The organism is Mycobacterium sp. MOTT36Y, assembly GCF_000262165.1.
Lineage (GTDB): Bacteria > Actinomycetota > Actinomycetes > Mycobacteriales > Mycobacteriaceae > Mycobacterium > Mycobacterium intracellulare.
On record NC_017904.1, the window covers coordinates 2,920,915 to 2,977,783 of the forward strand.

The window sequence follows — 56,869 nt, forward strand, 5'->3', positions numbered from 1 at the left end:
TCCTTGATGGCGGTCACCCGGGGCTGGTCGACTTCGTAAACGGTGGTGCCCGGCTGCCACGGCAGACGGTATGCGCGGGCGTCCATGCCTGCGGCGAGGATCACGACCTGCGAAATGCCGTCCGATTGAGCCCGCAGCAGGCGCTCATCCCAGAAGCGCGTCCGGATGGCGATCTGCGGTGACGTCGCGCCCGTCTTCGCCACGGCTTGGGCAAGCAATTCGCGCCCCTCGTCGCCGGCGAGCCGTTCTGCGAACGGATCGGTGAACAGTCGGTCCCGGCGCGCGGATTCCTCGGCGCGCATCGCGGCAACCAACAGGCCCGTGTGGGCGACGGCTAATCTGGTGTCTTCCATGTCGCAATCATGAGCACACACGAACGAATGGTCTTGGATATTTGTGCCGCCCGAGCGGGACGTGGCTGGGCAACAGGATGCGCTGCCGCCGGTAGCAGGTCGGCGTCGTCCCGCTGAAAGCCCGGAATTCCCGCACGAAATGGGACTGGTCGAAATACCCTAGGTCGGCGGCGATGCGGGCGCCGGGCGTGCCGTCACCAAGGCGCTTCAGCGCGGCTTGGAAGCGCCGGGCACGGGCAAATTCCTTTGGGGGCAAGCCAACTTCGTCGCGGAACAGGGCGATGAGCCGCTTGGTGGACAGTCCGGTCATGCGGCGGACGTCAGCCAGTCGAATCGAGGGATCGGCCTCGACCGCAGCCATCGCGGCGGCGACGCCGGGATGGCGATGCACCGACGAGCGCGCCTGCGCGAGCATGAACTGCTCCAGCAGACGAAACCTGGCCGGGACGGACGGTGCCTCGATCAGGCGCTCGTGCAAGTCGCGTCCTTGCCGTCCCCAGATCTCACCGACGCCCACGGGTCCATCCGCCAGGTCGCCCAACGGTATGCCCAGAAACGGAAATGCGCCCCCGGGCCGGAAATGGATGGCCACGACGGGCTCGTCGGCAGCGATGTCCGAGACGTAGGGCGTGTTCTGTGATCCCGTGATGAAGGCAGGCAGAACGCTCATCTTGGTGGTGCCGTCGGCGGCATAGAGGTCCAGTTGCTGGCGGTGGCCGACGTCGAAGACGATCGTCACCGCGCCGCGCGGCAGCGCCCGGCTTCGGTAGGTGGCCCCGCGATGGAGCCAATGCCCGAAGAATTCGATATGGTCCGCCAGCTTAGAGCGCGGGCGGTACAGCCGGGGCCCCGAGCCCATCAGCGGACCCGGTTCACATCGCGTTGGACACCGGCCACAGATGACATTCTCGCACTTCGCTCGACGCCCACATCTTTTGGATTCGGTGTGCGCCCGTCAGCGGAACAGGCTTATGCCGTAGTCGGTTTCAAACATCGGTCGACGGGCCGCCCGATTTTTCCGCCAGCGCCTGCTGCCGCGCCCGCGAGCCGGCCAATAGAGCTCGAGCCCGAAGGCGCGACCCGCAGAACGGTCGGGTGCTTCATCGAAAGAGTTATCGAAGGAGTTGTCGAGAGAGTTGGAGACGGCCGGGTTACCCCTCGAAAGCTCGGCCGTCCCAACGTCTTGGTGCCCGCTCAACAGGGCACTGCGGCGGACTCGAACAACCGACCCCATTCGTGCCGCGCCGCGGACTGGGCGTCGGCGAAACTGGGTGTCTGTTGACCGTCGCCGGCCAGGTGCACCAGCGCCCATGCCATCGCGAACACCGGAACCTTGTGCCGCAATGCCGCACTGTGCAATTCGTCCAGGGCGGCCTCCGAGGGGCACCGGCGCAGGCCGATGAGGATGCCCCGCGCGGTGTCGAGGATGCGACCGGAGTGCGGGCCGCACGAAGTCTGGGCGGGAACCCAGTTCGATGTCATGCTGTGGATACCTCCTGCGGCGCCGTCAATGAATCCGCCACTCACGTACCGGACGAGGAATTCGTGTGTGCTACGCATCGTCGCGGCCGCATATCTCAAAAGCGCCCTGTGTCATGATTTGTCCATGGCCTACGTTCTGCCAGACCGCGGGAGACATTGATATCCGCCCGTGACCCTTTCGGAATCGGCTGCTAACCACGGAATCCGCGACGCGTGGTATCGAAACGGGTTGCGAATCCAGCGATTAGGTCGCTCCCCCGTCGGCGCCCTAGAGAGCCCTAGAGAATCGCCCCGAGCTCCTTGGCCTTGGCGATGTCGTCCCAATCGACGTCGAGCTCCAGCAGGATCTCCTCCGTGTGCTGGCCGTGTTCGGGTGCACGCGCGGGCGCCGGCGGGGTTTCGTCGAATTGCACCGGGGCGGCGACGATCCGGTACTTCTCGCCGTGGTCGTCCACGTTGGTCACCACGTATCCGTTGGGCTCGACCTGCGGGTCGTTGAGGGTCTCCCGCGGCGTCGCCAGGGCGCCCCACACGCCGGGTTCGTCCGCAAGCACACGTTGCCAGTGCGCGAGGTCGTGGCGGGCGAACGCATCCGCGAAGAGTTCGGTCGCCGCGGCCGCGTTGGCGATCAGGTTGCTCGACGGGACGAAGCGCTCGTCGTCGGCCAGCTCGGCCAGGCCCATGCGCCGGCAGAAGCCCACCCAAAACTTGTCCGGCTGCAGGAATACCAGTTGGATCCACCTGCCGTCCTTGGTCTTGTAGCGGTTGACGAGCGGGTTGATGGCCAGCCCCGGCGGGGCGCCCGGAATCCCGTCGATGTCGAAGAAGTCGGCGGCCGAAATGGACGGCGCTATCGACCACATCGCCTGGGCCAGCAGCGAGGAGTCGACGATCGTCGGCTCGCCGGTGCGTTCGCGGTGGAACAGGGCGGCGCAGACACCGCCGGCCAGTGTCGCCCCACCCTGCAGGTCACCGAAACCCGGCCCCTGAACCGCCGGGGTCTCGGTGCCGAACGGTGTGAGCGTGTACGCGACCCCGCCCCGCGCGAGGTACGTCGCGGCGTCGAACCCGCCCCTGTCCCGGTCCGGTCCCCGCACGCCCAGCCCGGTGCCGCGCGCGATGATGATCTTCGGGTTGAACGAGCGGATGTCGTCGACGGTCAGGCGGGCCCGCTCGAGCGCGCCCGGAAGCCAATTGGTCAAGAAGACGTCCGCGCTGGCCAGCAGCCGGCCGAACAGCTCACGGCCGGTCGCCGATTTGATGTCGATCCCGATGCTGCGCTTCCCGCGGTTGCCCAATTCGAGGATGAAGTCGGCGTCGGGGCGGGCGGCTTGCCGGGTGAAACCTCCGACGACCAGCGCGCGGCCCGGGTCGCCCGAGGTGACACCCTCCACCTTGATGACGTCGGCGCCCCAGTCCGACAGGGCCGCACCGGCCGACGGCACGTACGTCCACGACGCCAATTCCACCACCCGCACGCCGCGCAGTACCCCGTCGGACATCGCCAATCCCCTCGCTCGCCGCCATTCCTTGCTATTTTAGATATTCTAGCTAGTCTTGGGCGTAGTGATAGCCCATCCGCAGGTCAGCGCAGTTTTTCCGGGAAGAGATGCGATGGAGCCGGCCGAAGGTCTCGTTTCGCCAACCGCCGCGGTGATCGCGCGCCCCGCCACCGCCCAGACGGGTGACCGGCCCCCTCATCCTCGCCCGGGCCCGCTGCCGTTACACCGAATACCATTGGGCCCCAATGTGAATCGCGACGTAGCCGGACGGACGAAGGGCGGCCGATGGGCAGAGTAGCGGGCAAGGTGGCCGTCATCAGCGGCGCCGCACGCGGCCAGGGCCGCTCGCACGCGCGGATGCTGGCCGCCGAGGGCGCGGACATCATCGCGGTGGATTTGTGTGCCGACATCGAAACCAACGAATACCCCCTGGCCCGTCCGGAGGACCTCGACGAGACGGCGCGGCTGGTCGAAAAGGAAGGGCAACGCGCGTACACGGCGGTCGCGGACGTTCGCGACCGCGTGGCCTTGTCCGCCGCCATCGATGCCGGCGTCGCCGAGTTCGGGCATCTGGACGTCGTGGTCGCCAACGCGGGCATCTGCCCCCTGACCGCGGGTCTGCCGCCGCAAGCCTTCGCCGACGCGGTGGACGTGGATCTCATCGGCGTGCTGAACCTGGTGCACGCGAGCCTCAAACACCTGCGCTCCGGCGCGTCGATCATCGTCATCGGCTCCAACGCGGCGTTCATGTCATCGATGAATACCAGCGGGATCGACGGTGGCCCCGGCGGGGCCGGGTACGCCTTCGCGAAACTGGCTGCCGCACACTACGTCAACGACTTCGCGTTGGCGCTCGCCCGGTTTTCCATCCGGATGAACGCTGTGCATCCGACGAACGTCAACACCGACATGCTGCACAGCCCACCGATGTATCGCGCCTTCCGGCCCGATCTGGCGGAGCCGACTCGCGAGGATGCCGAGCCGGTGTTCCCGCTCGTGCAGGCGATGCCGGTCCCCTACGTCGAGCCCGAAGACATCAGCGAGGCGGTGCTGTTCCTCGCCTCGGACGCGGCGCGCTACATCACCGGACAGCAGTTGCGCGTCGACGCCGGGGGCTTCCTCAAGGTCAAACCCTGGTCGGGAGCGTGATGACCACCGAACACGATGCACCGCAATCGGTCTCGCAGGGCGTCGAGCGTCGCCTGTACGAATTGATGGTGCTGATGAAGGCGGCCGACGATCGATTGTCCAAGGGCATCGGCACCGGCGAGTTCATGTGCGTGTACTGGCCCTCGCGGGGCCAGGAGGCGATCGCCGCAGCGATGGGCGTGGCGCTGCGGCCCGACGACCAGCTGGTGACGACCTACCGCGGCCTGCACGACCTGATCGGCAAGGGCGTCCAGCTCGAGGAGATCTACGGCGAGATGATGGGCCGCACGGTGGGCGCCGGCCGGGGCAAGGGCGGCACCATGCACATCGCCAATCCCGCCAAGGGCGTGATGCTTTCGACGGGCATCGTCGGCGCCGGGCCACCCGTGGCCGTCGGGCTGGCGATGGCCGCCAAACGCAAGGGCATCGACCGCGTCACGGTGGTCAGCTTCGGCGACGGCGCCACGAACACCGGCTCGTTTCACGAGGCCGCCAACATGGCCGCGCTGTGGGACCTGCCGCTCGTTTTCGTCTGCCAGAACAACCTCTACGCCGAGATGACACCGACATCGGACACCATGAAGCTCGAACACGTCGCCGACCGGGCCGCCGGCTACGGCATGCCGGGCGTGCGCGTCGACGGCAACGACCCGCTCGCGGTGAAAGCGGCGCTCGACGACGCGCTGCGGCGGGCGCGTGACGGAGGCGGCCCCACCTTCATCGAGTGCGTCACGTTCCGCTTCCGCGGCCATTACTTCGGCGACCGGACGCCCTACATCCCCGCCGAACAACTCGAGGCGGCGCTGGCCGCCGACCCGGTGCCCCGGTTCCGCAGCCACCTGGAAGCGACCGGCGTCTGCGATCACGACGATCTCGTCCGCATCGACAGCGACGCGGCGGCCGCGGTGGAGGCGGCCCTGCGGACCGTGCTGGGCGCGAATTACCCGTCGATCGACGAACTCGACCGCGATGTGTACGCCACCCCGATCGCGTTCCCGGTGTAAGCGCATGGACGACAAGGAGATGACCATGCGCGAGGCGCTCAACCTCGCGCTGGACCAGGCGCTCGCGGCCGACGAACGGGTGTTCCTGCTCGGGGAGGACATCGCCGATCCCGGCGCCTCCGGGCCGACGGCGGGCTTGTCGACGAAGTACGGCCACGACCGCGTCCTCGACACGCCGATCTCGGAGGCCGCGATCGTGGGCGCGGCCATCGGCGCGGCGATCGACGGGCTGCTGCCCGTCGCCGAGATCATGATCATGGATTTCATCGGGATCGCCGCCGATCAGCTGATCAACAACGCCGCCAAGCTGAGGTTCATGACCGCCGGGCGCACGTCGGCGCCCATCACCGTCCGCACCCAGGTATATGCCGGATTGGCCACGGGCGCAACGCATTCGCAGAGCCTCGAGGCGTGGTTCATGCACATCCCCGGGATGAAGGTGATCGTGCCCTCCACCCCACGCGACGGCAAGGGGCTGCTGACCGCGGCGATCTTCGACCCCGATCCGTGCCTGTTCGTCGAAACGATTCGGTTGCAGAGCAAGAAGGGCCCCGTCCCCACCGAGCCCGGGTTCTCCATCCCGCTCGGGCAGGCCGACATCAAGCGGCCGGGCACCGACGTCAGCGTGATCGCCTACGGTCGCTGCGTGCACGACGCGCTGAGCGCCGCGCACACGCTGGGCGAGCGGGGTGTCAGCGCCGAGGTGATCGACCTGCGCACCCTGGTGCCGCTCGACGTCGACACCATCGTGGGGTCCGTGCGCCGCACGCGCCGAGCCGTGATCGTCCATGACGCCGTGCAATTCGCGGGCCCCGGGGCGGAGATCGCCGCGATCCTGCACGCACAGCTCTTCGGCGAGCTCGCCGCGCCGGTCGAGCGGGTCGCCGCGCGATTCGTCCCCAACCCGGCCGCGGCGGCGCTCGAGGCCCAGGTGTATCCGTCGCCGGCGCGGATCGTCGAAGCGGCCCTGCGCACCTGCGAGAGGGCGAAGGCGCATGGCTGACTTCATCATTCGCATCCCCCGGGTCTCGGTGGCGGTCTCGGAGGCCGAACTGACCGGGCTGCTCGTCGGCGCCGGCGAACACGTCGAGGCGGGCACGCCGATCTACGTCATCGCCACCGAGAAGGTCGAGCAGGAGATCGAAGCGGGGGCGACGGGGACCGTGCGGTGGACGGGCCAGGTCGGGACCACCTACGACATCGGCGCCGAAATCGGCGTCATCTCGTCATAACGAAGAAAGGTATCCCATGGATCTCAACGAGACCCGCGAGAGAATCATCTACGAAAAGGACGGCCCCATCGCCCGCGTCACCCTGAACTGGCCGGAGAAGGCCAACGCGCAGGACCAGAAGCTGGCCGAGGAGGTCGACGCGGCGCTGGCCGACGCCGACCGCGACTACGACATCAAGGTGCTCATCCTCAAGGCCAATGGCAAGGGCTTCTGCTCGGGCCACGCGATCGGCAACAACGCCGTCGACTACCCGTCGTTCGTCGAGAACGCGATGGTCACCGGCCATCCGTGGAAAGCCCAGAGCGACTTGTTCGTCAAGCCGACATTGAACCTGTGGGAATTCTCCAAACCCACCATCGCCCAGGTGCACGGCTACTGCGTGGGCGGCGGCACGCACATGGGCCTGACCACCGACATCGTCATCGCCTCCGAGGACGCCTACTTCTCCTACCCGCCGCTGCAGGGGTTCGGCATGCCGTCGGGCGAATGTTCCATCGAGCCATGGGTTTTCATGAACTGGCGGCGCGCCGCCTACTACCTGTTCACCGCCGAGGTGATCGACGCCAGGAAGGCGCTGGAAGTCGGCCTCGTCAACGAGGTGGTCAAGCGTGAGGACCTCGACGACCGGGTCGACGCGATCGCCCGCCACATCGCCCAGGCGCCGCTGACGACGCTGATGCTCACCAAGGCCAACCTCAAACGGGCCTGGGAGCTGATGGGCATGCGGGTGCACTGGCAGAGCTCCAACGACCTCGTCGCGCTCGCCTCGATCAGCAAGGACGTGCAGCAGCTGATTCAGACCGTCTTCAAGGACAAGGTGTTGCCCTCCGAGCACGCCCGCCGCCAGGCCGCCGCGGCCGCCCAGACCGACGGCGCCGCAACCACTTAAGGGTTGCCGGTGAACATCGCCGACCACGCCCGCAGTGCCGCCCAGTCGCCGGCACTCATCGTCGCGGACGGTGACGCGATCTCGTACGCCCAGCTGCATGCCCGCAGCCGGCGGGTCGCCGCGCTGCTGCACGACGCCGGCCTGCGTCGCGGCGACGGCATCGCGCTGGTTCTGCCGAACAGAGCCGAATTCCTCGAAATCGCCTGGGGCGCTCAGCTTTCCGGCCTCTACTACACCCCCGTCAACACCCATTTCATCCCCGACGAGGTCGCCTACGTCATCGACGACTCCGACGCGAAAGCGGTCTTTGTCGACGCCTCGATGCCCGAACTGGCCGCACACCTCCGTTCCGCCAATGCCGCGCCGATCACCCACATCGCCGTCGGGGGGTCGATGGCCGGCTGGCAGTCGTATGAGGACGCGCTGGCCTCGGCCGGCGAAGCGCCGCCGGTGTCGGACGGCTCGGAGATGCTGTATTCGTCGGGCACCACGGGGCGCCCCAAGGCGGTGCGGCGGCCGCTGCCCGAGGACGGCAACGGGTCCTGGGCGCAGGCGGTGCTGGAGCTGGCGCTGATCCACAAATACGGGATGAGCCCCTCGAGTGTGTACCTGTCCCCCGCGCCGCTGTATCACGCGGCCGGAGTGAACTACACCATGGCGGCCAACCGCGTCGGCGCCGCATCGATCCTGCTGCGCAGGTTCGACGCCGAGACCGTGCTGCGGCTGATCGAGGAGCACCGGGTGACCCAGGCCCAGTTCGTGCCGACGATGTTCGTGCGCATGCTCAAGCTGCCCGCGAAAGTCCGGGACAGGTACGACGTTTCGAGCCTGCGGTGCGTCATCCACGCCGCCGCGCCCTGTCCCGTCGACGTCAAACGCCGCATGATGGAGTGGTTCGGACCGATCATCCACGAATACTACGGAGGGACCGAAGGATTCGCCGGAACGACGATCGGGCCACGGGAATGGCTCGCCCACCCCGGCTCGGTGGGCATCCCGATGGCCCCGGTGCACGTGCTCGACGAGGACGGGCGGGAGCTCCCCGTCGGCGAATCGGGCGAGCTGTATTTCGAAGGTGGACCGGACTTCGCGTACTTCAAGGACCCCGCCAAGACCGCGTCGGTGTGCAACGACCGCGGCTGGCGCTCGCTCGGCGACATGGGATACGTCGACCGAGACGGCTACCTGTACCTCACCGACCGGTCGACGTTCACGATCGTCTCCGGCGGGGTCAACATCTACCCGCAAGAGGCGGAGAACCTGCTCGTCATGCATCCGAAGCTGGTCGACGCGGCCGTGTTCGGGGTCCCCAACGAGGAATTCGGCGAAGAGGTCAAGGCCGTCGTGCAGCCCGCCGACGGCGTGGTCGCGGGACCGGAGCTCGAAGCCGAACTCATCGACTACTGCCGGGCCCGCCTGGCCGGCTACAAGTGCCCGCGCAGCGTGGAATTCGACGCGGAGCTGCCGCGGGACCCGAACGGAAAGCTCTACAAGAGGCGCATCCGCGAACGGTACTGGCAGGGACGGGTATCGCGGATCGTGTGAACGAGGATGGCTATGAACGCTAGGAACGTACCGTGGGCGGTTCGGACCGCCGATCGGATCCCCAAACAGCGCTACTACGACCCCGAGTTCTACGCGCTGGAAGCCGAGATGTTGTGGCCCCGCATGTGGCAAATGGCGTGCCGGCTCGAGGAGATCCCCAAGCCCGGCGACTTCGTCGAATACGAAATCCTCGACCAGTCCGTCATCGTGGCGCGGGTGGACAACCACACCGTGCGCGCGTATCACAACGCCTGCCGGCATCGCGGCGTGAAGCTGGTGGAGGGCAACGGGAATCGGCGCACCTTCGTGTGCCCGTTCCACGGCTGGTGCTGGGGCCTCGACGGCCACAACACGTTCGTGCTGCGTCCCGAAGCGTTCGCCGAGGAAAACCTGAGCGCCGACGACCTTCGGCTGGTGGCGGTGCGATGCGAGCTCTGGGGCGGTTGCGCGTGGATCAACCTCGACGACGACGCGCCGGCGCTGCGGGACTGGATGGAGCCGTTCGCGTCGGTCTACGACGCCTGGCAGGTCGACTCGCTGCGCGTCGAGTGGTGGCAATCGTGCCGGCTGCCCGTGAACTGGAAGCTGGCCGCGGCGGCGTTCATGGAGGGCTATCACGTCCCGCAGACCCATCCTCAGTTGCTGCCGTCCGCGCAGCCGGGTGAAGTCGCCGCGACGGTGCACCCGGTCGTCGCGAGCAGCCTGTATTTCATGCGCACCCTCGGCGACGGCATGGGCGGGATGACGCACGAAAACGACATCCGGATCGCCGAGGGCCTGCAGAACATCGAGCTGCCGCCCGACCCGGCGGCGGCAATGGCCGCGTGGCGCAGCGCCCTCAACGACGCCGTCGTCGCCTGGCATCGCGCGCGCGGCAGCGGCATGCCCGACCTCAATGAGCTGGTCCGCCGCGGCATCACCGACGCGATCGGGTTCGCCTTCCCGCACTACTTCATCCTGCCGACCTACAGCAGCGCGTCGTCGTACCGGATCCGGCCGCTGGGACCCGAGGACACCTTGTTCGAGATCTGGTCCCTCACCCGGTTTCCCAACGACGCATCGGCGGGTAAACCGACGCCCCCGGTACCGATGGCGCCCGACGACCCGCGCTGGCCGCCGATTCCCGCCCAGGACTTCTCCAACCTGCCGAGGCAACAAAAGGGGCTGCATTCCAAGGGCTTTGACTTCATGCGGCTGTCCAACCAGATCGAAGGATTGATCTCCAACTTCGAGCGTGTCATCGACGGCTTCCTGGCCGGGCTGCCGTACGACGCGCTGGTGCCCGCGATCCAGAAGACCAACACGACCATCGACGTGCCGATCGCCGATCTCGGCTTCACGACGAGCCCCGTGGAGGCGCGATGAGCCCGCAGTGGGACCGCTCCGTGGACCTGCTCATCGCGGGCAGCGGCGGGGGCGGCATGGTCGCCGGCCTGGCCGCCCTGGACTGCGGGCTCGAACCCCTCATCATCGAAAAGCAGTCACTGGTCGGCGGTTCGACGGGGCTGTCCGGCGGCATCGTCTGGCTGCCGAACAACCCGTTGATGCGGGCCGACGGCATCGCCGACTCGCACGAGGACGGGCTGGCCTACCTGGCCGACGTGGTCGGCGACATCGGCGCGGCGTCCTCGCCCGAGCGGCGCGAAACGTTCCTGCGGGCCGGCCACGAGATGATCAACTTCCTCATCCGCAAGGGTGTGCGACTGATCCGATGTGCGGGCTGGAGCGACTACTACCCGAACCACAAGGGCGGCAACGCGTCCGGCCGCGCGGTCGAGGGCATCCCTTTCGACGCCGCACAGTTGGGTGATTGGCGCGACAAGGTGCAGCCGCCGCTGGCCAAGAATTACGGATACGTGGTGCTGACCAACGAATTGCGGTCGGTTCAATACTTCAACCGCTCACCGCGCGCCTTCGCCGTGGCGGCCCGGGTGTTCCTGCGCACCGCGGCCGCGCGTGCCCGCCGGCGCCAGATCCTCACCAACGGCGCATCGCTGATCGGTCAAATGCTCAAGGCGCTGACGGATCTCAGCGACGGGCACCCCCCGTTGTGGACCAACGCCGCGATGGCCGACCTCGTCGTCGAGGACGGCCGGGTGGTGGGCGCGCGCATCGTGCGCGACGGCACGCCGTTGCACGTCGAGGCGCGCAAGGGAGTCCTGCTGGCCGCGGGCGGATTCGGCCACAACAAGGAGATGCGCCGCCGCTACAGCGGCGACCAGCCCAACGAAGGGCAGTGGTCGATCGCCAACGCCGGGGACACCGGTGAGGCGCTCGAGGCGGCGATGCGTTTGGGCGCCAAGACCGATCTGCTCGACGAGGCCTGGTGGCTGCCTTCGGTTTTCATCGCCAACGGCGGCGCGGTCGCCGCCTCGCTGGGCTCGGGCCGCCAGCGACCCGGCGCCATCTACGTCGACCCGAGCGGCCGCAGGTTCTGCAACGAGTCGAACTCCTACGTCGAGGTCGGCAAAGCGATGTACGCCAACAAGGCTGTGCCCTGCTGGATGATCTTCGACGAGGGATACGTCCGCAGATACGTCACCAGCGCCAACCCGCTCAAGCGCAACCAGCCGTTGCCGCCGGAACTGATCGAGTCCGGCGCCGTGAAGCGCGCGGCGACCATCGCGGAGCTGGCCGGCGAAATCGGCCTTCCCGCCGACGAATTGGCCCGCACGATCCAGCGGTTCAACCGGTACGCGACCAAGGGGCTGGACCCGGACTTCGGCCGCGGCCAATCGGCCTACAACGACTGCCTCGGCGATCCGGGGTATCGGCCGAACGCCGCGATCGGGCCGCTCGACACCGCGCCGTACTACGCGACCCGCGTACTCCCGTCCGACGTCGGGACGTGCGGGGGCGTGATCACCAACGAGCACGCGCAGGTCCTCGACCAACGGGATCGGGTGATCGAGGGCTTGTATGCCACCGGCAACACCACGGCCACGGTGATGGGGCGGACCTATCCGGGTGCCGGGGCGAGCATCGCCAGCTCGATGGTGTTCGGGTACGTCGCCGCCCGCCACGCCGCCGGCAAGTAACGGCGAAAGGACGCAAAAGCACCCCATTCTTCGGCGTGTCGAGTGCTTTTACGTCTGCTCGCGGGGAGACCGCTCGTCGCGGTCGACGAATTCGCGGGGCTTCATGCCCGACCGCATGAGCTCGGCCCGCCGCGCCTGCACATCGGAGGCGGCGCCGACCATGTTCGTCAGGATGTGGCTGACCTGCAGGTGCACCCGCATGCCCATCAATTCCCAGGCACGCTTGACGTTGTTCTTGACCGCCATCAGTGTGGTCAGCGGGATTTGGGCGATCCTGCGCGCCATCTCCTCGACGGTGTCCTCGAGCTGATCGCGTGGCACCACCCGATTGAGCAGTCCCCAGTCCAGGGCCTGCTGCGCGGACAGGGTCGGCGCCAGCAGCAGCCAGTCCATGGTGCGGTGCCAGTTCATCAGCAGCCACGGCTCGATCATGGTGTGCCCGCCTGGCTCGCCGAGGCTTTGGGCTAGGGGCATCTGGAAATACGCGTCGTCGGAGGCCACGCAGAAGTCGGTCAGCAACCCGAGATAGATGCCCCCGCCCATGCAATAGCCATGGATCTGCGAGATGGTCGGCTTGGGAAATTCCCAGAGGTACAACGTCGGCCACAGGAACAGGTCGGCGGTGCCCTTGTACAGGTCCTCGAACGTCTCGCCGAAATCCGGATACGGGTTTTCGTCGGGGCCCCAACGGGCCACGTGCCCACCGCAGAATCCCTTGCCGTTGGCTTTGAGGATGACGACCTTGATGTCCTTGTCACGGTCGGCCTCGTGCAGGCAGTCGTCGACCTCGGTGACCAGGATCGCGTCTTTGGTGTTGGCCTTGTCCGCCCGGTTCAGGATGATCCGCGCAATCGGCGGTTCGCGTTCATAGATGACCGCTTCGAGCTCGCGACGCTCCATGGTCGGACCCTACCCTCCTGCGCCCCGCGCGCCGCCGATTTGACGGTTGCGCGATCGCGACGCGAGGAGTGAGCTGTACTGGGGCGCAGTGACGACGGATGGTGCTGGTATGGCGACTCCTCTCGACCGGGTGCAGCAGCTGGATCTGGTGGCCCGGCTCAAATCCGCCTATCCCGAACTTCCGGACGCTCCCACACCGGATCTCATCGACCACGAGCGATTCGCCGCCTACGTCAAGACCCCGCACGACGTCGGTGGCGAGCCGGACGCCCCGATCGAGTTCGAGAACAAGCAGTACGAGATCTGGGAGCACAACACGTACGTCCTGTGCGAGGTGCTCGGCCGGCGTGGGATCTGGCTGTCCGAGGAACGGCGCCGGATGGGCAACGTCGATCTCGGCCGCACCATCTATCTCGGCCTGCCCTATTACGGGCGCTGGCTGCTGGCGGTGGCACGCGTACTCACCGAAAAGCACCACATCGGCCTGAGTGAATTGGCCGAACGCATGGCCGAAGTCAAGGCACGCTACGCCGACGGCCTGCGCGGAAGGCCCTTGGCGGCGACGCCGAAGTTCGAGGGCGATCCCGCGCCCGTCCACCGCAACCGGCACCATGTCCATGCCGTGGGCAAGGGCGACCCGCAGGTGTATGCCGGGCAGGCCGGGGCGCCGAAGTTCAGCGTCGGCGACAGGGTCGTGGTGCGCGATCTCCCCGTGCTGCTCTACACCCGCACCCAGGAGTATGTGCGCGGCGCGACGGGCGAGATCGCGGTCGTGTCCTACGAAAGCCCCGCCGCCGAGGACGAGACGTGGGACGGCCCGGACCAACGGCCCGAGTGGTTCTACATCGTCCGGTTCAACCTCTCCCAGTTGTGGCACGGCTACACCGGGCCCGGCAACGACACCCTGCAGACCGAGATCCCGGAACGGTGGCTCGAATCGGCCTAGCCACGGCTGCGGCTTCGGAAGAAAGGACCACGAATGAGCGCCGACGAACACGATCACGAGCGCACCGCAGCGCCCATGGTGGACGAGATCACCGACTTCGAAGTCCTCGAGATCGCGCTGCGCGAATTGTGCATCGAGAAGGGCCTTTTCACCGCGGAGGAGCATCGACGCTTCACCGAGTTCGCCGAACAGATCGGCCCCACCCCCGCGGCGCACCTGGTGGCGCGGGCCTGGCTCGACGCCGACTACAAGGAGCTGGTCCGTTCGGACCCGCTCGCCGCAAGCAAGGAGGTGGGGGTCGACTGGCTGGAACCGACCGGCTTCGGGACGCCCAGCGACTTCACGGCTTTGCACGTCCTCGAGGACACCCCGACGCTGCACCACGTGATCGTCTGCACGCTGTGTTCGTGCTATCCGCGGCCGATTCTGGGCAACTCCCCCGAGTGGTATCGGACGCCCAACTATCGCCGCCGCATCGTCCGCTGGCCACGCCAGGTGCTCGCGGAGTTCGGCCTGATCCTGCCGGAGGACGTCGAGATCCGGGTGGAGGACTCCAACCAGAAGCACCGTTTCATGGTGCTGCCCGTCCGCCCCGACGGAACGCAGGGGTGGACCGAGGAGCAACTCGCCGAGATCGTCACGCGCGACTGCCTGATCGGTGTCGCGCTGCCCAAGCCGGGCGTGACGACCAACGCCGTCACCCGGACCCGCGCCGCCGTCCATCCCGCAGCGCCCTGAGCTTCCGATGAGCACCGCGCACACCCCACGTCCGATCGAGGACTCCACCGTCGCACCGCTGACGAAAATCGTTGCGCGCAACCAGGTCTGGAGTCGCATGGCGGCGAAGTACGGGGTCGACAACCCGGTGCCACCCTGGCAGACGAGTCTCGACGGCATTTGTGATGCGATCGACCAAAGCCGTTGCGGCGCAGAGGCCCTCGGGTTCATCGAGCGGCGGGAGGATGAGGACACGCTGTCGGCGACCGTCTACGCCGAACTGCCCTACCCGGAGAACCGGCTGGTTGCCCTGGCCCACTCGCTCGTCGCGCGCGGCGTCATCGACGAATCCGAACTCGAGGCGAGGCTGGCCGCCGTGCGCGCCAGGCTGGAATCCTGAGCGACGTCATCGCAAATAGTGAGTTGCAGCACAACAGCGCGTGTTTTTCGCTGCTGATGAGAGGCTTCGGTCGGCGATGCGCTACGCTGGCGGCAACGTTGGCTTCACAACACTGCATGCCAACACCGTCGTGGAACGCTTCCTCATCCCACTGGTGCCAGCGATGAAGATCGCGCTTGACACCTCGATGACCGTGCATCGCGCACTAGCTGGTCTCGCGGCGATCGATTTTGCCACCCGGCAATCTCGCCACCTTCGTGCCGATGCCCGCGTGACCTCCTTGTCTCCGGCGCGGCACCACCGATGCCTGAAAGGCACCGAAAAGTGACTACCGACAAGACTTTCGCCGATCTCGGCGTGGGCAAACACATCGTCAGTGCGCTCGCAGCGCGCGGCATAACACACCCATTCCCGATTCAGGTGGAAGCCCTGCCCGACACACTCGCCGGCCGAGATGTCCTCGGCCGCGGGAAAACCGGCAGCGGAAAGACCCTCGCATTCTCGATTCCCCTCGTCAGCCGCCTCTCCCGCGGAAACCGGCGCCCCGCACGGCCCTCGGGGTTGGTGCTCGCACCCACCCGCGAGCTCGCGACGCAGATCACCGCGACGCTCGAGCCGTTGGCGGCTGCGTGTGGCCTGAGGGTCACCACGATCTTCGGCGGCGTCTCGCAGACCCGTCAGGTGTCCGCGCTCAAATCCGGCGTCGACATCGTCGTCGCCTGCCCCGGCCGCCTCGAGGACCTGATGAAGCAGCGTCTGATCAGCCTCGACGCGATCGAGATCACCGTGATCGACGAGGCGGATCACATGGCCGATCTCGGTTTTCTGCCCGGCGTCACGCGGATCCTGGCCGCGACGCCGAATGGTGGCCAGCGCCTGTTGTTTTCGGCGACGCTGGACAACGGCGTCGACAAGCTCGTCACCCGGTTCCTCCGCGACGCGGTCTCGCACTCCGTCGACGAGGCCAACTCCCCGGTATCCGAGATGACACATCACGTGTTCCACGTCGACAGTGCGCAGGCCAAAAAGGAACTGGTGCACCGGCTCGCCTCCGGCGCCGGACGCCGGATCCTGTTCATGCGCACCAAGCACCAAGCGCGAAAGCTCGCCAAGCAGCTCACCGAATCTGGCATTCCCTCAGTCGACTTGCACGGCAACCTGTCTCAGCCGGCTCGGGAGCGCAACCTGGCGAGGTTCGCCGCGGGCAGCGCCCGGGTGCTGGTGGCGACCGATATCGCCGCGCGTGGTGTACACGTCGACGAGGTCGAGCTTGTCGTGCACATCGATCCGCCCAGCGAGCACAAGTCCTACCTGCACCGGTCCGGGCGCACCGCGCGGGCCGGGAGCGCCGGTGACGTCGTCACGGTGGTGCTGCCCGAGCAGCGCCAAGACACCCGGGAGTTGCTGCGCAAGGCCGGCATCACAGTCGCTCCCCAGCAGGTGACCGCGATGTCGGAGGCGGTGCAGGCGCTCGTGGGTGAGGTTGCGCCCTATCAGGCCCCGGTGCCCGCCAATGTTCCCGCGCGCCAGCATCGGCAGAACACCGGCGGTAACCGGCGTCGGCGGACCAACACCCGGTCACCCAAGACCAGTTCCCCCGCCGAAGCGGCGACATCGCACCACGGCGCCACCGCGACGCGTCGGCTGGATCGTCGCCGTTCGAGCCGCCCACAAGGAAGCACCAGATAGTCGAGGTCCGGAACGGGTCAGCGGCGCGCCAGCAGCCAGGCCTGGCCCGCTCCCTCGCCGGCGGCGATCGGGGTCAGTTCGGCGAACGCGGCGGTGAGCTCGCCGGGCGCCGCGCGAAACGGCCCCGCGGACGCCCCCACCTCGCTGAGCGCGGCGATCGCCAGCAGCCCGCCGGGCGCCAGGCGTTCGATGATCGCACGGTCGAGACGGCGGTCGCGGAACTTGCAGCAGAGGATGACATCGGCGGGCGCGCCCGCCGGCAGACCGTTGTCGAGATCGACGACGTCGAAGCGACAGCGGTCGGCCACCGCGGCACGCCGGGCCAACTCCCGCGCGTGGGCGACCGCCACCGCGGAGATGTCCAGCCCCAGCACGTGCAGGCCCCGCAACGCCAGCCAGGCCGACCCGGTTCCCTGCCCGCAGGCCAGGTCGAGCGCCGTGCCGGCGGTGGGAAACTCCCGCGCGTGGCCCGCGAAAACACCGGGCGGCCCAACCGAATCCAGCGACGGCGGCGCCTTCGCGGCGTACCGTTCGTCCCAGCGTTGCCGGTCCGATTCGCCCATACGCGACACTCTAGGACCCGGCGTCTTCTGGACAGTTGTCTGCTAGCGGCATCGCGCGGTGGAGACGACCGCGATGAACGGAAGTTGTTGGTGGCGCGGCGCCTTCCTAGACTGGACGGGTGTCCAACGAGGCGTCGTTCCAGGCCGTTGCCGCTAAAGCCGCCGCCGGGGCGGCCCGCAGGTCGGATCGCCGGCCGGGCCAGACGATTCGCAAAGTCCTCGATGCCGGGCTCGAGGAGCTGCGGGAAACGTCGTACGCGAACCTGACGATGCGCGCCGTGGCGACTCGTGCCGGGGTGTCCCCGGCCAGCGCCTACACCTACTTCCCGTCGAAAAGCGCGCTGGTCGCGGCGGTGTACCTGCGCTTCCTGCGCGACCTGCCGCTGCACACCGACGTCAACGAGACGACCAAGACCCGGGTCAGCGCGACCCTGCGGGATATGGCGGTGGTGGTCGCCGACGAGCCGGAGCTGACCGCCGCGTGCGGCGCGGCCCTGATGGCCGACGATCCGGCGGTCACGCCGCTGCGCGAACAGATCGGCGAGGAGGTGTCCAGGCGCATCGGCGCCGCGTTGGGGCCGGGTTGGCCGCGTGCGGTGAAGTCCACGCTGCAGATGACCTTCTCCGGTGCGCTGATGACGGCCCGGTTCATCAGTTTCGCCGAGATCGCCGGCCAACTCGACGAGGCCGTCAACCTCATCCTGGGCGCCTCGGTGGCGTGAAGACCCCTGCGGCCCAGGCGTATTCGCTCGGCGCGCCGCCTACCTACCCGGTGGCGGCGAGGTTTCGGGAGGGGCTGCCCGCCCGCAGGAACTGACCGAATCGTTCCTTGCCCAGCGCCGGCGTGGCCTTGCCGGCGGCGAACGCGAGTTTCCCGCACACCAGCACGGCCGTGACCGTCTCGTCGTTGCGGTTGACCATCCGCGACAGCCCGCCGTAGGACTCGACCGGATGCTCGGCGTAGCGGTCGAGGGACTCGTCGAGCTTGTCGGGGTCGATGACGACGATGTCGGCGCGGTCACCCTCGCGCAGCGTCCCGGCGTCGATGCCGTACCACTCCCCGAGCTCGCCGGTCAGCCGGTGCACGGCGCGCTCCATCGAGATGAACGGCCTGCCGGACTTTTCGGCGTCGCGCGCGTGCCGCAGCAGCCGCAGTCCGGAGTTGTAGAACGCCATGTTGCGCAGATGCGCGCCCGCGTCGGAGAACCCCATTTGGATGGTCGGGCTCTGGGCCATCTTCTTGAGGACTTCGGGTCGGTGGTTGGAGATCGTGGTGCGCCAGCGCAGCTTTTCGCCGTGTTCGACGACCAAGTCGAGGAAGGCGTCGACCGGGTGCACGCCGCCACGCTCCACGCCGACCTGCCCGAATGATTTGCCGATGACGGACTCGTCTGGGCAGGCCACGATTTCGGCATCGAAGAAGTCGCGGTGCCAGACCCGGGGCCCGTATTTGCTGTCGTAGTCCTTGCGGAACCTGCGCCGATACTCCTCGTCACGCATGAGCTGATTGCGTTCGATCTCGGTCTGCAGGTGCAGCGCCGCGGCGCCGGAGCCGAACTCCTCGAACACCACCAACGAAATCCCGTCGGCGTAGACCTCGAACGGCACCGGCAGATGCTGCCAGCGGAAGTCGCCGCCGAGGGCGTTGACGACGCGGGCGAGGCGGTCCATGACGTGAATGACGAACGGGATGGCCTTGATGTCGGCCGCCGACAACAGGCTGGTCTTCAGGCGGCGCCGGCGGATCCCGAGCGACGTCAGCAGCTGCGAGACCACCGACAGCGGGTTCTTGATGTCGGGGCCGGACTGCAAGATCTTGTCGCGCCGCCGCAGGATCGCGTTCAGGCGGCGCAGCTCGCGCGGGGACGCGTACGTCGACGGCAGCGTGCGCGATCTGCAGACCTCGCCGTCGAGCTTGTCGAACAGCAGTTGCTGCGAAGACATCCCGACGAACCCCTCATCGAGCGCGTCGTTCAGCATCGATTCCATGCGGGCGAGTTCCGCGGCGGACGGCCGCACGTCCTTGCGCGTCGCCCGATCCAGGCCCATCGTCGCGGCGCGCAGATCGGAGTGCCCGATGAAGGCCGCGAGGTTCGGACCGAGGTTGAGGCGTTCGAGTTCGGCCACGTATTCGGTGGGATTGGTCCACGAGCGCGCCGCACCGAGGTGCTCGATGACATAGCGCCGGGGAATCGCTTCGACCCGGCCGAAGATGTCACCGGCATCGACGCTGTCCAGGTAAACGGTGGACAGCGAACACGATCCCAGCATCACGGTCGTCACGCCGTGCCGCAGCGATTCGGAAAGCTCTGGCGCACAAAGGATTTCGATGTCATAGTGAGTGTGGATGTCGATGATGCCAGGGATCACCCACTGGCCCGTCGCGTCGATGACGTCGGCGCCGGCCGTGTCGAGCCCCTTGGCGATGGCAACGACGCGGCCGTCACGCACACCGATGTCCCGCACCGCCGAGGGTCCTCCAGTCCCGTCGAACCAGCGCCCGTTGGTGATCACGGTGTCGTACTGCATCGGTCGGCCTCCCTCTGCCAGGCGCCCTGCCTGCTGGATCCGCAGTGATCATACATACCGGGCATAGTGTCTGGCCTCGTTATCGGCGCGCCACGCGCCGATTAGCCAGCAACGACAGTGCGGCGGCGGACGCTATGATCCAGCTGTGGGGATCACCGCCTACCGGTTTGCCGTTCGGTAAATCATGCGCAGCCACGGTTGGGCAGGAAATACGCCGGCTTCCGACGCGGAGGCGATCGAGCGCATCCTCGACGCCGCCGACAAGATCATCGACGAACGCGGTTCAGCGCTGCGGATCGCCGATGTCGCCCGGGCGCTGGGCGTCACCCGCCAGACCGTCTACCGATACTTCCCCGGAACCCAGGCGCTGTTGGTGGCGTCCGCGATGCGTTCGGCCGACGGCTTCCTCGATCGCATGGCGGCGCACCTCGACGGCGTCACCGACCCCGTCGTGGCCATCACCGAGGGAATGGCTTTCGCCATCGAGGAGCTGGCCTCGGACAATCAGGTCGAATTCGTCCTCAACCAGCGCCATCGCGGTGGCCAGAAGGTCTCGATCATCTCCGATACCGCGTTGGCATTCGGTCGGTCGATGCTGCATCGCTACGACATCGATTGGGAGCATTACGGTTTCGACGAGGCGGGCCTGGACGAGCTGAACGAGTTCTCGCTGCGGGTCCTGCATTCCTTTCTCGCCGACCCGGGCAGGCCGCCCCGCAGCGGCGCCGATCTGCGGCGCTATCTCACCCGCTGGATCGGGCCGGCGATCGCCTACCCGCAGCTGGTCCGCACGATGGATGCGCTGGGCACCGCCGAGCCGCCGCGAACGCGCCGGCGCTCGTCGAAGGCGTCCTGACCGGGACGGTCGAAGTCGGCCGCGTACCGGACCCGCCGGGGCACCGGCGGTCGGTGACCATACGTTTCCATCGATATGTCTGTCCGCAAATGCCGCGGCCGGCCGGCTTAAGCGGCAGGCGGCGGCTTTTCGTCGCTGGGTGCCGCCGCTCATCGCGCCTTCGTCGCGGCGCCGACCATCGTGTGCACCTCTGCCACCGACCACGGTCCGGACTCATGGTGGTCGCGATAACCGAGCACGCGCGGCGTTTGGCGGTCGAAGCTGCCGACGAAACCGCCTGCGGCGACGAGGATCTGGCCCGTCACCTCACCCGCCAAGTCGCTGGCGAGGTAGGCGTAGAGCGGGGCGACGAACTCGGGCGGGGCGCTGTCGAGCGAGGCCCGCATGGTCATCTCGTCGAGCAGCCCGCGGCGGTGCAGATCTTCGATATGTCTTTCGTATTCGAGCCCCGTGGACAGCCGTGTGCGGGCGCCGGGACACACCACGTTGGCCCGCACGCCGTGGGGCTTCAGTTCGGCGGCGATGGCCATCGTCAGGGAGTTGACGGCGCCTTTACCCGCGGGGTAGCCGGTCCCGCCGTAGTCGCCCAGGAAGGCCACCGAACCGGTGTTGATGATGGCGCCGCGCCCCTGCGCGGCCATGACCGGGGCGGCGGCCCGGCACGTGTGAAACGCCGTGCCCAGGTGCGCGCCGATCAGCCGCTCGAACTCGGCCGCCGAGATGTTCAGGATGGAGGAACCCGGCGGCTCGGCGATTCCGGCGCAATTGATCAGCGTGTCCAGCCGCCCGAACGCGCTGACGCATTCGTCGACGAGCGTTTGGGCCACCCGTTCGTCGTTCGCGGCGCCCACCACCGCGGTGGCCCGCCCGCCCGCCGCGCTGATCGCGGCGACCGTCTCCTCCACCGCGTGCCGGTCACGCCCGTTGACCACGACACCGGCGCCCAGGCCGCCCAGCAGCTCGGCGACCGCACGTCCGATGCCGCGACTGCCACCGGACACCGCCACCGCGCGCCCTTCCAGCAGGGCGTGCGCGCCGGATCCAGTCACCGACGGCTCCGGGAGCCAGTCGTCCCGAGCTCGGCGTAAAGCATTGCGCGCGAAAGGCTCTCGTTATCGGTGCGAGGCGTGCCGCTCGATTGGATGATGAACATTAGGCGAACGATACCGAAGCGAGCATCGACCCCGATCATCTTGTGGGCGCACCGGCCCGACGCTCTCCAAACACGGCTGAGCGGCGGCGCTTCGAGCACTCCCCGCAACCGACCCAGGGCGGAGCGCAATCGGCGGCGAAGAGCATGGGATTGGCCGCCGATTCCATTTGCTGACGAATGCCGGGCCCTGGATCGTCGGACGGGGAAAGTTCGCAACACCGCAGCTCGGCGCGATGGGGGTCCGTCAGGTCCCGTCCGGCCGCCTCCGGATGGGCAGATTGCTAACCGTTGACTGGTGCACGAGGAAACAGTTAAGTGATCGCGGGAAGCCCCACCGGAACGGATCGCCGTGCGATGCGCGGGGGCGTATAGTCTCCAATGAAGTCCGCTTCTGGACATGTCGCCGTTTAGCTCAAAGCGGCCAGTCAGCCTCACGGCTACTGAGCTTGGTACTGACTCCGGCGATCACACACCCGAGAGTCATTTCCCGTTGGTAGCGCGTGTGCGGTGGGTAAACGACAAGTCCCGCGGATCAGGATGCAGTGGAGGCGACTGTGCGGGTTCCCGCGATGTCTTTCTGCATAGACTCAGGAAAGTGAGTCAGCAATGCAAACTTGTTCTCGCGCAGGTGTTTACACGATTCATCGAGTGAACACAAGGTGCGCGGCACGATGACCCACACGATTGCCCCAACCCGTCCCGCTCCGGCGCCCGCCAGACAATCCGACGATTCATACGACGACGTAGTCGACATGTTCGTGGCGCTGCATCGCATGCCGGCCGAGTCGCACGAGTACGCCCGCCAGCGCGAATACATCGTCGCCCGCTGCCTGCCGCTGGCCGACCACGTGGCCAGCCACTTCGCCCGCCGGGGCGAGGGTCTCGAGGACTTGATTCAGGTCGCGCGCCTGGGCCTGATGAACGCCGTCAACCGGTTCGACCCTGCGAAGGGCCCCAGCTTCATCGGTTTCGCCGTCCCCACCATGATGGGCGAGGTCCGGCGTTATTTCCGCGACTACAGCTGGGGGATGCGTGTCCCGCGGCGGTTGCGCGAACTGCACGTGCAGATCAGCAGGGCGACCGCCGATCTCGCCCAGCAGCTCGGGCGCGCGCCCAACGCGGGCGAACTGTCGCAGATGCTCGAGGTTCCGCGGGAGGAGATCGTCGAATGCCTCGTCGCCGGCGATGCCTACCGGCTCGATTCCCTCGACGCACCGCTGGGCGCCGATAGTTCCGGAACGCCGCGCTCGGTGGCCGACTCGGTGGGCGACATCGATCCGCAGATCGAGCACATCACCAACCGCGAGGCGCTGCGGGCCCTCGTTGCCACCCTGCCGCCACGCGAACGCGACGTCTTGCGTATGCGGTTCTTCGAATCGATGACGCAAAGCCAGATCGCGGAGCGGATCGGGGTGTCGCAGATGCAGGTCTCGCGCATCCTGGCAAACACGCTGCGCTGCCTGCGCGACCAACTCGAGTAGCCCGTCCGGCACCCAGTACATTGCTCCGCAGCGTCCCCCGCCGCGGAGCAATGTACTGTGCGATTCGAAGGACGGGCCCGACGTTGTCGCCGGGAAGACCTGGAAGGGAGCTCGATGCGATGAGGATTTCACGAGCGCTGATCGCGGGTGTCGCGGCGACGACGGCACTGGCGGTGTCGGTGGCCGGCTGCGGCAACAACAAGTCGCAACCATCGACGTCGAAGACCGGATCCCCCACCTCGGCAACCTCGGCCCCCAGCGGCGCCAGCTCGGCGCCGCCGTCGTCGGCAGGACCCGCACAGCCCAACGATTACGCCAGGCTGCTCATCCAGGCCAGCGACATCAGCGCGCCGGTTCCCTTCACCGCCGCTCCCCCGACCAGCAATCCCAACGGGAAGCCGGGCGTCGAAACGACCTTCAAGGACGACGACGGCAGCCATGCCATCAAGGTCACCATCGCCGTCTACGACGATCCCGAGGCGGCGACGAACGCGTTGAACGCGGCCAAGGGCCAGCAGGGCGGCGTCGTCAAAGATCCGACCACGCAACCGTCGAACGTCGGGACCGGCGGAACGATGCTGATGGGAAACGCACCCGACCGCAGTAAGGGTGTGGTGATCCTGCTCTTCACCGAGGGGCGGGCGCTTGCCACGCTGCAGTTCGACGGCCCGACCGACACGCTGGCCCCGCCAGATTTCGTCAGCGATGTCGGCCAGAAGCAAGACGCGGCCATCAAGAAGGGCCTCGGCGGCTAGGCGCCGCGCAGACCCGAGCGGACCGTGGCCGAGGGGACGCCATGAACGTCATCAACGGGATGCCGGCTCACGCCCTGTTGCTGCATTTCGTGTTGGTGCTCGTTCCGCTGACCGCCGCGCTGGAGATCGTGTGCGGATTGTGGCCGGCCGCCCGGCGCGGGCAACTGATGTGGCTCACGCTGATCCTCGCGGCGGTCACGTTGGTGTTGACGCCCATCACCATCGACGCCGGAGCGTGGCTCTACGACCGCCAGGCCAACCCCAGCCCGATCCTGCGCGAACACGCCGCGCGGGGCGGCGTCATGACCTACTTCTCGGCCGCGCTGCTGGTGGTCGCCGTACTGCTCGTCGCGCTCCGAATCGTGGAACGCCGATCCGATCGGCGCCGCGTGGTACTCCACGCCGTCGTCGCGATCGTGGTGCTCGCGACCGGCATCGCGTCGACCCTGCAGATTTACCGCGTGGGCGACGCCGGCGCCCACGCCGTCTGGGGCGGCTAGACGAACTCGTTGTGGTCTGCGGGGCGGCGTCGATCGAGTTTGCCCAGCCCGGTGATTTCCAGGCTGACCGACTTGCGTTGCCCGGCAGCGCCCAGCATGAAAAGCATGTCGGCGATCGGCGCGCCCAGCCAAAATCGCCAAAACCTTTTGCGGAAAATCGTCCACGCGTAGCTGCCGCCGCCGATCGTCCAATGCAGGGCCATCGTGATGAGGTAGTAGACAGCGCGTTTCGGGCGCGCGGTCACCATCTCGAGGTTCATCTCCCACGCTTCGAGGCCCCAAGCGCGGTAGTGCCATTGCAACTCGTACTTGCTCTGGAATTCGTAAAACGCCAGCATTTCGCCGTTGGTGACCAGGTATTCGTCAAAGACAAGGATCGATCCCTCGACGAAGCGGTCCTTGCAGGTTTCCAGCGCGTGCAGGCAACTCTCATACGTATCCAGATCCATGTGAAAAAGCCGGATGGCAGCGCCCGGTCGCTCGGCCAGAAACGGGGCCAGCGTCTCGTAGGTGCTTCCCCTGATGAACTCCACCTTGCGGCCGAGCGCGTCGGGCACCCCGTCGTGCAAGCTGACTCCGGTGTCCCGGAGGAAACGTCTGGCCACCGGGTCCGCCAGGGAGAAGGCGCCGCGCTTGATGACGGTGTGGTCGTCGATCGGCCAGTCCTCGACGAGGCCCGAGAAGGTGTCGAATCCGTACACCGTGCGGCCTGACGCGTCTGAGATGAGCCGCGTCGACCAGCCGGCCCAGACGCCCAGGTCGAGTAGCAATTCGTCGGGGTGATCGGCGCTTGGTGGCGCCAGGCGCGAGGCCTCCCACAACAGCGTGTGGCCCCCGATCTTGCACTGACGCAGTTCGGCGAGCGTGCGACCGATAAACGAACGATAGGCATCGTCATAAACTTCGATGTCCCGCGCATACAAATTGGGGATATACCGATCCCGGCCCTTATAGACCACGCGCGCGCACACAAGCGACAGAAGAATCAGGGCGACCCCGATGAGCAGAACGGGCCTGAAGTAGCACGCCGCAAACACAATGCATGCGATGCCGATAAGAATCGCTTTCCATATGCGGTGAAGCCCCGTCCGATCCACGGTTCGCGTGTCGATTGCGACCACCGGTCAGCCTCCCGATTTCTCGTCCGGATTAGACATCCCGCGGCCAATTTCGTCAAGAGCCGACGTTGCGGTGCCCGCGCCGCGCGTTGCTAGCAGGGCGTTTAAGCAATAAGCGGCCGCGCGGGATCCGGCGCGAGGCGACCGCACACCGAGGTCCGCTTTCGGAATCGGCTAACGGTTTTGACGGAGCGAAATTCGCCGGCGGCGGCGCATCGAATTGGCATTCGACGGACCGTCCGATGCCCTCTCCCGCCGGCCCTCGTGACCGCTGCCGGCTAAAAATGTCGGCGATTAACTAGGGTCTCCGGCCAGCTCAGGTAAGCGGCGCCAGAAGAAACAGCCGGAATTGGCGCCGGCCGGCAAGACCTTGGGCCACCCGATAGTTCGGCCAATGGTCCAGCACCGCGCCCCACGCCTCGTCGCGCTCCGCGCCGGTGAGCAGCTGCACCCTCGCCACGAACCGTTGGCCACGGCTGCGCACGGTGACGCGTTGTGCCGCTTTGAGATTCCCCGACCACCCCGGGTTTCGGGTCGCTGCGCCCGATTCCACGGTCCCGCAACTAAATAAATTGCTTGATTTAACAAGGCGGCCGGTGTTCACTGAGGCGATGACCGCCGAGCGGATCGCTCGTTCCGAAAGGTCGACGGGAACCCGAGAGGCGCTCTTGTCGGCCGCCGAGGTGTTGTTCGCCGAACGCGGAATGTATGCCGTGTCGAACCGGCAGATCAGCGAGGCGGCGGGGCAGGGCAACAACGCCGCGGCGTGCTACCACTTCGGGACCCGGGTCGACCTGCTGCGCGCGATCGAAGCCAAGCACCGCGAGCCGATCGAGGAGCTGCGCGCGCACATGCTGGCCGCGGTCGGCGACTCCGCCGAGCTGCGGGACTGGGTGGGCGCACTGGTGCGCCCGCTGACCGATCACCTGTCCGCCCTGGGGACCCCGACCTGGTATGCGCGGTTCGCGGCCCAGGCGATGGCCGATCCCACGTACCGCCACGTGGTCACCAAGGACGCCCTGGCATCGCCGTTACTGGTGCAGACGCTCGACGGCATCGACCGCTGTCTCCCCGAGCTACCCAAGCGCGTGCGTGCCGAGCGAATGGTGATGGTGCGCAATCTGCTGATGCACACCTGCGCCGAGCACGAAGGCGCGCTGGCCGAGCACGGGCCGCGATCCCGTTCAGCCTGGCCGGTCGCCGCCGAAGGGCTGATCGACGCGATCGTCGGCCTGTGGCGCGCGCCCGTCCACGTGGCCGCGGCCGGCGGCCCGACATCACCGACAACCGCGTAGGCCGAACACCGAGGAGCACGATGACCGAAGGATCCACCGCCACCGATATCCCGGAGTTTCCGATGACGCGGGCGCCGGGGTGTCCGTTCGCGCCGCCTCCGAAGGTATTGGAGCTCAACGCCGGCAAGCAGCTGAGCAGGGTGCGGATCTGGGACGGCAGCACGCCGTGGCTCATCCACGGCTACGACGCGATCCGCGCGCTGTTCACCGACTCCCGCACCAGTGTCGATGACCGCCTGCCCGGTTATCCGCACTGGAACGAGGGCATGCTGGCCACGGTGCACAAGCGCCCGCGTTCGGTGTTCACCTCCGACGCCGAGGAGCACACCCGGTTTCGCCGGATGCTGTCGAAACCGTTCACCTTCAAGCGGGTTGAAGCGCTGCGGCCGGCGGTGCAGAAGATCACCGACGACCACATCGACGCCCTGCTGGCCGGGCCGAAGCCGGGCGACGTCGTCAGCACCCTCTCGCTGCCGGTGCCCTCGCTGGTCATCAGCGAACTGCTGGGTGTGCCGTACGAGGATGCGGAGTTCTTCCAGACCCAGGCCCAGCGCGGCATGGGCCGTTACGCGACCGAGGAGGACACCGCCCAGGGCGCCGCCTCGCTGGCCAAGTATCTGGCCAACCTGGTTCGGACGAAAATGCAAAGCCCCTCAGAGGATTTGGTGTCCGACCTCGCCGAGCGGGTCAACGCCGACGAGATCAGCGTGCGCGAGGCCGCGCAGTTGGCCACCGGTGTGCTCATCGCGGGCCATGAGACCACCGCGAACATGATCAGCCTGAGCATCGCCGCGTTGCTCGAGCACCCCGATCAGCGGGCGCTGCTGCGCGACACCGATGACCCGAAGGTCATCGCCACCGCGGTCGAGGAGCTGATGCGCTACCTGAGCATCATCCAGACCGGACAGCGGCGAATCGCCGTCGAGGACATCGAGATCGGCGGCGAGACGATCCGCGCCGGCGATGGCATCATCCTCGACGTCGCCCCGGCGAATTGGGATGAGCGCCAGTTCCCCAACCCGGACCGCCTCGACCTGCTCCGCGAAGACGGGCCGCACGTCGGGTTCGGCTACGGTCGTCACCAGTGCGTGGGCCAGCAGCTGGCCCGCATGGAATTGCAGATCGTTCTGCCCACGCTGCTGCGCCGCGTCCCCACGCTGCGGCTCGCCGTCCCGCTGGATGAGCTTCCGTTCAAGCACGACGCGTTGGCCTACGGCCTCTACGAGCTGCCCGTGACATGGTGAAACCCGATCTCGCGCTGAGTGTTCCCGATCTGCGGGGCAGGTTCGCCGTCGTGACCGGGGCCAACAGCGGTTTGGGCTTCGGCCTGGCGAAGCGGCTGGCCGCCGCGGGTGCCGACGTGGTGATGGCCGTCCGCGACCGGGTCAAGGGCGAACGGGCGGTCGCCGACATCCGCCGGGACGCACCGCAGGCCAAGCTCACCATCGGGCAACTCGACCTGTCGTCGCTGGAAAGCGTGGCGGCGCTGGGTGAACAGCTCAGCGCCGAGGGCCGCCCGATCGACGTCCTGATCAACAACGCCGGCATCATGACGCCGCCACAGCGGCAGCAGACCCGCGACGGTTTCGAATTGCAGTTCGGGACAAATCATCTGGGGCACTTTGCGTTGACCGGTCGGCTGCTCTCGTTGCTGAGGGCGGCGGGATCCGCGCGGGTGGTCACGGTCAGCAGCCTCGCCGCGACCCAGGGCAAGCTCGACTTCGGCGACGTCAATGCGCAACAGGGTTATAAACCCATGCATTCGTACGGGGTCGCCAAATTGGCGCAACTGATGTTCGCCGTCGAATTGGATCGGCGCAGCCGCCGGGGCGGGTGGGGGTTGATGTCCAACGCCGCGCACCCTGGTTTGACCAAGACCAACCTGCTCAGCGGCGCCTCGTACGGCCGCGCCAAGCCGACGTTGCAGGCGCGTTTGACGCAGCTGACCTGGCGCGTGATGCCGTTCATGTGGCTCGACGTCGACGAAGGCATCAAGCCGACCCTCTACGCCGCGGTGTCGCCGGATGCGCAGGGCGGTAAGTACTACGGGCCGCGCGGTTTCTACGAAACGGTCAGGGGTGGGGTCACTTTCGCTCGAGTTCCCCGGTTGGCGCGCAGCGAAGCCGACATGCGACAGCTGTGGCAGCTTTCCGAAGAGCTCAGTGGCGTCACGTACCCCGACCCAGGCGCACAATGATGAGTGATTCCCGAGGAAGGGACGATGATGTCCAGCCCAGCCCCAACCCTCTACCCCGAGGGCGTGATCGGTGCGCCCAAGGACCGTCGCGGCCACGCCGCGGAGTTCAGCACCGGCCTGCCGGCCGGCACCGAGGTCTTCTCCGCCGACAATCACATCTCGGTGGCCGACGACATCTTCTACGAGAGCTTCCCCGACGAGCTCAAGGATCAGGCGCCGCGGATTTGGTATGAGGACGGCGCGTATCTACTCGGCCCGCCCGGACAGTCGATGGTGGTCGGCGACTTCAGCGCGGTGCTCATGCAGTACGACGACCTCGCCGGGGCGGCCACGAACAACGTCGAGGCCCGGGTTCGTGAGCTCGCCGAAGACGGCGTCGACAAGGAGCTGGCGTTCCCGAATGCGGTGCTCGCGCTGTTCCACCATCCCGACCACGCCATCCGCGAGCGGATCTTCCGCGTCTACAACGAGCACATCGCCGAGGTCCAGGAACGCTCGAACGGGCACTGTTACGGCGTCGGATTGATCAACTGGTGGGATCCAGCCGGCGCCTGCCGCACGCTCAGCGAGCTGAAGTCGCTGGGGCTCACCACGTTTCTGATGCCGATCAGTCCGGGCAACGACCGCGACGGCCGGCCCATCGATTACTCCAGCGCCGAGATGAGCGCGGTGTGGGACGAGATCGAAGCGGCCGGCCTGCCCGTCACGCACCACATCGGCGAAAGTCAGCCCAAGTTCCCCAGCGAGGTCAACAGCGTGGCGGTGGCCATGATGGTCAACATCGACTCGTTCCGAGAGATGTTCTCCAAGTACATCTTCGGCGGCATCCTCGACCGGCATCCGGGGCTGCGGGTCGGCTGGTTCGAGGGTGGGATCGCCTGGGTGCCGACGGCGCTGCAGGACGCCGAGCACGTGCTGGCCTCGTATCGGCACATGCTCGCCCACCAGCCCGAGCGTGACGTCCGCGATTACTGGGACACGCACATGTGCGCCTCGTTCATGGTCGATCGGCTGGGGCTGCGGCAGATCGACGAGATCGGCATCGACAAGGTGATGTGGTCGTCGGACTATCCCCACAACGAAAGCACTTTCGGCTATTCGGAGCGATCGCTGGCCGCCGTGGTCGACGCCGTCGGTCCCGAGGATGCCGTGCGCGTTGTCGGCGGGAACATCAAGAAATTCCTGGGGATCTCCGCATGACGAATTCGGCGAGCGCCGTCGGCTCGGTGCTCGACATCCCCGACGAGCCGGATTGGGCCCGCATGCGCGCGGAGACCGGCGCGCGGCTGCGCGCGGCGATGGCCGAGTACGGCGTCGACGCGCTGATCCTGCTGCTGAACGGCTACGTCGGCTACGCCACGGGGGCGAGCTGGCCGCTGCTGGATGCGGGGCTGTCACACGTGGAGCGCCCCGTCGCGGTCGTGCTCGCCGACGACGTGCACCCGCACCTCTTCATGCCCTTCCGCAGCGGAGCGTCCGCCGAAGCGCCGGTGCCCGACGACCACCTGCACGGCCCCGCCTACCTCGAATTCGACCACGGCGTCGAGGATTTCGCGCGGCGGCTGGCCGGGATCGTCCCGCCGGGAGCCCGCGTCGCCGTCGACGAACTCACCGGGGCGATGCGGCGGGCGGCGCCCAGGCTTTTCCCGGCCGGCCCGCCGACGGACGCAGCCATCGTGGTCGGCGCCGCGCAGTTGGTGAAGACCCGCGACGAATTGTCCTGCTTGCGCAGGGCGGCCCGCATCACCGAACAGGCCATCGTCGATGTGCAGCGCGCGCTGGTGCCGGGGGTGCGCCAGATCGACCTGTCGGCCACCTTCGTCCGTCGCGCATTCGAGCTGGGCGCGACCACCAACATGCTGGAGGCGATCTGGCAGGTGATGCCGAAGTCCCGGGAGGCCGGCGTGTGGACGACGCACGGGGATCTCGCGCTGCCGCTGCTGCCCACCGCTCGTGAACTGGCGGCCGGCGATGTGTTGTGGACCGACATCAGCATCACCTACCACGGATACTGCTCCGACTTCGGCCGAACCTGGGTGGTCGGCGAACGGCCGACGCCGCGGCAGCAGGACCAGTTCCGGCAGTGGCGTACCGTCCTGGACGCCGTGCTGGCGGTGACCAAAGCCGGTGCGACGTCCGGTGATTTGGCGCGCGCGGCGATCACGGCCAACGGTGGCCGCAAGCCGTGGCTGCCGCATTTCTATCTCGGCCACGGCATCGGCACCTACCCCGCCGAGGCGCCGATGATCGGAACGGATCTCGGCGAGGAATTCGACGACAACTTCGTCTTTCCGCCCGGCATGGTGCTCGTCCTGGAACCGGTCATGTGGGAGGACGGCACGGGAGGCTATCGCAGTGAGGAGATCGTGGTGATCACCAAGGACGGCTACGTGCCGATCACCGACTACCCCTACACCCCCTATGGCGACTGAAGTTCTGCCCGACCCCGGGGCGTTGAGATCCGGGCGGCGGGAACGGGCGCTGGCCCAGATGGACGAGCACGGTCTGGACATCCTGGTGCTCGGGCGGCAGGCCAACATTCGGTACGTCACCGGCGCGCCGCAGCTGTGGATCGCCGGGACACGGCCGTTCGGTCCGATGTGTGTGCTGGTGCGTGCCACTCAAGACATCTACCTCAACAGCACCGACGATGAGGGGGTCCCGGAGGAGATCGACCACGATCACCTCTACGGGCTGGCCTGGAATCCGATGACGCTCATCGACGTGCTGAAGAAGGTCGACGGCGCGGAGTCGGCGAGGCGGGTCGGAACCGACGCGATCACACCGACTTTCGCGGCGCTGCTGCCCGAGGCGTTCCCCAACGCCGAACTGGTCGACGCCGAGCCGGCGATGCGCGCGGCGCGGCGCATCAAGACGCCCGACGAAATCGCCGCGATGGGGGCGGCCCTTCGTGTCGCCGAACGCGGGCTCGCCTCTGCCCTGGCCGAATTGGCGCCGGGCGCGTCGGAGCGGACCCTGTCGGGGGTGATGATGGAGGCGATGGCTGCCGGCGGGGTGAGCACGCCGGCCACCCAGGACGCCGCGTGGGTGACGTCGCGGGAACAGCCGTGGCGCCGCGCGTCTGCGCACGAGATCCGGTCGGGCGATCTCGTCGCGTTCGCCGCCGGTGCGCTCGCGGACGGCTACGTCGCGGAGGTGGGACGCACGTGGCCGGCCGGCAATGTTGTCAGCGGCGAGGCGCGCGAGCTCTTCGCCCGCTCGAACGCGTTGTACGACAAGATGCTTGCCGCCTGTCGCCCCGGCGCGCCCACCAGAGATCTGCTGGCCGCCTATGAGGCGGTCGGTGAGCCGATACCGCCGATGCCGGTCGCACACGGGCTGGGGTTGGGTTTCGACCCGCCCGTCGTGTCCGCTGCGCTGCTGGCCGCGGGAGAACACGACCAACTCGAGGCGGGCATGGTGTTGGCCATCACCGGCTACGTGTGGCGGCAGGGCCTCGGCGCGGTGTTCCGCCGCGACACCGTCCACATCACCGAGGACGGCGTCGATGTGCTAACCGGCAGTCCTGCTTGGGCTTAGGCGAGCCTGCGATTGCGGGCGCCCTTCCCGGCCCCGCGGGCGAGGGCGCGATTACGGATATCGAAAACGTATATCGAAATTCCTTGTGTCACTGTGGTTTCAGTGGTCACAATCCGGGGTTTTCTGTCGGTGGGCCTCGATAGTTTGGCGGTGTGAGTTCCACTGGTCTGCCCGATGTCGACGCGGTGTTCGACGCGCTCGATGCCGAGGTGGACCGCGCGTGTGCGTTGGTGCTCGACGCGTTGACCGTGCAGCAGCAGCTGGCGGTGTTGGAGCGCTGTGAGAGGCTGCGCCGGCGCATCCCGGTCATCGAGCATCCGCTGCTTAATTCCCTGGCCCGCCAAGCCCCCTCCCAGGAGCTCGGCGGCGGGCTGGCCCACGCGCTGACCGAACGCACCCTGATCAGTCGTCACGAAGCCTCTCGGCGTATCAAAGAGGCCGCCGATTTAGGTCAGCGCCACGGCCTGACCGGTGAACCGTTGCCGCCGGTGTTGGCGGCCACCGCGGCGGCCCAGCGCGCCGGAGACCTGGGCGCGGGTCAGGTGGCCGTGATCCGCAAGTTCTACCACCAACTACCTGGCTGGGTGAGCGCTGCGGCCCGTGAGTTCGCCGAAGCCCAACTGGCCGGGTTCGGCACCCAGTTCGGCCCCGAACACCTCAAAGAATTGGCCCGCGGAGTGTCCGATGCGCTTAACCCCGATGGCATTTTCACCGATGAGGACCGGGCCCGCAGCCGCGGGGTGACCCTGGGCAACCAACAAGCCGACGGCATGTCGGAGTTGCGGGGCCTGATCACCCCCGAGCTGCGGGCCACGCTGGAAGCCGTGGAGGCCAAACTCGGTGCCCCGGGCATGTGCAACCCGCTCGACGACATCCCGTGCGTCGACGGCACGCCTAGCCAGGCCGCCATCGAGCGCGACTCCCGCTCGGCTGCTCAGCGCGGCCACGACGCCCTGCTGGCGGCGCTGCGTGGGCTGTTGGCCTCCGGGGAGTTGGGTCAGCACAACGGGTTACCGGCCTCCATCATCGTCACCACCACCCTGGCCGAGTTGGAGGCCGCCGCCGGGCGAGCCCTGACCGGCGGGGGCACCATCCTGCCCATGAGTGAGGTGATCCGCCTGGCCCGCCACGCGCATCACTACCTGGCGATCTTCGATAAGGGCAAGGCCCTGGCGCTCTATCACACCAAGCGGCTGGCCTCCCCGGGACAACGAATCGTGTTGTACGCCAAGGACCGCGGCTGCACCGCCCCGGGCTGCACCGTGTCGGGCTATTACTGCGAAGTCCACCACACCACCGACTACAGCAAGTGTCACAGCACCGACATCAACCAGCTCACCTTCGCCTGCGGCCCGCATCACCGCATGCTCGACCCCGGTGGCTGGAGCACCCGCAAAAACGCCAAGGGCGAGACCGAATGGAAACCCCCACCCCACCTCGAGCGCGGCCAACCCCGCACCAACACCTACCACCACCCCGAACGATTCCTGAATTACGACGAAGACGACGACCCGGTTTGACGCTAAGGCAGCACGTCATCGAGTAGGTCCCCCACGCGATGACGTTGCCACGCGCTCAGCAGGTTCGAGAGCATCTGCAGCGGCGCGCGCACGCCTTCGTCGTCCCGGATGCGCGGATCCTTCCGGGTGCCGGGCACGGTGTCGAATCGCTTGCGGATCAAGGCCGGCACGTCCAGCAGCCAGGCGACCCCCATGGCGGCCGCGTAGAGCAGCATGTGCCGACGCAACCGGCCAGCCTCGAGCTGCGGACCGCCGCAGCGCTCGTATTCCGTGACGAACAGTTGCAGCAGATCGTCGAGATGGGTGTCCCACATGTCGGTCTCGGCGCCGGACATCGCTCCCCACAGCGCCATGCCGAGGTTCATCTGGCCGACGCATCCCCAGTCCATCAGGCCGCAGTGCAACGTGCCGCCGGTGTCGCGCCAGAACCACGCGTTGTCGATGTTGGCGTTCCAGTGGCACAGCGCGACATAGTCGGAGTCGTCGGCCAATTGGTGTGCGATCACTTGCTCGTGGAGCGCCACGCGCGGCGCGTCGTCGCGCAGGCGGGCCAGGAATTCGGGTGAGCAGGCATTGGTCGGCAGCAGCCCAGGATGCGTCTGCGCGAATTCGGCGAGCTGGCTCACCCGCCGGTCCAGCTTCTCCGCGGACAGCGGCGCGCGTTCGCCCACCGTCGCGGCCCGCACGTCCAACGGAAAGTGAGCGGTCAATTCCGCGGGCAGCCGACCGGAGCGATGCGTGCCGGCGAGGCGCGCAAGCGCGGTCAGCAGCGCTCGGTAGTGCCCTAGGGGCTCGGGCATCTCGTAGTCGAGGCACTTGTGGTATTGGCGCTCGATTCCGTTGCCGTCGAATTTGATTCGCTCGGTGACCAGCAGGCCGGTGCCGGTGGGGCGGTGGTAGTCGGCGAACTGCGGGCAGGGTACGGCGATCGGGAATTCCGGGGCGCGGGACAGCGAGGCGAAGCGCACCTCGGGCTCCATCTGTGTCTTTCCGCGGTCGCGCACCGGATTGTCGAGATCGCGGGAGAACTTCACGAACAGCTCGGTGTGCAGATCGGGTGCGGCACGGTCGTATTCGACCGACAGCACCACCTTGCGTCCGGTGCTGCCACCGCTGATCTCGCGGTAGTCGCTGATGCGAACGACGCTGTTGTCAGCGAGGACACCCGAAGCCCGAAAGGCCTTCGTGAGGAACGCAGCTCCACCGCTGAGCAGGGTCGCGGGGTCCGCCGGGATCGGCAATCCGTACTGATCACCGACCACCCAATGCGAACTCACACCGCTACCAGGTCTGCTCGGCCGCGCGCACCAGCATGTGGTTCACCGCCACCCGGCGATCGCGGGTCACCATGAACAGGACCGCGTCGGCGATGTCCTCCGGCCGCAGCATGACCATGCCCGACGTCTGCTTTTCGAAGGCCTCCCGCGAGGATTCGGTCAGGTGGCTGAAGATCTCGGTATCCACCGTTCCCGGGCCCACCACGCCGACGCGCACCCGCTTGCCGAGCACCTCTTGGCGGATGCCTTCGCTGAACGCGTTGACCCCGAACTTGGTGAGCGAATACACGGCGGTGTTCGGCCGGGCCACCCACCCGGCGGTGGAGCTGATGGTCACCAGGTCCGCCACGCCGCGTGGCGAGTCGGCGGCGGCGTCGATCAGGTGTGGCAGCGCCGCGCGGGTCGCGTAGAGGACGCCCTGCACGTTGACGGCCACCATGTTGTCCCAGTCCTGCAGCGGTGCTTCGGTCGCGGGCGCCGATTGCATCAGGCCGGCGTTGTTCACCAGGGTGTCGAGCCGTCCGAACTCCGCGATTGTGCGCCCCACGGCGGCCGCGACCTGATCGGCGTCCGTGACGTCGGCCGTGACGACGAGCGCTGTGCCACCGGCGGATTCGATCTCGCCTTTCAGCTCCGCCAGCCGGTCGGCGCGGCGCGCGAGGAGAGCCACCGCCGCTCCCTCGGCGGCCAGCGCTTTGGCCGTCGCCGCTCCGATGCCACTGCTGGCGCCCGTCACCAGGGCCGCGGTGTGCGCCAATGTCGTCATGATCCGCCCGTCGGTTGGGTGCGCAGTATCTCGTGTAGAACGTAGTCGGTGTCCTCGCCCAGATCCGGCGCACCGCGCGCGATCCGCGCGGGGTTGCGCGCCATCCGCCAGGACGGTCCCAGCACCGGCCGCTGGCCTTCGCGATGGTCCGAAACGAAACGATACAGCTCGCGGTCCCAGAGTTGTTGATCGCCAACCACATCCATGGCGGTGGCGCTCTTGGTGGCCGGGACTCCCGCCGCCCGTAGCCGATGCGCGAGTTCCTCGGCATCGAGCTGGCGGGTCAGCGCGGCGAGATCGGCGTCGAGGGCCTCGGCGTGCCGCTGGCGGTCGTCTGGGGTGGCGTAGCGGGGGTCGCCGGCCAGCGCGGCGGCACCGAGCACTCCGCACAACCGCTGCCATTCGGTGTCATCGGCGACGGCCACGCTGACCCACGAGCCCGCCGCGCACGGGTAGCAGCCGTGCGGGCACAGGTCGGGGTGGTGGTTGCCGTCGGGCCCGCGTCGTCGCCCGGTGAGGCTGTGTTCCAGCAGGCAGTCCCCGATCATCGACGAGAGGGTTTCGACGGCCGACACGTCGACGAATTGCCCTGCGCCGCTGAGCTCGCGGTGCAGCAGCGCCACCACGGCGGCGTAGGCGGCCGCCGCGCCGACCGTGGAATCCCCGTAGCGCATGCTGGTTCCGAGCGGCGGTCCACCGGGGTAGCCGACCAGCGGTGCGAGCCCGGCGAGCGCGGCGAAGCACGGCGCGTAGCCGGTCTGATGACCTAGCGGTCCGTCGTTGCCCCACATTTTGATCGACACCGAGATGATGTCGGGTTTGATCTCGGTGAGCTGCTGATACCCGAGGCCCTGGCGCTCCATCGCGCCCGGCCGCAGGTTGTTGATGACGATATCGCTGCGGGCGATCAGCTCCCGCAGTTGCGCCATGCCCTCGGCGGACTTGATGTCGATGTCCACGCTGAGGATCTCGGGGTTGATGCTGAGAAAGAACGGGGCGTGGTTGATGTCGGTGCCGCCGTAGGCGCGCATCTCCTCGGGCAGCGCCGCGGTTTCGACCTTGATCACCTCGGCGCCCAACAGCGCCAACAGCTTGCCGGCATACGGACCGGCCCACACCTTGGTGAGCTCGACGACGCGCACCCCCTGCAGGGGGCCACCGCGCGGTGCCCTCGGCGGCTTGAGCTGCGCCGCCTTCGCCGCCGGTGGAGCGTGGGGGACGTCGAGTCCACCGAGGACCGACGCGGTGTGCTGACCGAGAGTGGGTGCCGCAGAGACGATTTCCGCCGGGGTCGCACCGAACCGGTACGGCACCGTGGGGTACGCCGCGTCACCCAACACGGGGTGGCTGACAGTGGAAAAGAAGCCGCGGTGGACGTACTGGGGCGCGCGGTGCAGGTCGGCGGCCTCGTTGACCGGCACCAGGGGCACACCGAGTCGCTGCGCCTCGTCGGCCGCCGTCTCCTTGGACAGGTCGCGGACCCACGCCGCGAATCCCCGCTGGAACGCCGCGACCTTGTCCGGGGTCACGGAGAACTCCAGCCAGTCGTCGTCGAAGTCGTCGAGCCAATCCAGGCACCCCATCAGCTGTTTGACGCCGAGCCAGTGGGCGCGGCTGGTCATGTACAGATAGACGAAGCCGTCGGCGCAGGCGAAGAACGACGCGGGGCCCTGCTGGTCGTAGTCGTCGCGGGTGCCGAGGGCGGGGACTTCGCCGGTGACCAGGCGCCCCAGAATGCAATCGGCACGCGAGACCAGCACGGCCTGCTGCGAGACGTCGATGGCCTCGCCCCCGCCGGAGTGCAGGCGCCCGAACAACGCCGCCGCGACGCACAGCGCCGCCTCCAGCCCCGCCTCGTAGTCGGCCAGGAACCGGCCGGGCCCCCGCAGCGGCGGCCTGGTCGGGTCCGGATGGCTAGGGGTGTGGTAGCCCCAGCCGCTGGCGTGGAACACGTTGATGCTCTTCGCATTCGCGTACTCGGCCGGGGCGTTCTCACCGAACGGCGTGATCGAGCAGAACACCACGCCCGGGTGCCGCTGCGCCCCATCGGTGGCGCCGTCGTCGATGACCGCGTCGGCGCCGCCGATGAGCCGATCCAGGCTCTCGGCGCCGGCTCGCGAGGTCGCATCGAGAACCACGGAGCGCTTGTTCGTGTTGAGGTAGGCGAACAATGCGCTGCCCTCGCAGCCCTCAGCGAGGCGGGGCGCCATGGCCCGGGTCGGGCTGCCGCGCCCGGGCGCCTCGACCTTGATCACCTCGGCACCGAAGTCGGCCAGCAACTTTCCGCAATACTCCCCCGCGACCGATCCCGCCAGCTCGATGACCCTGAAGGCCGTCAGCGCCGACATGTGCGCCCTCGCAAGGCGGTCAGGGCTTCGCGCGCCCGGAGCGGCTCAGTCGCCATTCCGGCGGGAAGTTCATGTCGTTGTCCTTGACCACGTTGTTGAGGCCCTTCTCGAAGGTGCCCGCGGTCAGGTCGACCTCCCGCGCGTCGTTGGCGATCATCGGCAACATACCCTCGACCATGCCGGTCAGCAGGCTGCCGAAGTACTCACCCTTGTGCTGCTTGTAGAGCTCCAGGAAGGTCTTCTGTACGGCAACGGTGTCGGTCGGTCGGGCCTTCGAGCACGCCAGCGCGTACTTGAGGGTCTCGTCTTCCAGCTTGTCGCGGGGCACCACGCTGTTGACGAAGCCGCAGTCGTACATCTCCTTGGCGCTGAACGGCCTTCCGGTGAACAGCATTTCGGAGAACTTGCGCAGTCCCATCGTCTCGGCCCACCACCAGAGCCGGGGGCCCCAGCCCACGTAGCGGAACGCCGGGTGGCCGAACAGTGCGTCGTCGGAGGAGATCACCAGGTCGGCGTCGCCGGCCTGGTAGAAGTGCCAGCCGTAGCAGTAGCCCTTGGCCTCGATGATGCTGATCTTCCGAAGCTCTTGCAGCGGCCGGTTTCCGGCGCGCGCCTTGGCGTAGAAGTCGGTGACGGTGGACAGGTAGCGGTAGGAGCCGCCGGGCGGGTACTTGACGTCGTCGTCGTTGATCGCGAGCTCGTGCAGCAGCGGCATGCCCGGATTCTCCAGCATCCCGCGCTGTTCGGGCAGGTCGCCGCCACTCCCGAAATCCTCACCCTCGCCGCGGATCACGACGACCTTGACGTCGTCGTCCACGTTGCACTTGTGAATCAGATCGGCATAGTTCTGCCGCATTCCCAGCGTGGTGGAGTTCTGCGCGTCGGGGCGGTCGAAGGTGATGTAGGCGATGCGGTTCTTCTTGTCCTTTTCGAACTTGATGTACTGCTCGGCTTCCTTCTTCATTTCTTCATAGTCGTATTCGGGCATAGTCTTCTTCCTTCAGTTGAATGTTGTTAACGCTTACTTGAGCAGAGCGCCCGCGTCGACAGGTAGCGAAACGCCTGTGATGTAACGAGATTCGTCCGACGCGAGGAACAGGACGGCGTTGCTGATGTCGACCGCTTCGACCCACGGTACCGGCAACGTGTGCATCATTTGCGAGAACGGCGCGAAATCGTCCGGCCCGGGATTCTCCAGGTCGGGCCGAAACAACCGGAACGTCACCTCATTGATCGTCATCGGGGTGTTGACCTGGCTCGGGTGTACCGAGTTGACCCGAATACTGTGCTCCCCCAACTCGACCGCGAAGGCCCGCATCAGGCCCAGCACGCCATGCTTTGCGGCGATGTAGTGGCCGGTGTGGGCCATGGCCTTGTGCGATCCGACGGAACCGGTCAGCACGACCGAACCGCCGCGCCCGCCGGCGATGATATGTGGCACACCGACTTTGACGGTGTGCCAGACGCCGGAGAGGTTCACGTCGATCATGTCGCGCCAGATGTTCTCGCGGATCTTGTGCAGCTTGTTGCCGAACGTGCCGATGCCCGCGTTGGCGACGATGATGTCGAGGCGGCCGAGTTGTTCCACCCCGCTGTCCACGGCCGCCTTCAGCGCGTCGTAGTCGCGGACGTCGACCTGCGCGGTCACGATGCGCCGGTCGAGAGCCTTGACCAGGTCGGCGGTTTCGTCGAGGTCTTCCGGCGTCGAGTGGGGATACGCCAGGTTCTCGATCGGCCCGCAGACGTCGATCGCGATGATGTCGGCGCCCTCTTGCGCCAGGCGCACGGCATGGCTGCGGCCCTGGCCGCGGGCCGCACCGCTGATGAACGCTACCTTCCCTTCTACCCGGCCCGTCATCGTGACACCAGCGCCGGCATGCATTCCCAGCCCCGCACCGTGGAGGTCGGGCTGAGGGTGGCTTTGCTCAAATCGACCTCCCACTCGGGGAATCGCTTGAGGATCTCCTCCAGCGCCACGCGGCCCTCCAGGCGCGCCAGCGCCGAACCCAGGCAGAAGTGCGTGCCCATGCTGAAGGTGAGGTGCGGGCGGACGGCGCGATGGATGTTGAATTCGCCCGCGTCGGGCCCGAATTGGGCCTCGTCGCGGCACGCCGATCCGATGAGCATCATCATCACGCTGCCTTCGGGCACCGTTTGGTCGTGCACCGTGACGTCGCGGGTCACGTATCGGGACACGTGTGGGGCCGGCGGCTCGTAGCGCAGAAGCTCTTCGATGGCCTGCGGGATGAGGGCGGGGTTCTCGAGGAGGTCGCGGCGTTGGTCGGGGTGCTCGGCGAGAACCTTTCCGGACCAACCGATCAGCCGTGTGGTCGTTTCGTTGCCGGCCCCGGCGACGACGTTGAGGTAGACGAGGATCTCCTCGCGACTGAGGTGCCGATTCACACCGGTTTCATCGACGAACTCGACGTTGAGAAGTTCGGTCATGATGTCGTCGGACGGATGCTCGGCGCGCCAGTCGATGTACGCCTCGAACTGCTCACCCACGGACAGGCCGTGCTGGGCCGCATCCATGGGCTTGCCGGCCTCGGTGCGCAGCTGGGCGTTGCCCCGGTCGCGGATGTACTCCTGATCGTCTTCGGGGATGCCGAGCAGCATGCTGATGACCTTCATCGGCATCTGCGCGCCCAGGTCGGTGACGAAGTCGAAGTGGCCCGAGCCCACCAGCGGGTCCAGCAGTTGGGCGCAGAAGTCGCGGATCATCGGCTCCAACGCGGCGATCCTGCGCGGGGTGAACATCCGCGACAGCAGTTTGCGGTGCACGTCGTGAATCGGCGGGTCTTCGAAGATCAACATGCCCGGCGGGATTTCGAGGTTGGCCTTGATCAGCTCGAGGATCGCGCCCCGCGCGGAGCTGTACGTCTCGTGGTCCACGAGCGCCTTGCTGACATCGGCGTAGCGGCTCACCGCGTAGAAGTCGAATTCGGCGTTGTAGTAGAGCGGCGCCTCTTGGCGCAACCGCGCGAACATCGGATACGGGTCGGCGATCAGCCCGACATCGTATGGATCGAAACGAACATGGCTGTCGGTGCTCGCCGTCACGAAACCCCTCCTACCGCTGCAGTTTTGGATACCCGCATTACCCGCACCAGTGCTCGCGCTGCCAGCATTGCAGCGTTGGATTCGGTCCGGGGCAATTTACACACTCCGCTTAATTGCGTCGCTTCGACATGTGCACAACTTCGGCTGAAAACGGCGCATGAACGTCGACTCACTCTATTGTCGTAGAGAACCATACTGCGGGTGCTCTGGCAAGGGCCGGAAGTCCGCGCGCCGGATTCGGTCGGGGCTGTCATCGGGGTCCGGGCGCCCCGCCGCGCAGCACCCGCAGACCGCCCGCCTGGGTGAGCCGACCCTTGTCCGAACTGCGCAATATTCCGGCCGCGATCGCCGACAGCACCCCGTCGAGCTGCTCGGCACTGTCGACGATCCGGTCGCCGTGGGCGAACCGCTGCAGCAGGCCGTTGATGAACGTCAGCGTGACGTTGCTCAGATCCTCGACGACGGCCGGGTCCAGTTCCGCGCCGTGCGGCATGAGCTGTACGAGGATTTCCCGGTGCAGCTTGGTGAACTCGTCGGTGGCCTGCTGCAGGATCGCGGCGAGCGCGGGATCGCGGGTGGCCTGCATGGTCAGCTCGTATCGGGCCCTGGTCCGGTACAGCTGCGGGTCGCTGCCGGCCTGAATGACGACCTGCGACAACCGCGAGGGTGTGGGAGCCTCACTGCCGGCGTCGGAGCTGTCCGCGATCGCCTGCAGTTCGGCGAGGTCGAGCTCGGCCGAACGTTCCGCGACGGCCCGCAGCAGCGCCGAGCGGGTGCGGAAATAGAACGACGTCGTGCCGTCCGGCACGCCCGCTTTGCGGTCCACCTTCAAATGGCTCAACCCCTTGGCCCCGTCATCGGCCAACAATCGAATCGCCGCATCGCATAAATCGCGGCGGCGCTCGACGGGATTAGGCTTTCGTCGTCTATCCATTGTTATTCAGGATCGAGACACTACTCTATATTCGTAGTGTCAGTAAAGGATGGCATATCTCCCCCCTTCGGCGGCACCGCCCACCACGGCGCCAAAGAAACTGCGGTGCAAGAGTTCCGAGGATTCACCGGATACGTGGGTAGAGTGTGCTTCGATGAGTCCCCGTCGAGTTCGCGTGCGCAACGCCGTCGCCTGGCTTGGGTCCATCGGTCTACTTGCGGCAATGACGTGTGGCTGCCACTCGGCGCACAAGCCCGCGCCGTCCGGCCCGCCAATCACCAACGCGCCCACCACTTCTGCCGCGCCGCCCGCGCCGCCGCCGATCGTGAAGGTGGCGCCGCTGCCCGTTCGGCCGGTGACGAAGTCACACCCGACGACGCCCGCCACCAAGTGCCCCGACATGGGTCCGAACGTCCCGGTGGCCCCGACCGACGCCCTCACCACCTGCGACCTCGCCCGGGCCAACGTGTACACCCTGGGCCCGGAAACCATGCAGCTCGGGCTGATACACGTGGACCCGCCCAAGGCCCTGACGGCCGACTTTTACCAGGTGACCCTGGTGCTCGACCCGCCGTCGGCGGCGGCATGGGCGTCGTTCACCGCCGAGCATGTCAAAGACCACGTCGCCTTCATCCGGGACAATCTGGTGCTGGAGGCACCGATCATCGAGGAGCAGGTCACCTCCGGACGGATCGTGCTGACCACCCCAACCGCCGAGGGCGCAGCGCAATTGGCCCAGCTGGCGGGTCGTCCCGCGTGACCGCGCCGGGGCGTCCCGATCGCCTCGCGCTCGGCATGCTCAGCGTGTTCGGCCTTCCCCCAATCGAGTTCGTGGAGCTGGCCGCGGAGCTAGGCTGCCCCCGCATCTCGGCCGCCATCCAGGGCATGCCGCTGGTGCCACTCGGCTACCCTGCCTTCTCCCTCAAGGACGACGCCGCGCTCAGGAAGGATCTGCTCGCCGCGATGGACGATCGCGGCGTAACCATCTCGCTCGGCGACGGATTCCTCGTGCGCCCCGGCGCCGACGTGGACGCGCTGCGGCCCGACCTCGACGTGATGGCCGAACTCGGCGTCCCGCGGATCAACGTGGTGAGCCTCGACCCCGACCTTCCGCGCACCCTCGACCAGTTCGCGGCGCTGACCGAACTTGCCGCCCAGCGCGGCATCGGTACCGTCGTGGAACCGGTGCCCGGACTGACCATCGGTGACCTCCCCGCCGGCCTGGCCGCCGCGGAATACGTTGGGCGAAGCGAATTCCGGCTGCTGGTCGACACCATGCACCTGATGCGCTCGGGTTCCGGGGCGAGCGAGCTGGCGGCCGTCGACCCCGGGCGCATCGGCTATGCCCAACTCAACGACACGACGCTGCGGCCGCGCATGGACAACTACCTGGAGGAGGCCATGTTCGAGCGCCTGGTGCCCGGCGAGGGCGACCTGCCCCTGCGCGACATCCTGGCCGCGCTGCCCGCCGACATCGTCATCGAGATCGAGGTCCCGCAACGATCTTTGGCGCTGGCCGGGGTGAGCCCGATCGAACGGCTGCGCCCCTGCGTCGAGGCGGCACGCCGGCTGCTGGCCGGCGTTCAGACCGGATAGCGCAGCGGAAGACCGGCGGCCGAATAGATCGCGTCGATCACGGTCATGTTGTCGATCGCGTCGTGCGGGGTCGTCTTGATCGGCGCGCCGCGCAGCACCGCCGCGGCGAAGGCATCCAGCTGATAGGCGTAGGAGGCGCGGCGGCCGAAGTGTTCGGTGCGTCTGCCCTTCGCCGACCGGACCGAGAGGCGGTGAAATGCCTGCGGCATCACGGGATTCACGATGCGCAACTCGCCGCGTTCACCGATCACCCGGGCGCTGATCTGCAGTAAGCGCGGCGACCACATCGAGCAGCGCACCCGGCCGGTGTGGCCGGCCGGAAACCGCAGCTCGGCCGTCATGGCCCGGTCGACGCGCGCGTCACGCAACGTGGCGCGAGCGGACACGACTTCCGGGGACCGGCCGCCGAACGTGCGCGCCATATGAACCGCGTAGCAGCCGGCATCCATGGTCGCACCGCCGGCGAGCGAGTAGTCGTAGCGGATGTCGGAGAACTTCGGCAGCGGGAAGCACAGCGCCGCCTCCACGCGTTCGAGCGTGCCCAACTCCCCGGAGGCGATGATGTCCTCGGCCCGCAGGGTCAGCGGGTGGTAGCGATAATGAAAGGCCTCCATCACCACGCGATCCGATCCGTCCGCCAGTTCGGCGATCTCGCGGGCCTCGATCGCGTTGGCGGTGAACGGCTTTTCGCACAGCACGTGCTTGTCCGCGGCCAGCGCCGCCCTGGTCCACCGACCGTGCAGACCATTGGGCAGCGGGTTGTAGATCGCGTCGATGCCCGGGTCGGCAATCAGCGCGTCATAATCGCCGTGCACGGTCGCGATGCCGTGTTGCGCGGCGAAGGCCCGCGCGCGGGTCACGTCGCGGGCGGCCACGGCGGCGACGACGACGTCCGTATTCTCCTTGGCGGGGTTGATCAACGCCATCGGCGCAATGCGCGCCGCCCCCAAAATACCGATGCGCAACGGGTTTTCGCGCTTTGGCGCCGTCATGGTGCCGCACCGGGCGGCCGGCGGGCGAAGCCCGGCGCATGCTCGGGCCGGATCCCCACTCCGACGAAGTAGGCCGGCACCACCGAGAGCCACGGCAGTCGCCGGACGACGCCGAGGACCCATCGCGGCGGGGCGGGATCCGCGCCGCGAAACACCGCCCGCACCAGCGCGGCCTGCAGCACGCGCTGGCCCGCCTGGGTCAAAACGGTGGCAACGGCGCGGCGGCGGCGCACAGCGGCCAGGTCGCGGCCCGTGACCCGATGCCGGCGCAGCGGTTCGGCCAGCAGGGTGGCGGCCGCGACGGCGTCCTGGATCGCCAGGTTGATGCCGACGCCGCCGAGCGGGGACATCGCGTGCGCGGCGTCGCCGATGCACAGCAACCCGTCGGTGTGCCAGCGGCGCAGCCGATTCACGCGCACGTCGAGGTGCTTGACCTCGTCCATGGATTCGAGCGCCGCCACTGACTCGGGCATGTCGGGCAGCAGCGCACCCACGTCGCGGCGGAAGGCCTCGACCCCCCGCGCGCGCAACTGGGCGTCGCCGCCCTTGGGCCCCAGGTAGGCGATCTGGTTGTAGCCCTCGCGCGGGATGACGGCCAGCGCCTTGCCCGACCCGATGCGCGGCAGGAACGAGTGGTCCGCGGCGCCGTCGCGTGGCAGCTTGAACCACCACACGTCGAAGTTCACCGAGTATTCGTGTGCGGTGAGTCCGGCCTCCTGCCGCACGATCGACCAGCGGCCGTCGCAGGCCACCGTCAACTCGGCCCTGAGTTCGCCCGGCCCGTCGGGTCCGTCGTAGCGCACGCCCACGACCCGGCCGCCGTCGCGCAGCAGGCCGGTGACCTCGCTGCGCATCCGCAGGGTGAAACTCGGTTCGGCCCGGGCCGCCTCGGCGAGCAGGTTGAGCAGGTCCCATTGCGGGACCATGGCGATGTAGCGATGGGGTTGGCGGAGCCGTTCGAAGTCGAGGTAGGTGACCGAGTGCCCGTTGGATTCGAAGGTGCCCCGGCGGAGTTTGCTGAACGGCAATCGCGCGAACCGCTCCCCCAGGCCCAGCTCGTCGAGCAGCCGCAGCGTCGTGGGATGCACGGTGTCGCCGCGAAAATCGCGCAGGAAGTCACCGTGCTTTTCCAGCAGGGTGACCTCGACACCGGCCCGGGCCAGCAACAGCCCGAGGACCATTCCCGCCGGGCCACCGCCGACGACCGCGCAGGTGGTTGTTTCGACCATCAACGCCCCAGCATAGGTGGCGACCGCTCGCTAGAGTTCGGTGTCGAACACGGAGACGGGTTCGAGGATCACGCCGGTTTCTTCGACGTAGCGATCCCACAGCGCCACCAGCTCGGCCAGCTTGTCGGGATGCGACGCGGCCAGGTCGTGAATCTCGCCGGGATCGGAAGCCAAATCATAGAGCTGCCAGTCACCCGGGCCGTACGGCGCCGGCAGGTGCAGTGCCTTCCAGTCCCCCCGCCGGATGGCTCGGCGGCCGAACAACTCCCAGCCGGTTCCGGTGTCCGCGTCGTGCACGGTCTCCGCGGCGCCGGTCAGATACTCCACCAGCGAGCGGCCGCGCATGGGGGCCACCTCGCGGCCGCGGTAGGACGTGCCCGGGTGCGCGACGCCCGCCAGCTCCAGCAGGGTTGGCGCGATGTCCATCACGGTGCTGAACGCGGTGCCGATGTGTTGTTGCCGCGCGAATCCCGGCCAGGTGACAAAACCCGTCACCCGGATGCCGCCCTGGGTGGTGAACGCCTTGTGCAGCCGCGACGGCGCGGTGGCCGCCTGCGCCCAGCGCGGCCCGTACCAGATGAAGGACGTGGGCCGGCCGAGGTTGTCGAGGCTGTTGTCGCAATGCTTTTCGATCTGCGCGGCGATCTCGGCGCCGCGCAGCGGCATCGCCTCCACGATCGCGCCCTCGGCGCCGTTGTCGGACAGGAAGATCACCACGGTGTCGTCGAGTTCGCCGCTGGCCGACAGGTAGTCGATCACCCTGCCGACGTTGTAATCCATCCGGTCCACCATCCCGGCGTAGACCTCCATGCTGCGGGCCGAGCGCGCGCGCTGCTCGTCGGTCATGTCGGCCCACTCGGGCGCGCCGTCGGCCACCACCGGGTGCGCGGTGACGTCGGGCGGGCAGAGACCGAGCCGCTTGAGGGCGGCCAGTCGCTCCTCGCGCAGCGCGTCCGGTCCGTCGTCGTAGCGGCCGCGGTATTTCGCGACGGATTCGTCGGGCGCCTGCAGCGGCCAGTGCGGCGCTTGGAACGGCAGGTAGGCGAAGAACGGACGGTCGTCGTCGGCCGCGCGCTCGTCCAGGTACCGCAGCAGGGTGTCGGTGTAGGAGTCCGACGAGTAGAAGTCGTCGCCGACGGTGACGAACTTGTCATCCTCGGTGTAAAGCGTTGGCACCGGCGAAAACCCGCGCGCGCCCGCTCCCCCGTAGTGGCTGGCACCGGCGGGCAGCAGCGCGAACGAGCGCTCGAAGCCGCGTGCCCACGGCGACCTGTCGATCGTGGCGCCCAGATGCCATTTGCCCGACATCAGCGTCAGATATCCGGCGTCGCGCAGGAGTTCGGGCAGCGCGACGACCCGGTCGTTCAGGTAGCCCTCGTAGCCGGGGGCGCCGCGAAATCCCGGGGACGCGACTTCGAGCATCGTGCCGATGCCGGCGATGTGATGGTCGGTCCCGGTCAACAGCATCGCCCGGGTCGGCGAGCACGCCGGCGCCGAATGGAAATCGGTGAGCCGGATCCCGGAGTAGGCCAGCCGATCGAGGTTGGGTGTTTCGATCTCGCCGCCGAAGGCGCCGATGTCGGAAAACCCGAGGTCGTCCGCGACGATTACGAGGAAGTTGGGGCGCTTCACGCTCAAGCATCCTGCCAGGTCGGTGCTCACGGTGTAATGCCGCCGCACCGCCGATCGCGGCCGATATCGGCGGATATTGTCGAGGCATGGAGATGTTGGCGCAGTTCGGGATGTCCATACCGCTGGTTGCGGCCCCCATGTCGGGCGGACCGACCACCCCGGCCATGGTGTCGGCCGCCACCCGTGCGGGGGCCCTGGGCGTGCTGGCTGCCGGCTACAAGACCGTGGATGCCGTCGAAGCCGAGATCAAAGCCGTTCGCGCCGAAGGGATCCCATTCGGCGTCAACGTGTTCGCGCCGAACCCGGTGCCGGTCGATCCGCGGCGTTACCGGGAGTACGCGGCGATCATCCAGGCCGAGGCCGACCAGTTCGGCCTGACGCTGCCGTCCGAGCCCGTCGAGGACAACGACAGCTTCGACGCGAAGATCGAATTGCTGCTCGACGATCCGGTTCCGATGGTGTCGTTCACGTTCGGCATTCCGCCGCGCGACGTGATCGCGGCGCTGCAACGGGCCAAGAGCGTGGTGGTCCAGACGGTCACCACGGCCGAGGAGGCGGAGCAGGCACGCGACGCCGGCGTCGACATGCTCGTTGTGCAGGCGGCGGACGCCGGCGGGCATTCCGGCACCCTGTCGCCGTCGCGGCCGCTGACCCCGGTCCCGATCGTCGACCTCGTCAGCCAGGTCGTGGCGACGGTTCCCCTGCCGGTGCTGGCCACCGGCGGGCTCGCCACGGCGGCCGCGGTGGCCGAGGTGATCCGGGCGGGAGCGGCCGCTGCCGCCGTCGGGACGGTGCTGTTGCGCGCCGCCGAAAGCGGCGCGTCGGCCACTCATCAGGCGGCGCTGGCCGATCCCGCGTACACCGAGACGGTGCTGACCCGGGCCTTCACCGGCCGGCCGGCCCGGGGCCTGCGCAACGCGTTCATCGACGCCCACGAAGCCGAGGCGCCCCCGGGTTATCCCGCCATCCACCACCTGACCAGCCCGCTGCGCAAGGCGGCCGCGGCGGCTGGAAAGCCTGACTACGTACACCTGTGGGCGGGCACCGGTTTTCGGCAAGCCACCGCCGAGCCCGCGACTGACATTCTGCGCCGGCTGGCATCCGACCTGTGAGGTTCAATATTCGAAACGATTGAGCACGTCGTAGCCGCGCCCGCCGATCACCCACGTCAACGCGTAGATCATCCGCACCGCGGCCGACGGGATGTGCTCGTAGCCGGCCAGCGCGGGCGTCTGCTCGAGGAACCGCAGCCGGGGATGCCAGGCCGCAAGACGGCGCGCGTCGCGGATGCCCCAGGTGATGATGCCCCTGGTGAAGACCTTGGACAGCACCGGGGCCAGGGCCGACAGCGTATCGAAATGCATTTCACCGCCGGGGAATCGGTCGATCAGGCGCTGCACCAGCCGCCGGACTTCCTCTTCGTGCAGATACATCAGCAGGCCCTCGGCGACGACCAGGGTGGGACGCCCGGCGGGGATGTCGTCCAGCCACCGCAGCTCGGTCACCGACGAGCCGATCATCCGGTAGCGCTCGGTGTCGTCGTAGAGCTGCCGCCGCAGCCCGATGACGCTGGGCTGGTCGACGTCGAACCAGGAAACCGACGGCGGTAGGTCAAGCCGGAAGGCCCTGCCGTCAAGGCCGCAACCCAGGTGCAGGACAACGGCGTCGGGATTGCGGGAGAGGAAATCGGCGCACCAGTCGTCGAACTTCTTGGCGCGCAGCGCGACCAGGTATTGATTCGAGGCGGGCATGGTGCTCCGGCGCATGCGCTTGAAGTCGTAGCTGATCCGGTCCACCGCGTCCGCGGCGACCGTGTCGCCCAGAATCGGCCGCTTCGAACGGCTTTCGCATGCGCGCAGATACAGTGTGACGAGATTCGTCCATTCCACCGAGCCCCAGGCGACCGAGCTGAAATCGACTTTGTCCGTTGCGGTCATCGCTGCTTCCTCTTCGCGCGGTATTCGGTCCACATTTCCATGAGCTGGTCGCGGTAGGCCTGCGTGCAGAACTCGCAGAAATCGCGGAAGTCCTCCACGCGTTGCCGTTGTTCGGCGCGGTCCTCGTCCAGCACGGACAGCGCGAATTCGGCGGGTTCGATCCCCAGCCGCATCAGTGACAGCTGGGTTTCCAGCACGCTGGTGAACCCACCCGGCGTGACCCGGTAGAGGTGCTGGCGGTTCGGGCTCGGCAAGCGCTCGACCATGCCGCCCTCCAGCAGTTGCCGGGCGACAGTGCTGATCGACGCCTTGCTCACGGACAACGCGGCGGCCAGCGCGGTCAGCGACTGCTGCGGCGGATCGCAGATCAGCAGCCACCCGTAGACCCGGCCCATGGTGCGGGTGGCGCCCAGCAACTCGAAGAACAGCCCGAGGCGGTCGACGAACTCGGCCTCGTCCGGTGACATACGCTCCATCCCGTTCGTTCAGTACGTACTAAACGTAGCTTATACGAGGCGGGACGCTGGCGGAACCCCCCGCCGGTGATCAAGGGGTCTGGGTTGCCGGGCTCAGAACGCCTCGGGGTCGCGCTGCACGGCGGCGGGCACCGGGTGCCGATACAGGCGGGATGCGTTCTCCCAGCTGAACTTCCGGATGACGTCGGACGGCAGGTCGCCGATCTGTTCGTGGATGGCCTGCTGGGTGTGCGGCCACGTCGAGTCGCAATGCGGGTAGTCGGCTTCCAGCATGATGTTGTCGACGCCGATCCGGTCGCGCTGGACGAACGACGACTTGTCCTCGACCGCGCAGAACCAGAAGTTGCGGACCAGCACCTCCGCGGGGGTCAGGCGCTCGCCGAGCGCTTGCCAGGTGCCGTACATCGCGTGATAGCTGAGCATGTGGTCGAGGCGGTCGAGCAGTCCTGCCACCCAACCGATTCCGCCTTCGGACAGACAGATCTTCAGGTCGGGGAACCTGCTGGGCAGCCCCGAGTACAACCAGTCGACCGCCGCGGAGATGGCGTAGGCGAAAAACAGCACGCCCTGCACGTCCGGCGGCGCGTCCGCGGTGGTGGACGGCGACGACCCGGACGATCCGATGTGCAGGTTGACCACGGTGCCGGTCTCGGCGCACGCGGCCATCATCGGATCCCAGTGGTCGGTGTGGATGCTCGGCAGGCCGAGCATCGCGGGGTTCTCGCTGAACGTCACGGCGTGAAAGCCGCGGTCGGCGTTCTCGTAGATCATCTTCGCGCCGAGCTCGGGGTCGAGCAGCCACGGCAATTGGCAGGGAATAATGCGGTCGGGGTACGAGCCCGCCCAGACGTCGAAATGCCAGTCGTTCCAGGCGCGGACGCAGGCCAGCGCGAGGTCGCGATCGGTGGTCACCTGCTGCAGCCGCTGCCCGGCGAAGCCGGGCAGAAACGAGGGGAAGTTGAGCGAGGCGTAGATACCGTTGAGGTCCATATCCTTGACGCGCTCATGGATATCCCATGCGCCCCTGCGCATCTCGTCGAATCGCACGGGTTCGAAGCCGTACTCCGCCACCGGCCGCCCGACCACCGCGTTGAAGCCGACGTTGGGCAGTTCCCGGCCGTCGTACACCCAGGTCTGGCCCCCGGTGTCGGTGTCGACGACTTTGGGCGCCCGGTCGGCGAACTTTCGGGGCAGCCGGCCGGTGAAGGTGTCGGGGGGTTCGACGATGTGGTCGTCGACCGAGATGACGGTGTAGCGGCGTCGCGCCCGGGGCGGATCGGGCAGGAAGGTGACCGACCGTTCGGCGCCGGTCTTGGCCGTGGTGAAGTTCAGGTCGGTGGCCAGCTCGTCGATCGATTTCACGCGTCAAACTCCTCGAGGTGGCGCGAGCAGACGCAAAAGCACCCGACACGCCGTGTGCGCGGGTGTTTTTGCGTCTGCTCGCGGGTTAGGTGAGCACATCGGGGTCGGCCTTGATCGTCATGCGCGCCGCCCCGGCCCAGTACACGTCGGCGGCCCGTTCGATCAGCGAGCGTTGCATGCCGGCCATATCCGACCACCGCATCGCCACCGGCTGATTACCGGTGAGCATGACGTCGTAGGCCAGCTTGCACACCCGTTCGATCGAGGCCGCGCGGTAGACGGCCTCGGGCAGGTTGCGGCCGGTCGCGATGACGCCGTGGTTGGCCAGGATGGTCAGGTTGGCCCCGCCGATGCGGGCCGCGAGATCCGCGGCGCGAGTGGGGCTGTCGATCTCGCCGTCGTAGGTCTCGACCAGGCACAGGTCGTCGAGGAACAGCGACCCGGTCTGGTGCACCAGCTCCGGCAGCCTGCCCAGCGCGGCGAGCACGCACACGTAGTACGGGTGGTTGTGGATGACCACGCGGGCGTCGTCGCGGACGCGGTGCAGTTCGGTGTGGATGTGGATGGCCGGGGTGACGTCCCAACGGCCGCTGACGACGCGCGCGTCGCCGTCCACCACGCAGATGTCGGAGGCGCTGACCTCCTGCCACCACAGGCCCCAGGGATTGACGAACATGTTCGTCTGGCCGTCGAGCTGCCAGGTGATGTGTCCGGCCATGTTCTCGGCGAAACCGATGCCGGCGAGGTGGCGGAATGCGATGGCGAGCGCCTGCTCGTGGGACAGCTCGACGCCGATCGGCGGAACCACTGACGGCGCCCAGACTTCCAGCCCGCCACGGCGTGCATCAGGTGCATTCATGACCAGCCTCCATCCTGGCTCCAATATCCTCGCGAAGTCGGCCTTTGGCTATCTTTCCGCCCGACGAGCGAGGCAATTCGTCGAGAATGATGAGGCGCTCGGGCAGCAGTTCCTTGGAAACTCCCAGCGCCAGCAGGTGTTCGACGAGCTGGGGAAGGTCGATGGTGGCGGAGCCGGTGAGTTCGGCGTAGAGGCAGACTTTTTCGCCGAACACCGGATCGGGCATGGCGATCGCGGCGGCCACCGCGACGGCGGGGTGGGTGGTCACGGCGTCTTCGACCTGGCTTGCGCTGATGTTCTTGCCGCCACGGACGATGAAGTCGGAGGTGCGCCCGGTGACCCGCAGATAGCCGTCCGCGTCGATCTCACAGATGTCGCCCATGCGCATCCACCCGTCGGGGGTGAACAGCTTGTCGTGGTCGGTGCCGCCGAGGTAACCGAGGCTGGTCGCCGGGCCCCGGCACGCGGGCTGGCCCCGACCCGTGTCGGTCACGTCGCGGTCGCCGTCGAAGAGGCGGACCGACATCTCGGGGATGATGCGGCCCCCGGTGCGCAGCCGCCGTTCGCGGGAGTCGTCGACGGTGGTCGCGCTGAGCATCCCCGTTTCGTTCGAGCCGAAGAACTGCAGGATCTTGGCGCCGGTGAGTTCCTCGAATTCGGCCGCCGGGCGATACGGCAACGCCTCGCCGCCGGTGTAGACGACGCGCAGCGAGCTCAGGTCGTGTTCGCGGCTGGCCGGATCCGCCATCAGCATGGTCAATTGTGTGCTGACGCAACATAATACGGTGACCCTGTGCCGGGCGATGGCCTCGCAGGTGGCTTTGGTGGTGAACCGGTCCAGGAGCACCGCGGTGGCGCCGAGGTAGATCGGTGTGGTGTGGCTGGTCCAGAGCCCGAACCCGAACGGCGTGGGTATCACCGGCAAAAAGACGTCGTCCGGCGCCAGCAGCCCGTTGGCGACAGCCTTCTGGTGGAAGTAATGCCAACGATTCTGGGTGTGCACGACACACTTGGGCAGCCCGGTGGTCCCGGAGGTGGAATTGATCAGGAAAACGTCGTCGGGGGCGAGGCGGGCGTCGGTCGTGAGCGCCGTGGGCTCGGCGTCGATGTCCAGGCGAAGGGTCCGGTCGAGCAGCAGCGCCGGTAGCCCGAGTTCATCGGCGACGCCCGCGGCGGCCTCGCGGTGGGGTTCATCGCTGATCAGGGCCTTCGGCTGGGCGCTGCGCAGTATCGCCGTGGCCTCGCGGGTGCCGGCCCGTGCGCCGACGCCGACGACCACCGCCCCGCAGCGTTCGATGGCGACGAACAGGGCGTGGATGGCCGCGGAGTCACGGTGCCATACCGCGACCCGGTCCCCACGCGTGACGCCGGCACCGGCGAGGGACTGCGCCAGACGTGTTGCGGCATGGTCGAATTCACGCCATGTCAGCGACGCTTCGGGATGGTCGACATAGGCGGGGCGGTCCGGGGTTTGCGCGGCGTTGCGGCGCACGGCGTCCGACAGCGTCGTATCGCACCACCAGCCGGCCTCGCGAAACCGGGTCCGGTCCTGTTCGGAGAATGCCGGCGACGACTCGATATCCAGCCCGCCGGCGCTCATTCGGTCAATGATAGGAAAGCGGCCCGGGGCGCGTCGCGTTCCCGCCGAGAATCAGCCGGCTAGGGATTCCTCGGGGCGGGAGTGGAGCGCTGTGTCTTGGCGGGAACATTCGGAGGGTGGGGCCGCGGCTTGTGGCAGTTGTGCAGGCACCCGCAATTGAGGCCGATGATGCACCCGTTTCCACCGGTGGGTTGCACGCCGTCGGGATCGCTTCGCGAAACGGGCAGGGGGCTGGACGAAGCTGCCGGCGTTGTCGGTCCTGTCGCGCTGCCGGGCGAGGAGCCCAGCGCGAGGACGAACGCGGCTACCCCCGCGCAGAACGTGACTCGTGTTCTTTCGTTTCGGCTCCCCACGGGGCGCGAGTGTAGTTAGCCGAATGGAGATACACGGGACGCTCGCGGACCCGGAAGGACACTCCAAGGAGTCACCAAGAAACCTCTAAGGCCCGTCGCCGGGGCGTTGATTCGTTGCCCGGGGCGCCATTTCCCGCGCCCGGGTCCGCCGCCGCGCCCTTGCCGTCCGGATGGCATAGGTTGCGGCGCTGACCGCGAACATCGCCGCGGTCAACAACAGCCACCGGCCCAGGAATGGGTCCTGGGTCTGGCCGGTCGCCGCCCGGTACGTGGCGCCGCCCTGCCTGATGATGCCGGGAAGGAACACCAGCAGCGTGAGGCCCGCCCCCAGCGCGGGCACCCGGAGATGGTTGAGCACGGGCACGTCGGGACCGGGGCACGGCGGTCGGCGGGACAGCAGCCGGTCGAGGCCCGCATAGACCGGGAACAACACCAGGTCGTGGGCGACGACGGCCGCGGCGAACCACACGACGATCGACTGCCACCACACGTCGGGGTTCCACAGCGTGGCCGGTTTGACCGTGGCGACCACGTAGCCCAGCACCGCGAATCCGGCGATCATGGTCAGCAGGTGCAGCGGGTGGGACCCGTAGAGCCTCGCGAACGCGTTACGCATCGGCGGCCGTCCGGAAGTCAATGGCGGCCACCCATTTGGTGTTGTGCACGCCGGGCAGCGCGGGCACGATGATGCGCGCGGGAAAGCCGTGGTCCGGCGACAGGTCGGTGCCGTTGACCCGCAGCGCCAGCAGCGCGTCCGGGTGCCGCACCTGGTTGCCCTGCAGGGTGGCGCCCGTGAAGGCGCCGGAGCGTTCCAGCGACGACACTCGCGCCGATTCCGGCGCGGGCACACCGGCGAGGCGGGCGAGTTCGGCCAGCCGCACCCCGCTCCACGTTTGGGTGGTCGACCAGCCCTCCACGCAGGCGATCGGCAGCACGGCGGTGTGTTGCGGCATCGCCAGCAGCGCGGCGCGGTCGACGGTCACCGGTCGGGGGCCACCGGTCATCGTCAGCCGCCATCGGTGCGCGGTGTCCGCGGTCGAAATGCCGGCGGCCGCCGCGGTCCGGTTGACCTCGAAGTCATTGGGCCCGTTGCCCCGGCTGCGCCCGCGCGGCAGGAGTAACGCGGCGGGCCGGGCGTACCCGCCGATGGTTTGACCGGCGGTGATGAGCGCGAGGAACAGCGCGCCCCCGCCCACCAGCAACAGCGCGCCGCGGCGGCTCATCGTCGCGGGGCCGGGGTCGGCGGCGACCAGGGAGTCGGGCTGCCAGGGCTGCGGCTTGGTGTCGGCGCGTGCGGTGCGCAGCACCTCCCGCAGCGGCATCGAGCGCAAACCGGACCACATGCGCCGGCTCTTGATCGCCACGTGCACGACGAACCCGGTGATTAAGACCCAGGCGCCGAAATAGTGGGCGGTGTAGAAGCTGAACCCGAAAATGTAGTCGTACTGGATGTTCAGCACGCCGGTGACGATCTCGAAGAGGACGCCCCCGACCAGCATCAGCAGCGAAACCCGTTCCAGCAGTTGGGCAACCGACCGTGCGGGCGGCACCACGAACAGTCGCGGTATCACCGACCACAGCTTGGCGAGCACCACCGGGATCAACACCAAACCGAGCCCGACGTGGAGTCCCTGGGTCAGCCGGTACAGCCACGACGGATCGGCGGGCCAGTCGAAGGTCGGCAACTTCAGCCAGCCGACGTCGCCCGGGATGGCCTGGCCGAATCGCGGCCCGTAGGCGATGTAGGACAGCAGGCCGGTGAGGATGACGATCGGCAGCGTCACCAACAGCGCCGAGCCGAATACCGCTGTCAGCCAAGGTCCGCGCAGCGGGCTGCGCCACAGCCGCGCGGGAAGGCCGCTGGCGGTCCGGATGAGATGCACCATCGATCATCATTCACGAGGGTCCGGCGATAGCGGTTCATTTCGCAGATCCTCGCCGGGCGGCGCGAACCGAGGGTGCGGTCAGTCGTTGCCGCGTGGTGGCGGCCGCACCGCGACGCCGCCGGACTCGTGTTCGGGGCCCGCGGCCGGGTGTTCGGCCGGGACGCGTTCCCGGAAGCGGGCGCCCTCGCTGGGCCGCTGCATCCCCGGAC

The 56,869-nt window shown here is 67.8% G+C and carries 55 protein-coding genes and 1 pseudogene (2 of these 56 running past the window's edge); 28 read left to right on the forward strand and 28 right to left on the reverse strand.

All coding sequences use genetic code 11. The features are described 5' to 3' along the window. The 4 genes from W7S_RS13420 to W7S_RS13435 form a co-directional block, all read right to left on the reverse strand. Positions 1–353, reverse strand: the 5' end (the start) of a protein-coding gene (locus W7S_RS13420) for an SAM-dependent methyltransferase (RefSeq protein ID WP_008257074.1). 472 nt of this gene lie to the left of the window's left edge; 353 of the gene's 825 nt are visible here — the first part of the coding sequence; the start codon lies at positions 351–353; its stop codon lies off the left edge, out of view. A 7-nt stretch (positions 354–360) separates the two neighbouring features. Further along, positions 361–1,212, reverse strand: a complete 852-nt coding sequence (locus W7S_RS13425; protein ID WP_008257078.1) for an AraC family transcriptional regulator — start codon at positions 1,210–1,212, stop codon at positions 361–363. Positions 1,213–1,547: 335 nt separating this feature from the next. After that, positions 1,548–1,835 carry an ANTAR domain-containing protein gene (locus W7S_RS13430; RefSeq protein WP_008257079.1) on the reverse strand — a complete coding sequence of 96 codons (288 nt, stop codon included), beginning with the start codon at positions 1,833–1,835 and terminating at the stop codon, positions 1,548–1,550. A gap of 278 nt (positions 1,836–2,113) precedes the next feature. After that, positions 2,114–3,337 (reverse strand): CaiB/BaiF CoA-transferase family protein, encoded by a 1,224-nt coding sequence (locus W7S_RS13435; RefSeq protein ID WP_009952449.1) that lies wholly within the window; start codon positions 3,335–3,337, stop codon positions 2,114–2,116. Positions 3,338–3,622: 285 nt separating this feature from the next. On the opposite strand from W7S_RS13435, the gene W7S_RS13440 reads away from it, so the two are divergent. From W7S_RS13440 to W7S_RS13475, 8 genes are read left to right on the forward strand one after another with little or no spacing between them, the layout of a single operon-like run. Next, a complete protein-coding gene (locus W7S_RS13440; RefSeq protein ID WP_014384792.1) occupies positions 3,623–4,486 on the forward strand; it encodes a mycofactocin-coupled SDR family oxidoreductase in 864 nt (287 codons plus the stop codon). After that, positions 4,486–5,490: a thiamine pyrophosphate-dependent dehydrogenase E1 component subunit alpha gene (locus W7S_RS13445; RefSeq protein WP_014711712.1), complete on the forward strand. Its 1,005-nt coding sequence runs from the start codon at positions 4,486–4,488 to the stop codon at positions 5,488–5,490. The genes W7S_RS13440 and W7S_RS13445 overlap by 1 nt, the downstream gene beginning before the upstream one ends. A 4-nt stretch (positions 5,491–5,494) precedes the next feature. Continuing rightward, positions 5,495–6,493, forward strand: a complete 999-nt coding sequence (locus W7S_RS13450) for an alpha-ketoacid dehydrogenase subunit beta (RefSeq protein ID WP_014384794.1) — start codon at positions 5,495–5,497, stop codon at positions 6,491–6,493. Next, positions 6,486–6,722, forward strand: coding sequence for a biotin/lipoyl-containing protein (locus W7S_RS13455; protein ID WP_008257090.1), 237 nt, complete (start codon positions 6,486–6,488; stop codon positions 6,720–6,722). Before W7S_RS13450 ends, W7S_RS13455 begins: the two co-directional genes overlap by 8 nt. 16 nt (positions 6,723–6,738) lie before the next feature. Next, a complete protein-coding gene (locus W7S_RS13460; protein ID WP_008257091.1) occupies positions 6,739–7,611 on the forward strand; it encodes an enoyl-CoA hydratase-related protein in 873 nt (290 codons plus the stop codon). 9 nt (positions 7,612–7,620) lie between these two features. After that, the gene (locus W7S_RS13465; RefSeq protein WP_014711713.1) at positions 7,621–9,156 is read left to right on the forward strand and encodes an acyl-CoA synthetase; all 1,536 of its coding nucleotides are present in this window, start codon (positions 7,621–7,623) and stop codon (positions 9,154–9,156) included. Positions 9,157–9,168: 12 nt separating this feature from the next. Next, a complete protein-coding gene (locus W7S_RS13470) occupies positions 9,169–10,521 on the forward strand; it encodes a Rieske 2Fe-2S domain-containing protein (protein WP_014384796.1) in 1,353 nt (450 codons plus the stop codon). After that, a complete protein-coding gene (locus W7S_RS13475; protein WP_009952440.1) occupies positions 10,518–12,194 on the forward strand; it encodes an FAD-binding protein in 1,677 nt (558 codons plus the stop codon). The genes W7S_RS13470 and W7S_RS13475 overlap by 4 nt, the downstream gene beginning before the upstream one ends. Positions 12,195–12,242: 48 nt before the next feature. Here the strand turns inward: W7S_RS13475 and W7S_RS13480 are convergent, their stop codons facing one another. Continuing rightward, positions 12,243–13,094, reverse strand: a complete 852-nt coding sequence (locus tag W7S_RS13480) for an enoyl-CoA hydratase-related protein (protein ID WP_014711714.1) — start codon at positions 13,092–13,094, stop codon at positions 12,243–12,245. 109 nt (positions 13,095–13,203) lie between these two features. Between W7S_RS13480 and W7S_RS13485 the strand changes: the two genes are divergently transcribed. From W7S_RS13485 to W7S_RS13505, 5 genes are all read left to right on the forward strand, one after another. Further along, complete coding sequence (locus tag W7S_RS13485; RefSeq protein WP_014711715.1) at positions 13,204–14,040, forward strand: SH3-like domain-containing protein; 837 nt, start codon at positions 13,204–13,206, stop codon at positions 14,038–14,040. A 33-nt stretch (positions 14,041–14,073) separates the two neighbouring features. Further along, positions 14,074–14,778: a thiocyanate hydrolase subunit gamma gene (gene scnC, locus W7S_RS13490; RefSeq protein ID WP_009952436.1), complete on the forward strand. Its 705-nt coding sequence runs from the start codon at positions 14,074–14,076 to the stop codon at positions 14,776–14,778. A gap of 7 nt (positions 14,779–14,785) precedes the next feature. Beyond that, positions 14,786–15,157, forward strand: a complete 372-nt coding sequence (locus tag W7S_RS13495) for a thiocyanate hydrolase subunit beta (protein ID WP_014384799.1) — start codon at positions 14,786–14,788, stop codon at positions 15,155–15,157. Between the two features lie 76 nt (positions 15,158–15,233). After that, positions 15,234–15,485 carry a hypothetical protein gene (locus W7S_RS13500; protein ID WP_014384800.1) on the forward strand — a complete coding sequence of 84 codons (252 nt, stop codon included), beginning with the start codon at positions 15,234–15,236 and terminating at the stop codon, positions 15,483–15,485. Continuing rightward, positions 15,482–16,846, forward strand: coding sequence for a DEAD/DEAH box helicase (locus W7S_RS13505; RefSeq protein WP_014384801.1), 1,365 nt, complete (start codon positions 15,482–15,484; stop codon positions 16,844–16,846). Before W7S_RS13500 ends, W7S_RS13505 begins: the two co-directional genes overlap by 4 nt. A 17-nt stretch (positions 16,847–16,863) precedes the next feature. Here the strand turns inward: W7S_RS13505 and W7S_RS13510 are convergent, their stop codons facing one another. Continuing rightward, the gene (locus tag W7S_RS13510; RefSeq protein ID WP_014384802.1) at positions 16,864–17,409 is read right to left on the reverse strand and encodes a cyclopropane-fatty-acyl-phospholipid synthase family protein; all 546 of its coding nucleotides are present in this window, start codon (positions 17,407–17,409) and stop codon (positions 16,864–16,866) included. 119 nt (positions 17,410–17,528) lie between these two features. Here W7S_RS13510 and W7S_RS13515 point away from each other — a divergent pair, with 119 nt between their 5' ends. Continuing rightward, positions 17,529–18,131: a TetR/AcrR family transcriptional regulator gene (locus W7S_RS13515; protein ID WP_009952430.1), complete on the forward strand. Its 603-nt coding sequence runs from the start codon at positions 17,529–17,531 to the stop codon at positions 18,129–18,131. A gap of 43 nt (positions 18,132–18,174) precedes the next feature. On the opposite strand, the gene W7S_RS13520 is transcribed toward W7S_RS13515, so the two are convergent. Continuing rightward, positions 18,175–19,938 (reverse strand): amidohydrolase family protein, encoded by a 1,764-nt coding sequence (locus W7S_RS13520; RefSeq protein WP_014711716.1) that lies wholly within the window; start codon positions 19,936–19,938, stop codon positions 18,175–18,177. A gap of 184 nt (positions 19,939–20,122) precedes the next feature. On the opposite strand from W7S_RS13520, the gene W7S_RS13525 reads away from it, so the two are divergent. After that, positions 20,123–20,794, forward strand: coding sequence for a TetR/AcrR family transcriptional regulator (locus W7S_RS13525; protein WP_014380218.1), 672 nt, complete (start codon positions 20,123–20,125; stop codon positions 20,792–20,794). Between the two features lie 149 nt (positions 20,795–20,943). On the opposite strand, the gene W7S_RS13530 is transcribed toward W7S_RS13525, so the two are convergent. Beyond that, entirely contained in the window at positions 20,944–21,843 is a 900-nt protein-coding gene (locus W7S_RS13530; RefSeq protein WP_014711717.1) for an SDR family NAD(P)-dependent oxidoreductase, read from the reverse strand. Positions 21,844–22,618: 775 nt separating this feature from the next. Between W7S_RS13530 and W7S_RS13535 the strand changes: the two genes are divergently transcribed. The 3 genes from W7S_RS13535 (at position 22,619) to W7S_RS13545 (ending at position 24,683) form a co-directional block, all read left to right on the forward strand. Next, entirely contained in the window at positions 22,619–23,428 is an 810-nt protein-coding gene (locus W7S_RS13535) for a SigB/SigF/SigG family RNA polymerase sigma factor (RefSeq protein ID WP_036396576.1), read from the forward strand. Positions 23,429–23,547: 119 nt separating this feature from the next. Continuing rightward, positions 23,548–24,183, forward strand: coding sequence for a hypothetical protein (locus W7S_RS13540; protein WP_014382659.1), 636 nt, complete (start codon positions 23,548–23,550; stop codon positions 24,181–24,183). A 41-nt stretch (positions 24,184–24,224) separates the two neighbouring features. Beyond that, positions 24,225–24,683, forward strand: a complete 459-nt coding sequence (locus tag W7S_RS13545; protein WP_014384807.1) for a DUF2231 domain-containing protein — start codon at positions 24,225–24,227, stop codon at positions 24,681–24,683. Here W7S_RS13545 and W7S_RS13550 read toward each other — a convergent pair. Both W7S_RS13550 and W7S_RS13555 read right to left on the reverse strand, forming a co-directional pair. Then, the gene (locus W7S_RS13550) at positions 24,680–25,804 is read right to left on the reverse strand and encodes a class I SAM-dependent methyltransferase (RefSeq protein ID WP_014380224.1); all 1,125 of its coding nucleotides are present in this window, start codon (positions 25,802–25,804) and stop codon (positions 24,680–24,682) included. The genes W7S_RS13545 and W7S_RS13550 overlap by 4 nt on opposite strands. Positions 25,805–26,117: 313 nt before the next feature. Beyond that, positions 26,118–26,333, reverse strand: a pseudogene (locus W7S_RS13555) (nitroreductase family deazaflavin-dependent oxidoreductase); the annotation flags it as partial. A gap of 64 nt (positions 26,334–26,397) precedes the next feature. On the opposite strand from W7S_RS13555, the gene W7S_RS13560 reads away from it, so the two are divergent. From W7S_RS13560 to W7S_RS13590, 7 genes are all read left to right on the forward strand, one after another. After that, positions 26,398–27,096 (forward strand): TetR/AcrR family transcriptional regulator, encoded by a 699-nt coding sequence (locus W7S_RS13560; RefSeq protein ID WP_014382662.1) that lies wholly within the window; start codon positions 26,398–26,400, stop codon positions 27,094–27,096. Positions 27,097–27,116: 20 nt separating this feature from the next. After that, positions 27,117–28,340 (forward strand): cytochrome P450, encoded by a 1,224-nt coding sequence (locus tag W7S_RS13565; protein WP_014380226.1) that lies wholly within the window; start codon positions 27,117–27,119, stop codon positions 28,338–28,340. Further along, positions 28,334–29,293: an SDR family oxidoreductase gene (locus tag W7S_RS13570; protein WP_014711719.1), complete on the forward strand. Its 960-nt coding sequence runs from the start codon at positions 28,334–28,336 to the stop codon at positions 29,291–29,293. The genes W7S_RS13565 and W7S_RS13570 overlap by 7 nt, the downstream gene beginning before the upstream one ends. Positions 29,294–29,320: 27 nt before the next feature. After that, complete coding sequence (locus W7S_RS13575; RefSeq protein ID WP_014711720.1) at positions 29,321–30,493, forward strand: amidohydrolase family protein; 1,173 nt, start codon at positions 29,321–29,323, stop codon at positions 30,491–30,493. Next, entirely contained in the window at positions 30,490–31,725 is a 1,236-nt protein-coding gene (locus W7S_RS13580; RefSeq protein ID WP_014384812.1) for a Xaa-Pro peptidase family protein, read from the forward strand. The genes W7S_RS13575 and W7S_RS13580 overlap by 4 nt, the downstream gene beginning before the upstream one ends. Further along, positions 31,715–32,833, forward strand: coding sequence for a Xaa-Pro peptidase family protein (locus W7S_RS13585; protein WP_041297853.1), 1,119 nt, complete (start codon positions 31,715–31,717; stop codon positions 32,831–32,833). Before W7S_RS13580 ends, W7S_RS13585 begins: the two co-directional genes overlap by 11 nt. Before the next feature lie 152 nt (positions 32,834–32,985). Further along, positions 32,986–34,353, forward strand: a complete 1,368-nt coding sequence (locus W7S_RS13590; protein WP_014711722.1) for an HNH endonuclease signature motif containing protein — start codon at positions 32,986–32,988, stop codon at positions 34,351–34,353. A 2-nt stretch (positions 34,354–34,355) separates the two neighbouring features. On the opposite strand, the gene W7S_RS13595 is transcribed toward W7S_RS13590, so the two are convergent. The 7 genes from W7S_RS13595 to W7S_RS13625 form a co-directional block, all read right to left on the reverse strand. Then, complete coding sequence (locus W7S_RS13595; RefSeq protein ID WP_081490106.1) at positions 34,356–35,615, reverse strand: hypothetical protein; 1,260 nt, start codon at positions 35,613–35,615, stop codon at positions 34,356–34,358. Positions 35,616–35,634: 19 nt separating this feature from the next. Beyond that, a complete protein-coding gene (locus W7S_RS13600; RefSeq protein ID WP_014711724.1) occupies positions 35,635–36,396 on the reverse strand; it encodes an SDR family NAD(P)-dependent oxidoreductase in 762 nt (253 codons plus the stop codon). After that, positions 36,393–38,744 (reverse strand): CaiB/BaiF CoA-transferase family protein, encoded by a 2,352-nt coding sequence (locus tag W7S_RS13605; protein ID WP_014711725.1) that lies wholly within the window; start codon positions 38,742–38,744, stop codon positions 36,393–36,395. Before W7S_RS13605 ends, W7S_RS13600 begins: the two co-directional genes overlap by 4 nt. A gap of 19 nt (positions 38,745–38,763) precedes the next feature. Further along, complete coding sequence (locus W7S_RS13610; protein WP_008257144.1) at positions 38,764–39,732, reverse strand: enoyl-CoA hydratase/isomerase family protein; 969 nt, start codon at positions 39,730–39,732, stop codon at positions 38,764–38,766. A 33-nt stretch (positions 39,733–39,765) separates the two neighbouring features. Next, on the reverse strand, positions 39,766–40,602 hold the full coding sequence (locus tag W7S_RS13615; RefSeq protein WP_008257146.1) for a mycofactocin-coupled SDR family oxidoreductase: 837 nt from the start codon (positions 40,600–40,602) through the stop codon (positions 39,766–39,768). Next, entirely contained in the window at positions 40,599–41,804 is a 1,206-nt protein-coding gene (locus W7S_RS13620) for a cytochrome P450 (protein ID WP_014711726.1), read from the reverse strand. Before W7S_RS13620 ends, W7S_RS13615 begins: the two co-directional genes overlap by 4 nt. A 250-nt stretch (positions 41,805–42,054) precedes the next feature. Continuing rightward, entirely contained in the window at positions 42,055–42,738 is a 684-nt protein-coding gene (locus tag W7S_RS13625; RefSeq protein ID WP_014384818.1) for a TetR/AcrR family transcriptional regulator, read from the reverse strand. A gap of 175 nt (positions 42,739–42,913) precedes the next feature. Here W7S_RS13625 and W7S_RS27860 point away from each other — a divergent pair, with 175 nt between their 5' ends. Both W7S_RS27860 and W7S_RS13635 read left to right on the forward strand, forming a co-directional pair. Next, positions 42,914–43,498: a hypothetical protein gene (locus W7S_RS27860; protein ID WP_014711728.1), complete on the forward strand. Its 585-nt coding sequence runs from the start codon at positions 42,914–42,916 to the stop codon at positions 43,496–43,498. Then, on the forward strand, positions 43,495–44,334 hold the full coding sequence (locus W7S_RS13635; RefSeq protein ID WP_014711729.1) for a sugar phosphate isomerase/epimerase: 840 nt from the start codon (positions 43,495–43,497) through the stop codon (positions 44,332–44,334). The genes W7S_RS27860 and W7S_RS13635 overlap by 4 nt, the downstream gene beginning before the upstream one ends. Here the strand turns inward: W7S_RS13635 and W7S_RS13640 are convergent. From W7S_RS13640 to W7S_RS13650, 3 genes are read right to left on the reverse strand one after another with little or no spacing between them, the layout of a single operon-like run. Continuing rightward, a complete protein-coding gene (locus W7S_RS13640) occupies positions 44,322–45,326 on the reverse strand; it encodes a Gfo/Idh/MocA family protein (RefSeq protein WP_014711730.1) in 1,005 nt (334 codons plus the stop codon). The two genes, W7S_RS13635 and W7S_RS13640, sit on opposite strands and share 13 nt — an antisense overlap. After that, positions 45,323–46,555 (reverse strand): FAD-dependent oxidoreductase, encoded by a 1,233-nt coding sequence (locus tag W7S_RS13645; protein ID WP_014711731.1) that lies wholly within the window; start codon positions 46,553–46,555, stop codon positions 45,323–45,325. Before W7S_RS13645 ends, W7S_RS13640 begins: the two co-directional genes overlap by 4 nt. 30 nt (positions 46,556–46,585) lie before the next feature. Beyond that, the gene (locus W7S_RS13650; RefSeq protein ID WP_014711732.1) at positions 46,586–48,187 is read right to left on the reverse strand and encodes an arylsulfatase; all 1,602 of its coding nucleotides are present in this window, start codon (positions 48,185–48,187) and stop codon (positions 46,586–46,588) included. A gap of 86 nt (positions 48,188–48,273) precedes the next feature. Here W7S_RS13650 and W7S_RS13655 point away from each other — a divergent pair, with 86 nt between their 5' ends. Then, complete coding sequence (locus W7S_RS13655; RefSeq protein WP_014711733.1) at positions 48,274–49,299, forward strand: nitronate monooxygenase family protein; 1,026 nt, start codon at positions 48,274–48,276, stop codon at positions 49,297–49,299. Positions 49,300–49,302: 3 nt separating this feature from the next. Here the strand turns inward: W7S_RS13655 and W7S_RS13660 are convergent, their stop codons facing one another. From W7S_RS13660 to W7S_RS13695, 8 genes are all read right to left on the reverse strand, one after another. Beyond that, on the reverse strand, positions 49,303–50,124 hold the full coding sequence (locus W7S_RS13660) for a class I SAM-dependent methyltransferase (protein WP_008257162.1): 822 nt from the start codon (positions 50,122–50,124) through the stop codon (positions 49,303–49,305). Further along, the gene (locus W7S_RS13665) at positions 50,121–50,591 is read right to left on the reverse strand and encodes a GbsR/MarR family transcriptional regulator (RefSeq protein WP_008257164.1); all 471 of its coding nucleotides are present in this window, start codon (positions 50,589–50,591) and stop codon (positions 50,121–50,123) included. The genes W7S_RS13660 and W7S_RS13665 overlap by 4 nt, the downstream gene beginning before the upstream one ends. 102 nt (positions 50,592–50,693) lie before the next feature. Then, positions 50,694–51,962 carry an amidohydrolase family protein gene (locus W7S_RS13670; protein WP_008257165.1) on the reverse strand — a complete coding sequence of 423 codons (1,269 nt, stop codon included), beginning with the start codon at positions 51,960–51,962 and terminating at the stop codon, positions 50,694–50,696. An 85-nt stretch (positions 51,963–52,047) separates the two neighbouring features. Continuing rightward, positions 52,048–52,821, reverse strand: a complete 774-nt coding sequence (locus W7S_RS13675) for a class II aldolase/adducin family protein (RefSeq protein WP_050989385.1) — start codon at positions 52,819–52,821, stop codon at positions 52,048–52,050. Further along, complete coding sequence (locus W7S_RS13680) at positions 52,808–54,421, reverse strand: class I adenylate-forming enzyme family protein (RefSeq protein WP_014711734.1); 1,614 nt, start codon at positions 54,419–54,421, stop codon at positions 52,808–52,810. Before W7S_RS13680 ends, W7S_RS13675 begins: the two co-directional genes overlap by 14 nt. 438 nt (positions 54,422–54,859) lie before the next feature. Beyond that, a complete protein-coding gene (locus W7S_RS13685; RefSeq protein WP_014711735.1) occupies positions 54,860–55,390 on the reverse strand; it encodes a hypothetical protein in 531 nt (176 codons plus the stop codon). Continuing rightward, complete coding sequence (locus W7S_RS13690) at positions 55,383–56,660, reverse strand: molybdopterin-dependent oxidoreductase (RefSeq protein WP_014711736.1); 1,278 nt, start codon at positions 56,658–56,660, stop codon at positions 55,383–55,385. Before W7S_RS13690 ends, W7S_RS13685 begins: the two co-directional genes overlap by 8 nt. A 78-nt stretch (positions 56,661–56,738) precedes the next feature. Continuing rightward, positions 56,739–56,869 carry the 3' end of an acyl-CoA desaturase gene (locus W7S_RS13695; protein WP_014711737.1) on the reverse strand. The gene runs 1,273 nt beyond the window's last position, so 131 of the gene's 1,404 nt are visible here — the last part of the coding sequence; the start codon falls outside the window, past its right edge — the gene reads right to left on this strand; it ends in the stop codon at positions 56,739–56,741.

Bases quoted from the DNA above. Each gene is read 5' to 3' on its own strand.
- W7S_RS13425 (WP_008257078.1), bottom strand. From the start codon at position 1,212: ATGGGCTCGGGGCCCCGGCTGTACCGCCCGCGCTCTAAGCTGGCGGAC.
- W7S_RS13430 (WP_008257079.1), bottom strand. From the start codon at position 1,835: ATGACATCGAACTGGGTTCCCGCCCAGACTTCGTGCGGCCCGCACTCC.
- W7S_RS13435 (WP_009952449.1), bottom strand. From the start codon at position 3,337: ATGTCCGACGGGGTACTGCGCGGCGTGCGGGTGGTGGAATTGGCGTCG.
- W7S_RS13440 (WP_014384792.1), top strand. From the start codon at position 3,623: ATGGGCAGAGTAGCGGGCAAGGTGGCCGTCATCAGCGGCGCCGCACGC.
- W7S_RS13445 (WP_014711712.1), top strand. From the start codon at position 4,486: ATGACCACCGAACACGATGCACCGCAATCGGTCTCGCAGGGCGTCGAG.
- W7S_RS13450 (WP_014384794.1), top strand. From the start codon at position 5,495: ATGGACGACAAGGAGATGACCATGCGCGAGGCGCTCAACCTCGCGCTG.
- W7S_RS13455 (WP_008257090.1), top strand. From the start codon at position 6,486: ATGGCTGACTTCATCATTCGCATCCCCCGGGTCTCGGTGGCGGTCTCG.
- W7S_RS13460 (WP_008257091.1), top strand. From the start codon at position 6,739: ATGGATCTCAACGAGACCCGCGAGAGAATCATCTACGAAAAGGACGGC.
- W7S_RS13470 (WP_014384796.1), top strand. From the start codon at position 9,169: ATGAACGCTAGGAACGTACCGTGGGCGGTTCGGACCGCCGATCGGATC.
- W7S_RS13475 (WP_009952440.1), top strand. From the start codon at position 10,518: ATGAGCCCGCAGTGGGACCGCTCCGTGGACCTGCTCATCGCGGGCAGC.
- W7S_RS13480 (WP_014711714.1), bottom strand. From the start codon at position 13,094: ATGGAGCGTCGCGAGCTCGAAGCGGTCATCTATGAACGCGAACCGCCG.
- W7S_RS13485 (WP_014711715.1), top strand. From the start codon at position 13,204: ATGGCGACTCCTCTCGACCGGGTGCAGCAGCTGGATCTGGTGGCCCGG.
- scnC (WP_009952436.1), top strand. From the start codon at position 14,074: ATGAGCGCCGACGAACACGATCACGAGCGCACCGCAGCGCCCATGGTG.
- W7S_RS13495 (WP_014384799.1), top strand. From the start codon at position 14,786: ATGAGCACCGCGCACACCCCACGTCCGATCGAGGACTCCACCGTCGCA.
- W7S_RS13500 (WP_014384800.1), top strand. From the start codon at position 15,234: ATGCGCTACGCTGGCGGCAACGTTGGCTTCACAACACTGCATGCCAAC.
- W7S_RS13510 (WP_014384802.1), bottom strand. From the start codon at position 17,409: ATGGGCGAATCGGACCGGCAACGCTGGGACGAACGGTACGCCGCGAAG.
- W7S_RS13520 (WP_014711716.1), bottom strand. From the start codon at position 19,938: ATGCAGTACGACACCGTGATCACCAACGGGCGCTGGTTCGACGGGACT.
- W7S_RS13525 (WP_014380218.1), top strand. From the start codon at position 20,123: ATGCGCAGCCACGGTTGGGCAGGAAATACGCCGGCTTCCGACGCGGAG.
- W7S_RS13535 (WP_036396576.1), top strand. From the start codon at position 22,619: ATGACCCACACGATTGCCCCAACCCGTCCCGCTCCGGCGCCCGCCAGA.
- W7S_RS13540 (WP_014382659.1), top strand. From the start codon at position 23,548: ATGAGGATTTCACGAGCGCTGATCGCGGGTGTCGCGGCGACGACGGCA.
- W7S_RS13545 (WP_014384807.1), top strand. From the start codon at position 24,225: ATGAACGTCATCAACGGGATGCCGGCTCACGCCCTGTTGCTGCATTTC.
- W7S_RS13565 (WP_014380226.1), top strand. From the start codon at position 27,117: ATGACCGAAGGATCCACCGCCACCGATATCCCGGAGTTTCCGATGACG.
- W7S_RS13570 (WP_014711719.1), top strand. From the start codon at position 28,334: ATGGTGAAACCCGATCTCGCGCTGAGTGTTCCCGATCTGCGGGGCAGG.
- W7S_RS13575 (WP_014711720.1), top strand. From the start codon at position 29,321: ATGTCCAGCCCAGCCCCAACCCTCTACCCCGAGGGCGTGATCGGTGCG.
- W7S_RS13580 (WP_014384812.1), top strand. From the start codon at position 30,490: ATGACGAATTCGGCGAGCGCCGTCGGCTCGGTGCTCGACATCCCCGAC.
- W7S_RS13585 (WP_041297853.1), top strand. From the start codon at position 31,715: ATGGCGACTGAAGTTCTGCCCGACCCCGGGGCGTTGAGATCCGGGCGG.
- W7S_RS13600 (WP_014711724.1), bottom strand. From the start codon at position 36,396: ATGACGACATTGGCGCACACCGCGGCCCTGGTGACGGGCGCCAGCAGT.
- W7S_RS13605 (WP_014711725.1), bottom strand. From the start codon at position 38,744: ATGTCGGCGCTGACGGCCTTCAGGGTCATCGAGCTGGCGGGATCGGTC.
- W7S_RS13610 (WP_008257144.1), bottom strand. From the start codon at position 39,732: ATGCCCGAATACGACTATGAAGAAATGAAGAAGGAAGCCGAGCAGTAC.
- W7S_RS13615 (WP_008257146.1), bottom strand. From the start codon at position 40,602: ATGACGGGCCGGGTAGAAGGGAAGGTAGCGTTCATCAGCGGTGCGGCC.
- W7S_RS13625 (WP_014384818.1), bottom strand. From the start codon at position 42,738: ATGGATAGACGACGAAAGCCTAATCCCGTCGAGCGCCGCCGCGATTTA.
- W7S_RS13640 (WP_014711730.1), bottom strand. From the start codon at position 45,326: ATGACGGCGCCAAAGCGCGAAAACCCGTTGCGCATCGGTATTTTGGGG.
- W7S_RS13645 (WP_014711731.1), bottom strand. From the start codon at position 46,555: ATGGTCGAAACAACCACCTGCGCGGTCGTCGGCGGTGGCCCGGCGGGA.
- W7S_RS13655 (WP_014711733.1), top strand. From the start codon at position 48,274: ATGGAGATGTTGGCGCAGTTCGGGATGTCCATACCGCTGGTTGCGGCC.
- W7S_RS13660 (WP_008257162.1), bottom strand. From the start codon at position 50,124: ATGACCGCAACGGACAAAGTCGATTTCAGCTCGGTCGCCTGGGGCTCG.
- W7S_RS13665 (WP_008257164.1), bottom strand. From the start codon at position 50,591: ATGTCACCGGACGAGGCCGAGTTCGTCGACCGCCTCGGGCTGTTCTTC.
- W7S_RS13675 (WP_050989385.1), bottom strand. From the start codon at position 52,821: ATGAATGCACCTGATGCACGCCGTGGCGGGCTGGAAGTCTGGGCGCCG.
- W7S_RS13680 (WP_014711734.1), bottom strand. From the start codon at position 54,421: ATGAGCGCCGGCGGGCTGGATATCGAGTCGTCGCCGGCATTCTCCGAA.
- W7S_RS13685 (WP_014711735.1), bottom strand. From the start codon at position 55,390: ATGCGTAACGCGTTCGCGAGGCTCTACGGGTCCCACCCGCTGCACCTG.
- W7S_RS13690 (WP_014711736.1), bottom strand. From the start codon at position 56,660: ATGGTGCATCTCATCCGGACCGCCAGCGGCCTTCCCGCGCGGCTGTGG.